General features: G+C 48.8%; 53 protein-coding genes. 26 read left to right on the forward strand and 27 right to left on the reverse strand.

Annotation, left to right across the window (positions count from 1 at the left end; genetic code table 11):
- The 3 genes from VK958_RS00115 to VK958_RS00125 form a co-directional block, all read right to left on the reverse strand.
- Nucleotides 1-1,136, reverse strand: a 1,136-nt coding sequence (locus VK958_RS00115; RefSeq protein WP_325238204.1) for a metallopeptidase TldD-related protein, incomplete at its 3' end; no start/stop codon positions are given.
- 85 nt (nt 1,137-1,221) lie between these two features.
- Entirely contained in the window at nt 1,222-2,079 is an 858-nt protein-coding gene (locus VK958_RS00120; RefSeq protein WP_325238206.1) for a carbon-nitrogen hydrolase family protein, read from the reverse strand.
- Between the two features lie 65 nt (nt 2,080-2,144).
- A complete protein-coding gene (locus VK958_RS00125; RefSeq protein ID WP_325238208.1) occupies nt 2,145-6,011 on the reverse strand; it encodes a YhdP family protein in 3,867 nt (1,288 codons plus the stop codon).
- 280 nt (nt 6,012-6,291) lie between these two features.
- On the opposite strand from VK958_RS00125, the gene VK958_RS00130 reads away from it, so the two are divergent.
- From VK958_RS00130 to VK958_RS00185, 12 genes are all read left to right on the forward strand, one after another.
- On the forward strand, nt 6,292-8,196 hold the full coding sequence (locus VK958_RS00130) for an ATP-binding cassette domain-containing protein (RefSeq protein WP_325238210.1): 1,905 nt from the start codon (nt 6,292-6,294) through the stop codon (nt 8,194-8,196).
- Nucleotides 8,197-8,248: 52 nt separating this feature from the next.
- On the forward strand, nt 8,249-8,818 hold the full coding sequence (locus VK958_RS00135) for a hypothetical protein (RefSeq protein WP_325238212.1): 570 nt from the start codon (nt 8,249-8,251) through the stop codon (nt 8,816-8,818).
- A gap of 166 nt (nt 8,819-8,984) precedes the next feature.
- Nucleotides 8,985-9,665 (forward strand): response regulator transcription factor, encoded by a 681-nt coding sequence (locus tag VK958_RS00140; RefSeq protein WP_325238214.1) that lies wholly within the window; start codon nt 8,985-8,987, stop codon nt 9,663-9,665.
- A gap of 102 nt (nt 9,666-9,767) precedes the next feature.
- Entirely contained in the window at nt 9,768-10,841 is a 1,074-nt protein-coding gene (locus VK958_RS00145) for a sensor histidine kinase (protein ID WP_325238216.1), read from the forward strand.
- 75 nt (nt 10,842-10,916) lie between these two features.
- Nucleotides 10,917-12,461 carry a lysine--tRNA ligase gene (lysS, locus tag VK958_RS00150; RefSeq protein WP_325238218.1) on the forward strand — a complete coding sequence of 515 codons (1,545 nt, stop codon included), beginning with the start codon at nt 10,917-10,919 and terminating at the stop codon, nt 12,459-12,461.
- 164 nt (nt 12,462-12,625) lie between these two features.
- Complete coding sequence (locus VK958_RS00155; RefSeq protein WP_325238220.1) at nt 12,626-14,101, forward strand: porin; 1,476 nt, start codon at nt 12,626-12,628, stop codon at nt 14,099-14,101.
- 152 nt (nt 14,102-14,253) lie between these two features.
- Nucleotides 14,254-14,448: a YezD family protein gene (locus VK958_RS00160; RefSeq protein ID WP_325238222.1), complete on the forward strand. Its 195-nt coding sequence runs from the start codon at nt 14,254-14,256 to the stop codon at nt 14,446-14,448.
- Nucleotides 14,449-14,505: 57 nt separating this feature from the next.
- Nucleotides 14,506-16,206, forward strand: a complete 1,701-nt coding sequence (locus VK958_RS00165; protein ID WP_325238224.1) for an alginate export family protein — start codon at nt 14,506-14,508, stop codon at nt 16,204-16,206.
- Nucleotides 16,207-16,218: 12 nt separating this feature from the next.
- Nucleotides 16,219-17,226: a sulfate ABC transporter substrate-binding protein gene (locus tag VK958_RS00170; RefSeq protein WP_325238226.1), complete on the forward strand. Its 1,008-nt coding sequence runs from the start codon at nt 16,219-16,221 to the stop codon at nt 17,224-17,226.
- Nucleotides 17,227-17,292: 66 nt separating this feature from the next.
- Nucleotides 17,293-17,571, forward strand: coding sequence for a DUF2325 domain-containing protein (locus VK958_RS00175; RefSeq protein WP_029146612.1), 279 nt, complete (start codon nt 17,293-17,295; stop codon nt 17,569-17,571).
- Between the two features lie 172 nt (nt 17,572-17,743).
- Nucleotides 17,744-19,405: a putative bifunctional diguanylate cyclase/phosphodiesterase gene (locus VK958_RS00180; RefSeq protein WP_325238228.1), complete on the forward strand. Its 1,662-nt coding sequence runs from the start codon at nt 17,744-17,746 to the stop codon at nt 19,403-19,405.
- 223 nt (nt 19,406-19,628) lie between these two features.
- Nucleotides 19,629-21,263: an EAL domain-containing protein gene (locus tag VK958_RS00185; protein ID WP_325238230.1), complete on the forward strand. Its 1,635-nt coding sequence runs from the start codon at nt 19,629-19,631 to the stop codon at nt 21,261-21,263.
- Nucleotides 21,264-21,275: 12 nt separating this feature from the next.
- Here the strand turns inward: VK958_RS00185 and VK958_RS00190 are convergent, their stop codons facing one another.
- The 4 genes from VK958_RS00190 to epsC form a co-directional block, all read right to left on the reverse strand.
- Complete coding sequence (locus VK958_RS00190; protein ID WP_325238232.1) at nt 21,276-22,634, reverse strand: TAXI family TRAP transporter solute-binding subunit; 1,359 nt, start codon at nt 22,632-22,634, stop codon at nt 21,276-21,278.
- A 142-nt stretch (nt 22,635-22,776) separates the two neighbouring features.
- Nucleotides 22,777-24,774 (reverse strand): family 2A encapsulin nanocompartment cargo protein cysteine desulfurase, encoded by a 1,998-nt coding sequence (locus VK958_RS00195; RefSeq protein ID WP_325238234.1) that lies wholly within the window; start codon nt 24,772-24,774, stop codon nt 22,777-22,779.
- A complete protein-coding gene (locus VK958_RS00200) occupies nt 24,761-25,675 on the reverse strand; it encodes a family 2A encapsulin nanocompartment shell protein (protein ID WP_325238236.1) in 915 nt (304 codons plus the stop codon). The genes VK958_RS00195 and VK958_RS00200 overlap by 14 nt, the downstream gene beginning before the upstream one ends.
- A gap of 42 nt (nt 25,676-25,717) precedes the next feature.
- Entirely contained in the window at nt 25,718-26,620 is a 903-nt protein-coding gene (gene epsC, locus VK958_RS00205) for a serine O-acetyltransferase EpsC (protein ID WP_325238238.1), read from the reverse strand.
- A gap of 385 nt (nt 26,621-27,005) precedes the next feature.
- Between epsC and VK958_RS00210 the strand changes: the two genes are divergently transcribed.
- The 5 genes from VK958_RS00210 to VK958_RS00230 all read left to right on the forward strand — a co-directional run bounded on the left by VK958_RS00210 (nt 27,006) and on the right by VK958_RS00230 (nt 31,882).
- Nucleotides 27,006-27,986 carry a sulfate ABC transporter substrate-binding protein gene (locus VK958_RS00210; RefSeq protein WP_325238240.1) on the forward strand — a complete coding sequence of 327 codons (981 nt, stop codon included), beginning with the start codon at nt 27,006-27,008 and terminating at the stop codon, nt 27,984-27,986.
- Between the two features lie 41 nt (nt 27,987-28,027).
- On the forward strand, nt 28,028-28,897 hold the full coding sequence (locus tag VK958_RS00215; protein WP_325238241.1) for an EAL domain-containing protein: 870 nt from the start codon (nt 28,028-28,030) through the stop codon (nt 28,895-28,897).
- 189 nt (nt 28,898-29,086) lie between these two features.
- The gene (cysT, locus tag VK958_RS00220; protein ID WP_325238243.1) at nt 29,087-29,917 is read left to right on the forward strand and encodes a sulfate ABC transporter permease subunit CysT; all 831 of its coding nucleotides are present in this window, start codon (nt 29,087-29,089) and stop codon (nt 29,915-29,917) included.
- Between the two features lie 95 nt (nt 29,918-30,012).
- Nucleotides 30,013-30,903: a sulfate ABC transporter permease subunit CysW gene (gene cysW, locus VK958_RS00225; RefSeq protein WP_325238244.1), complete on the forward strand. Its 891-nt coding sequence runs from the start codon at nt 30,013-30,015 to the stop codon at nt 30,901-30,903.
- A 1-nt stretch (nt 30,904) separates the two neighbouring features.
- Nucleotides 30,905-31,882, forward strand: a complete 978-nt coding sequence (locus VK958_RS00230) for a sulfate/molybdate ABC transporter ATP-binding protein (protein WP_325238246.1) — start codon at nt 30,905-30,907, stop codon at nt 31,880-31,882.
- Nucleotides 31,883-31,960: 78 nt separating this feature from the next.
- On the opposite strand, the gene VK958_RS00235 is transcribed toward VK958_RS00230, so the two are convergent.
- The 6 genes from VK958_RS00235 to ribA form a co-directional block, all read right to left on the reverse strand.
- Nucleotides 31,961-32,176, reverse strand: a complete 216-nt coding sequence (locus VK958_RS00235) for a DUF4287 domain-containing protein (RefSeq protein ID WP_325238248.1) — start codon at nt 32,174-32,176, stop codon at nt 31,961-31,963.
- 45 nt (nt 32,177-32,221) lie between these two features.
- A complete protein-coding gene (locus VK958_RS00240) occupies nt 32,222-32,665 on the reverse strand; it encodes an SRPBCC domain-containing protein (RefSeq protein ID WP_325238250.1) in 444 nt (147 codons plus the stop codon).
- Nucleotides 32,666-32,708: 43 nt separating this feature from the next.
- On the reverse strand, nt 32,709-33,221 hold the full coding sequence (sodC, locus tag VK958_RS00245) for a superoxide dismutase [Cu-Zn] SodC (RefSeq protein ID WP_325238252.1): 513 nt from the start codon (nt 33,219-33,221) through the stop codon (nt 32,709-32,711).
- Between the two features lie 143 nt (nt 33,222-33,364).
- Nucleotides 33,365-33,682: a phenolic acid decarboxylase gene (locus VK958_RS00250; protein ID WP_325238253.1), complete on the reverse strand. Its 318-nt coding sequence runs from the start codon at nt 33,680-33,682 to the stop codon at nt 33,365-33,367.
- A 145-nt stretch (nt 33,683-33,827) separates the two neighbouring features.
- Nucleotides 33,828-35,099, reverse strand: coding sequence for an O-acetylhomoserine aminocarboxypropyltransferase/cysteine synthase family protein (locus VK958_RS00255; protein WP_325238254.1), 1,272 nt, complete (start codon nt 35,097-35,099; stop codon nt 33,828-33,830).
- Between the two features lie 151 nt (nt 35,100-35,250).
- Nucleotides 35,251-35,856 (reverse strand): GTP cyclohydrolase II, encoded by a 606-nt coding sequence (ribA, locus tag VK958_RS00260; protein WP_325238255.1) that lies wholly within the window; start codon nt 35,854-35,856, stop codon nt 35,251-35,253.
- A 263-nt stretch (nt 35,857-36,119) separates the two neighbouring features.
- Here ribA and VK958_RS00265 point away from each other — a divergent pair, with 263 nt between their 5' ends.
- Genes VK958_RS00265 through VK958_RS00275 form a run of 3 tightly spaced genes read left to right on the forward strand, consistent with a single transcriptional unit; the run spans nt 36,120 to nt 38,400 of the window.
- On the forward strand, nt 36,120-36,395 hold the full coding sequence (locus tag VK958_RS00265; RefSeq protein WP_325238278.1) for a PepSY domain-containing protein: 276 nt from the start codon (nt 36,120-36,122) through the stop codon (nt 36,393-36,395).
- Complete coding sequence (locus VK958_RS00270; RefSeq protein WP_325238256.1) at nt 36,395-37,075, forward strand: response regulator transcription factor; 681 nt, start codon at nt 36,395-36,397, stop codon at nt 37,073-37,075. The genes VK958_RS00265 and VK958_RS00270 overlap by 1 nt, the downstream gene beginning before the upstream one ends.
- Nucleotides 37,072-38,400 carry a sensor histidine kinase gene (locus VK958_RS00275; RefSeq protein ID WP_325238257.1) on the forward strand — a complete coding sequence of 443 codons (1,329 nt, stop codon included), beginning with the start codon at nt 37,072-37,074 and terminating at the stop codon, nt 38,398-38,400. Before VK958_RS00270 ends, VK958_RS00275 begins: the two co-directional genes overlap by 4 nt.
- A gap of 13 nt (nt 38,401-38,413) precedes the next feature.
- Here the strand turns inward: VK958_RS00275 and VK958_RS00280 are convergent, their stop codons facing one another.
- Complete coding sequence (locus tag VK958_RS00280) at nt 38,414-38,752, reverse strand: PepSY domain-containing protein (protein WP_325238258.1); 339 nt, start codon at nt 38,750-38,752, stop codon at nt 38,414-38,416.
- 207 nt (nt 38,753-38,959) lie between these two features.
- Here VK958_RS00280 and VK958_RS00285 point away from each other — a divergent pair, with 207 nt between their 5' ends.
- Complete coding sequence (locus VK958_RS00285) at nt 38,960-39,196, forward strand: hypothetical protein (RefSeq protein WP_325238259.1); 237 nt, start codon at nt 38,960-38,962, stop codon at nt 39,194-39,196.
- 44 nt (nt 39,197-39,240) lie between these two features.
- On the opposite strand, the gene VK958_RS00290 is transcribed toward VK958_RS00285, so the two are convergent.
- Genes VK958_RS00290 through VK958_RS00300 form a run of 3 tightly spaced genes read right to left on the reverse strand, consistent with a single transcriptional unit; the run spans nt 39,241 to nt 42,445 of the window.
- Nucleotides 39,241-39,693 (reverse strand): response regulator, encoded by a 453-nt coding sequence (locus VK958_RS00290; RefSeq protein WP_325238260.1) that lies wholly within the window; start codon nt 39,691-39,693, stop codon nt 39,241-39,243.
- The gene (locus VK958_RS00295) at nt 39,690-41,672 is read right to left on the reverse strand and encodes a hybrid sensor histidine kinase/response regulator (protein ID WP_325238261.1); all 1,983 of its coding nucleotides are present in this window, start codon (nt 41,670-41,672) and stop codon (nt 39,690-39,692) included. Before VK958_RS00295 ends, VK958_RS00290 begins: the two co-directional genes overlap by 4 nt.
- Nucleotides 41,672-42,445 (reverse strand): response regulator transcription factor, encoded by a 774-nt coding sequence (locus VK958_RS00300; RefSeq protein WP_325238262.1) that lies wholly within the window; start codon nt 42,443-42,445, stop codon nt 41,672-41,674. Before VK958_RS00300 ends, VK958_RS00295 begins: the two co-directional genes overlap by 1 nt.
- 140 nt (nt 42,446-42,585) lie before the next feature.
- Between VK958_RS00300 and VK958_RS00305 the strand changes: the two genes are divergently transcribed.
- The 4 genes from VK958_RS00305 to VK958_RS00320 all read left to right on the forward strand — a co-directional run bounded on the left by VK958_RS00305 (nt 42,586) and on the right by VK958_RS00320 (nt 45,671).
- Complete coding sequence (locus VK958_RS00305) at nt 42,586-42,861, forward strand: hypothetical protein (RefSeq protein WP_325238263.1); 276 nt, start codon at nt 42,586-42,588, stop codon at nt 42,859-42,861.
- Between the two features lie 96 nt (nt 42,862-42,957).
- The gene (locus tag VK958_RS00310) at nt 42,958-43,245 is read left to right on the forward strand and encodes a hypothetical protein (RefSeq protein ID WP_325238264.1); all 288 of its coding nucleotides are present in this window, start codon (nt 42,958-42,960) and stop codon (nt 43,243-43,245) included.
- A 135-nt stretch (nt 43,246-43,380) separates the two neighbouring features.
- The gene (locus VK958_RS00315; RefSeq protein ID WP_325238265.1) at nt 43,381-44,967 is read left to right on the forward strand and encodes a SulP family inorganic anion transporter; all 1,587 of its coding nucleotides are present in this window, start codon (nt 43,381-43,383) and stop codon (nt 44,965-44,967) included.
- A gap of 59 nt (nt 44,968-45,026) precedes the next feature.
- Entirely contained in the window at nt 45,027-45,671 is a 645-nt protein-coding gene (locus VK958_RS00320) for a carbonic anhydrase (protein WP_325238266.1), read from the forward strand.
- Between the two features lie 90 nt (nt 45,672-45,761).
- Here VK958_RS00320 and fdx read toward each other — a convergent pair whose 3' ends face one another.
- The 10 genes from fdx to VK958_RS00370 all read right to left on the reverse strand — a co-directional run bounded on the left by fdx (nt 45,762) and on the right by VK958_RS00370 (nt 54,187).
- Nucleotides 45,762-46,103 (reverse strand): ISC system 2Fe-2S type ferredoxin, encoded by a 342-nt coding sequence (fdx, locus tag VK958_RS00325; protein WP_325238267.1) that lies wholly within the window; start codon nt 46,101-46,103, stop codon nt 45,762-45,764.
- Nucleotide 46,104: 1 nt separating this feature from the next.
- Nucleotides 46,105-47,994, reverse strand: coding sequence for a Fe-S protein assembly chaperone HscA (gene hscA / locus VK958_RS00330; protein WP_325238268.1), 1,890 nt, complete (start codon nt 47,992-47,994; stop codon nt 46,105-46,107).
- 5 nt (nt 47,995-47,999) lie between these two features.
- Nucleotides 48,000-48,512 (reverse strand): Fe-S protein assembly co-chaperone HscB, encoded by a 513-nt coding sequence (gene hscB / locus VK958_RS00335; RefSeq protein WP_325238269.1) that lies wholly within the window; start codon nt 48,510-48,512, stop codon nt 48,000-48,002.
- A gap of 90 nt (nt 48,513-48,602) precedes the next feature.
- On the reverse strand, nt 48,603-48,926 hold the full coding sequence (iscA, locus tag VK958_RS00340; RefSeq protein ID WP_325238270.1) for an iron-sulfur cluster assembly protein IscA: 324 nt from the start codon (nt 48,924-48,926) through the stop codon (nt 48,603-48,605).
- Nucleotide 48,927: 1 nt separating this feature from the next.
- Nucleotides 48,928-49,311, reverse strand: a complete 384-nt coding sequence (gene iscU / locus VK958_RS00345; protein ID WP_325238271.1) for a Fe-S cluster assembly scaffold IscU — start codon at nt 49,309-49,311, stop codon at nt 48,928-48,930.
- Nucleotides 49,312-49,546: 235 nt separating this feature from the next.
- Entirely contained in the window at nt 49,547-50,764 is a 1,218-nt protein-coding gene (locus VK958_RS00350) for an IscS subfamily cysteine desulfurase (protein ID WP_325238272.1), read from the reverse strand.
- A gap of 24 nt (nt 50,765-50,788) precedes the next feature.
- Nucleotides 50,789-51,934 carry a cysteine desulfurase family protein gene (locus VK958_RS00355; protein WP_325238273.1) on the reverse strand — a complete coding sequence of 382 codons (1,146 nt, stop codon included), beginning with the start codon at nt 51,932-51,934 and terminating at the stop codon, nt 50,789-50,791.
- Between the two features lie 17 nt (nt 51,935-51,951).
- Nucleotides 51,952-52,422, reverse strand: a complete 471-nt coding sequence (locus tag VK958_RS00360) for an Rrf2 family transcriptional regulator (RefSeq protein WP_325238274.1) — start codon at nt 52,420-52,422, stop codon at nt 51,952-51,954.
- A 142-nt stretch (nt 52,423-52,564) separates the two neighbouring features.
- Nucleotides 52,565-53,299, reverse strand: coding sequence for a serine O-acetyltransferase (cysE, locus tag VK958_RS00365; RefSeq protein ID WP_325238275.1), 735 nt, complete (start codon nt 53,297-53,299; stop codon nt 52,565-52,567).
- 150 nt (nt 53,300-53,449) lie between these two features.
- Nucleotides 53,450-54,187: an RNA methyltransferase gene (locus VK958_RS00370; RefSeq protein ID WP_325238276.1), complete on the reverse strand. Its 738-nt coding sequence runs from the start codon at nt 54,185-54,187 to the stop codon at nt 53,450-53,452.
- Nucleotides 54,188-54,299: 112 nt separating this feature from the next.
- On the opposite strand from VK958_RS00370, the gene VK958_RS00375 reads away from it, so the two are divergent.
- The coding region (locus tag VK958_RS00375; protein ID WP_325238277.1) for an inositol monophosphatase family protein at nt 54,300-54,952 on the forward strand (653 nt) is incomplete at its 3' end.

Below are 54,952 nucleotides of genomic sequence, written 5' to 3' on the forward strand. Positions count from 1 at the left end.
ACTGATTTGATAATCTCTTGCGGGTCTTTGTCACCATTAAGCATGTAAGTGTTGGTCATGCGGGGCATAGGGATATGGGCGTAGCTTTCGCGACGGGCATTGCCGGTCAGGCCCATGCCCATCAAGCGGGCATTCAGCGTATCCTGGATGTAACCACGTAGGATGCCGTCTTCAATCAGCACGGTGTTTTGTGGCGCATTGCCTTCGTCGTCCATGCTTAATGAGCCGCGGCGGTCGGTAATGGTACCATCATCGACAATGGTGATGCCTTTGGCGGCCACCTGCTGGCCTATCATATTAGAAAAAGCGGAGCTGCCTTTACGGTTGAAATCACCTTCCAGGCCGTGACCAATCGCTTCGTGTAGAAGAATGCCAGGCCAACCACTTCCCAGTACAACGGTCATGCTGCCAGCCGGGGCAGGGCGTGCATCGAGATTGACTAATGCCTGGTGTACTGCTTTTTGTGCGTAGTCCTGCAAGACGTCGTCCGTGAAATAACTGTAATCAAAACGGCCACCGCCACCACTGCTGCCTTGCTCACGACGGCCATTGTGTTCGGCAATCACTTGCAATGATAGTCTCACCAACGGGCGTACATCACCAGCCATCACACCATCACTACGGGCAACCATGACTACCTCATATTCAGCTGCAATAGAGGCCATCACCTGCGTCACGCGTGGGTCCTGCGCTTTAGCGTAACGCTCAAGTTTTTCCAGTAACTTGACCTTGGCATCAGCGCTCAGACTGGCAATCGGGTCTTGCGGTAAATAGAGTGGTGCGTGACTACGAGTGAGTATGCTATGACCGGTTTTCTCCTGGCCCAGGCTGGCAATCGCGCGTGTCGCATTGGCGGCCTGTTGCAAGGCATCCAGATGAATATCATCGGAATATGCAAAGGCGGTTTTTTCACCACTCACCGCACGCACACCTACACCCTGGTCAATATTAAAGCTACCCGATTTCACCTGGCCTTCTTCCAGCCCCCAAGACTCACTTCGGCTGTATTGAAAATACAAATCGGCATAATCAATGTTATGCGTCATCATGCCTGACAGCACTTTGCTCAAAGCTTCCTGGTCCAGCCCGGCAGGGCGGAGGAGCGTATCGTTGGCAGTGGTGAGTAGCGTTTGCATAGTAAGTCAACTTATAAAAGGTTTAGCTGGTTTAATCATTGGAAGGGTTTTCATGTCAAGAGTGCTATTACTACACTCAGCATTTTCATGAAATAGTGGTAATCGTTTTGTGCTTCAAGGCCGGCAGGCTCTGACGCAGGTTCTTAATATAATTGCGGTTGATATTGGCAATTACAATCCCTGAGCCGCGTGGCAGCCTGTCCAGGACCACCCCCCAGGGGTCGACAATCATGCTGTTACCATGGGTTTCACGGCCAGAAAGATGGTAGCCGCCTTGCGCAGATGCTACTACATAACAGATGTTCTCAATGGCGCGGGCACGCACCAGTGTTTCCCAGTGGGCTTTGCCTGTGGTTTCTGTAAACGCAGATGGCAGCACGATCATATCGACTTCACCCATGGCACGGAATAGCTCCGGGAAGCGCAAGTCATAACAAATCGACAAGCCGATGCGGCCAAAAGGCGTATCAATCGCAACCACACTATCGCCGGGTTCTATGGTGTTTTCTTCATGGTAGTGCTCAGTGCCCATATCCAGGCCAAACAGGTGGATCTTGTCGTAACGGGCAACCTGCTCGCCTTTTTCGTTATATACCAGGCAGCTGTTGCGGATCTTTTTCGGCTGACTGCTTTGCATGGGTACCGACCCGGCAACGATCCATATCTTGAATGATTTGGCCGTTTTACTTAAAAATTGCTGGATAGGCCCATCATTCGGTTTTTCGCTGATTGCGACCTTATCGGTATCTTTGAGGCCCATGATGCAAAAGTATTCGGGCAACACTACCAGTTTTGCGCCTTGCTTGACTGCCATTTCAATCAGCCGTTTCGCTTCAACCAGGTTGGCGGCCACACTCGGGCTGGATGCCATCTGGATAGCGGCGACTTTGACAATATCGTCTTTGGCTGCGGATTTCAGTTTTTTTGTCTTATTGTCTGCCATGGCATATTTTCCATTGAAACTAGGTGAATGTGAGCGCTAAAGTGATTGCGGTATCTATTCTGCCATCAATTGATGCTTTTAAAAGGCTGAACAGGCTTGTTAGGTGGTGGTGCTTTATCAATTTCGACTTCTTGCGGATTGTCCCATGTCCCTGTGATCAGATACTCACTGGAACTGATTTTGTTCAAGGGGTCTTTCAACAGTTTTTGTGCTACAAAAGCCGCCACACCGACGATAGGCCCGGCTGCCAGCGCTGCCAGCGAGACAGAGTCGGTGATGTGCGGAGTGACCTTTACCCGAAGGCGCTGGGTTTCAGTCTTCAAGTTAGTTTCACCTTTTAGTCTTGCTTCTGCCGCGGGGCCGGTCATGAACAAGTCATCGCTGCGCAAGATGCCATCGCGGATGTTGGCGGTAGACGTGATCTTGTCGAACGCAAACCCCTGGCTGAATAAGTCACGGAAATCCAGCGTTAAACGTCGTGGCAGGCTTTGCAGGCTTAGCAAACCTAACAGGCGCCCTACGCCCGGTTGCACTTTCAGGATTTGTCCTTTTTCAAGTTGCATGGTGAAGTTGCCATCCAGCCGCTCAACCGCAAACTGGTGCGGGCTGCCGGACCAGCCGATTTGTCCGGCGATATCGCCGGTGCCGCCTTTTACCATTTCTCCACTAGCCTGGAAGCGCTGCAAGGTTTTACCCAGGTTGCTTGATGTCAGGTTAAATTTGAGCGTGGTTTGGGGATCACGGACGGAGTTCCGCCAGGTGCCGTCAGCAGACAACTGGCTGTCGGGGTTATTGAGATTCATTTTCTGGATAATCCAGTTTTCGCCGCTGTTAAAGGCCCTGATATCCAGGCTTCCCAGCTGCTTATCACCAAACTGGAAATCCTGTGCGGAAATTTCCACTTCAGGATAGGTCATATTCAGGCGACGCACTTCGCCAGTCACCGGAGGTGTTTCATCTGTATCCATACTGCGCGGTATACGCAGATAACTTAATTTGGCTACCAGCTTGTTATTAGGTTTGACCGAAATCCAGTCTACGTCACCAGCCAGTTCCTGGCTTTGGATAGTCATTTTCAGACGGTCCTGGTCAGGAATTACTTTTAACTTGATCTGGTGCAGGTTGCGGTCAAATACATGCAAGGTCCCGGCGTTAACCTCAATCCGGTTGAGAGGTAAATCAACAGGATGTGCAGGATCAGGACCACCAACAGCGCTCTGCCCAGTGTAGGTAAGCCACTCATCGACATCCAGTTTCTGGAAGTCTGCGCGCAGATTAATCCCATCACCTTTAGGCATTTGAGGCGGTGTATTCACTGATATTTCGCCACCTGTGATTTTGGGTTCAGGCCCGCTGGTGTCACGCAGAAAGTTGCCGTGTAGCCAGTCATTGAAGTGAATTGCAATCTTGTCTGGCTGCTTGCTTTCCTGCCGCAGGCGAATCGCAAGGTTAGCTGGACTATCTGCAGATTTCCTCATTGGTTCAGGCAAATCAATCGCCATGCCGATCAATTGGGTGCGGATATCCACGCGGAGATTGTTAGACGGTTCGATAAGGATGTTACTTTTCCAGTCTGTCGTCCCATGCAGTGCATTGGTAATCAGGTTGCTGTCCAGTTTTTTCAGTGCAGCATCCGTGATGCGTCCGCTGCCCTGAATCATGACAGACTTGTCGCTACGCGAACTAATGCTTACAGAGGCTGGATTATCAAACATGGCCAACTGTACATTTTGTGCTTGGAGGCCTTTTTCAGTGAACTTCAGGTGACCGTTGATGTTGCTCATTTCCGGCATGGCAATCTCTGGATTAGCGGCAATGCGGCCATTTTTGATTGCATAGTCACCTTGAAACTGACTAATATCCACGTTATTCAATGGGATCTGTAATGCCAGTTTCAATTCGGCATCCCCGCTGGCTTTCAGGTAGTCGGTAAACCCCATGGTCACCTGGCGCACCGGGCTGGTATTTACAAACTTAACACCCTGCTCGACACTGCCCATTACAGTGGCTTTCACATTCAGTATGGGCCAGTCAGCATCCAGCTGTGGAATTTCAGCATGCGCCTGTGTAATACGCTGGCCGACGGTAGTGCCGTTTTTCACCGCGATGTCCATACGCTTGCCTTCAAATTTCAGCAACGCATCTATATTCTGGACCAAAGGCCAGCCAGTACCGTATTCCAGGCTGGCCTGTTCTACCTGTGCGGTGACTTTGAATATTCCCAGTGCAGGGTCTGCCTGATGCGCGGCATTCACAAATGGGAAATCCTTCATGCGGCCTTTGATGATGACTTCACCACGGCGGATATGCCCGGAAAGAATCGAAGTGTCCAGCCAATGCAGTGTGGATTCACCCAGGATAAGCGGGTAGTAGAATGGCGCGTGTTTGGCATCCCCGCGCTCAATCTGGGTTTGCAACTGAATGCTGTCACCGCCGGCAGCGCCAAGTTGATACTCCAGGTTGCTACGCAAGGCGATATGCGGGTTTGAAAGATACAAGTTGCGGGTGCTGATGAGAAGTTTCTTGCCGTTGTTTTCCCACTCGATGTTGCCCTGCAAGCGATCAATTGGTACCGGCCAACGCAGGACTTTTGCTACATCGATACTGGCATTCTGTGTGTTGAGATCAATACTGCCGGTATTCGGATGTAATGACAGTCGCCCTGACCAATTCTTCAGGCCCGGTATCTGCTCATATGCGGTGGTATGGACCGCATCCAGGTTCGCTTCCACAGTATAGTCTTGCCACTTATCCTGTTGATTCAGCCAGCGTAACTTGATTTGACTGGCATTGAAACCCGGAGCGATATGTTGCAGATAACTGGCGGCCTGAGATTGCGGATCCAGCCACTTGGCTAATAAATCCCCTTGGTCAAGTACGAATTTTTTCGCGTTCAGTACGCCCTCATGGCCCTGTGCGTCCCATTGCAACTCACCATTTGCATCATCAAGAAGCAGGCCGGGATCGATGTCGGCATACACATGTTTCAAATAAATCATGTGGCGTTGCTCGACACGCTGCCAGCGGAATTCACCACGCATGCTATTGGCTAGAAAAGTTTCTGCCGTATTTGGCGGGGTGGCGGAAACTGACTTTAAATCAATTTGCGCGGCCATGCGTTGCAGTTGAATGGCTTTAAAAGCCAGTGTGGCGGTCATATTGCCTTGTCCGGAGTGAATCTTAAACGGCAAGTCCAGCCACGGGCTCCAGGCTGCCAAATCGATTTGCGGCAAGCGGAGAGACACTTCGCCGTGCCATGCTTCCGGTTTGGTCACATCATCCCCGACCAGCACAGAGTCCAGCGTGATACGTTGTTTGGTGCCGGTAGAAACCAGGCTATCCATATGGACAGTATGTCGGTCTAGCAGGCGCTGCCAGACCGGAGTCAATATTTCTATGTTGAGGTCTTCCAGCAATAGCGGTGGTGCCTGGCGCTGTTCATCTACCCAGGTCACCGAGGCATGGGTGATCCTGATGCGTCGTTGTGCGAGCAGCCAGTTGGAAAATGCAGGATTGCCCTTGCCGGACATGGAAATGCCCGCCAGAAAAAGCTCTCCGTCGGCGGTGCGCCTGATAATCAGGTTAGGTGCATCAATGCGCAGACTGATGAGTGAGGGTGATAAAAGCACCACACTGCTCCAGGACAACCGTGTGGTGATCTTTGAAAGTTCCAGGGCAGGGCGCTGTTGCGCGTCGAATATGGTGACATCCCCCAGGGTTACCTGTGGCGCCAAGCCACGCCAGCGAATGCCTATGTGCGCAATCGTGACTTCCTGTTTCATCGATTGGCTTAGTTTCTGCGCGATGCGATCTTTGTAATCATCAATGTGGGGGAAAACATAAAACTGGATCACCGCGATGATGCCTGCCAGGACTACTAATGTGACAATAAGCAGAGTGAGTAGCCAGCGTTTTATTTTTTGCAGAGGCATGAGCAGAGGCGGGTCTTGAATACAGGGGGATTATCAACAGACTATTTTACTCGAAAACAGTTGCAGCACCGTAACGGATGCTGGCTTGAAGGGAGAATTATGCAGTCTGATGAAGGCGAATCGTTTAAAATGCCGAATTTGCAGAGTTTTGGCCCATCGCAGAATCCGTATTTTATGGTTTAAAAGCGTTTACGGGCAATTATCGCGTGTCAGCTCCGGGTCAGGTCAATGAGATGAAAAGTCACAAAATAAACATCGGGTTAAGTGAAAGTGGTCAGCAGTGATTCAATTTAAACAACTGACTTTTTCAAGAGCAGGCAAAGCACTGGTTGAGGATGCCAGTTTTCAATTGCATCCCGGGCATCGTGTTGGTTTAACCGGTGCCAATGGTGCGGGCAAGTCTACTTTGTTTGCACTGCTACTCGGTGAGCTGGTCGCTGACGCAGGCGATTTGCTGATTCCTGCGCATTGGGTCATTGCGCATGTCGCCCAGGAAACCCCGGCACTGTCGCAATCGGCACTGGACTACACACTGGATGGTGATGAAGAACTGCGTACATTGCAGTCGCATTTGGCTAGAGCGCATTCTGCTGATGACCATGACAATTCTGACCCATTACTAGTCGCCGAATGGCATCAACGCCTTGCCGATATTGATGGTTACAGTGCTGAATCGAGAGCCAGCACTCTGTTGGCTGGCCTGGGGTTTTCACAAGCCCAGTTATCACACGCTGTAAGTGACTTCTCCGGTGGCTGGCGCATGCGTTTGAATCTGGCGCGTGCATTGATGTGCCGTTCTGATTTGCTGCTGCTGGATGAGCCTACCAACCATCTGGATATTGAAGCGGTGATTTGGCTGGAAAGCTGGCTCAATGCTTACCAGGGAACCCTGTTGCTGATCTCACATGACCGTGAATTTCTTGATAACACGGTCAACCATATTTTGCATATTGAGCAGCGCAGGCTGGATTTATATCGCGGTGGCTATAGCGATTTTGAGCGTCAACGCGCCGAAAAACTGGCATTGCAGCAAGCCAGTTACCACAAGCAGCAACAACAGGTTGCGCACTTGCAAAAGTATATTGACCGTTTCCGCGCGCAAGCGACCAAGGCCAGGCAGGCGCAAAGCCGCATCAAGGCACTTGAACGCATGGAGCGCATCAGTGCTGCGCATGTTGATTCGCCATTTAGCTTTGGTTTCAGGGAGCTGGGGTCTGCACCCGACCCGTTGCTGGTTTTAAACCAGGCCAAACTGGGCTATCACGACAAAGTGCTGGTCAGTTTCGCACATCTGGCGATCCGCCCGGGTGAGCGGATAGGGTTGTTAGGTAAAAACGGAGCCGGTAAATCCACGTTGATTAAAACGCTGGCACAGTCAGAGACTTTGCTGGCCGGGGAGCGCATTGAAGGCAAGGATTTGCGCATCGGTTATTTCGCCCAGCATCAATTAGAGCAACTGATTGCAACCGACTCGCCTTTGCAACATTTGCAACGGCTGGATTCGACAGCGCGCGAACAGGAGCTGCTGGATTTTCTCGGCAGTTTTGATTTTCGCGGTGAAATGGCGAAAACCGCCTGCGGTCCGTTTTCCGGAGGAGAGAAATCCAGGCTGGCATTAGCCATGTTGATCTGGAAACGGCCTAACCTTATTTTGCTGGATGAACCAACCAATCACCTGGATATTGAAATGCGGCATGCATTATCCTTGGCATTACAGGCATATGAAGGTGGCATGGTGATGGTCTCTCATGACCGTACTTTGCTGGCGACCTGTTGCGAAAAGTTTTTGCTGGTGGCCGATGGCAAAGCAGAAGTGTTTGATGGCGACCTCGAAGATTACAAGCAACACTTGCAAACACAAGGGCAAACATCCGTTGCCAGCGATAGCACATCCTCCCCCAAACAGAATAGCTATCATCAACAAAAAGCTGACCGGCAGGCGAGGCTCAGCGAGCGGCGCCCGTTGGTTAAAATGTTAGCCAGTCTGGAAACACAATTGGCCAAGCTGGAAACTGATAAAAATCTATTGGAAAGTCAGTTGGCTGATAGTGACATTTACAATGTGGAACAAAAAGCTACTTTACAAAAAGTGCTGATGGCGCAGGCAGAAAACAAAAAACAATTGGAAATAATAGAAATCCAGTGGCTGGAATGTCAGGAAAAACTTGAGGCATTGCCTGAGTAATTCGTTGTATTCGAGTGACTGGTGCTTAAAAAATGAAGGATGGAATATGGAAATGACCTACACCGAACGCGTTAAATTGCTGCACCAGTTATGCCAGGTAGAAACCAGGCAGGTGACCGGACATTCAGAGAATGAAGCCAGGGCTGCATTTGCCAGTGCGGATGTTGAACAGGCGGCTTATTACATCGCCAGTTTCGTTACGTTCAGGGCTATCCAAGCCGCTGACCGGCATCCGGGTGAAGAGCTGCAAAGCGACTTTGAAATGCTGGGTGTGTACCAGTGTTTCGCCTTGATGGTATATGCATTTCTGTTCATGCCATTGACACAAGAAGAGCATCAGCCGGATTATGACGAAGCTCAAGTGGCGATCGGTAGTACGTTGTTTGAAGGGATTGCGCCGGAACTGCTGGCCGAAATTATTGAATCAGGCTTTCACAAGTTTAAATTGATTGCAGAAGCTGAGGCTGAACATTGGCTGGAATACCGGGAAAACCTGGATAAAGTGACTATCAGTTATATTGTGGCCGCTACAGATGATGATAGTCCGCATGCCGCTGCAGAAATTTTGCCTTTATTCGGGCAATTACTCAGTCAGCTATGTGAGGCTTTTAGTGCCATTTAAATATATTTATCTAAATTACTTAGATATATAATTTAAAAAAGTTAACAATTTGGGCATACTATGAAAACTTTGGTAAATTTATTGCTTAACGCATGTTAATCAATTTGTTTCTTCGATAAGATTCCAAGGCTAAGGTCCAAGCCTTCTTAATCAGTAAGAGGATAAAATGAGTAAGCTGCTGTTGATTGACGATGATGTCGAACTAGCCAATATGCTGAAGGAGTTTCTGACGCAAGAAGGTTTTGGCGTGACAACTGCGCACGATGGGTTAACCGGGGAACAATATGTGTTGGCTGGCAAGTTTGAGCTGGTGATTCTTGACGTCATGATGCCGGGTCAAGATGGTATGCAAACGTTAAAGAATATCAGGCAGCATTCAGATATTCCCGTACTCATGCTGACGGCTAAGGATGATAACGAAGGCCGTATAGAAGGCCTAGAAGGCGGGGCAGATGACTATGTACAGAAACCCTGTCTCCCGCGTGAGCTGGTTGCCCGTATCCGCGCTATTCTGCGTCGCCAGAACAACGATGCCCCCAAAGGTAATGATATCGTTGTTGGTCAATTAGTCGTTTCCGGTGAACGCAGAAAAGTGTTCTGGGGTGACCGGCCCATCGTATTCACCAGCACTGAATTCAGTTTGATCGAGATACTGGCCAAGCATGCCGGGACTATCGTCAGTAAAGAAGATTTATCTATGAAGGCGTTAGGTCGCTCACTCGTTAAATATGACCGCAGCATTGATGTCCACCTGAGCAGCATCCGCCAGAAAATATCAGAAGCTTCAGGTGGCGTAAACGTGATTCAGACCATTTATCGCGTGGGTTATCAGTTAGTCCGGGACTAATTATTTAGACTTGATAGCGGGGGTATGGGGCGCCTTTTCTGGAAACTGTTTGCAGCATTATTTCTGGCTTTAATCTCCACTGTGATTACAGTAGGGAATATAGTGCAGTGGGAACTGCATCAGAAACACGCACAGGTGCAGCAAGCTCCCTCGCAATCTTCTTCATTGACGACTGCAAATCGCTCAACTTCCCTGCTTAACTCTCTACAGCAGCCTGGCTATGTACATTCTCCCAATGAGCTCAATTACGTTGAGCTACTATTAAATTTCCCTTTTTCAGCGCTGGTTTTCTGCTTAGTCACGAGTGCCATTTTTGCCGGGATACTGGCCTGGTCAATTTCCCATCCGATCAAGTTACTGCTTGAACATTTGAAGACTGCCGCCGATGGCAATCTCCTGGTCCGGGTAAGCCCGAAAATTACGGTAAGCCATGATGAGTTTGCTGAACTCGGTGCTGCATTTGATTTAATGGCGTTGCGGTTAAACAGCATGATCAAAAGCCAATCGAATATGCTGCATCATGTATCGCATGAATTGCGTTCACCATTGGCGCGCATTCAAATGGCCGTTGGACTGGTGATGCAGAACCCAAAAAAAATGCAAAGCTCATTGCAACGCGTAGAACTTGAAGCGGTGCGCATGGAGAAGATGATTGCCGAGTTACTGGAGATATTCCGCCTGGAATCCGGCATGCAAAAACTGCAAAAAACCGACCTGGATTTAAAGGGCTTGCTTGCTGGAATTGTGGGTGATGTGCAGTTCGAAAAGCAGGATGCGCGCATTCACCTGGATATGCCGGATAGCGTTATTTTGATTAATGGCCAATTGGAGTTATTACAGCGGGCGATTGAAAATGTGGTTCGCAATGCTGTGAAATACGGCCCGGTGTCAGGTGAGGTGGCGATTGAGTTGCAACGTAGCGAGCGCACTGGTGAAGTGATCATTGAAGTGCAGGACCAGGGCAATGGCGTTGAGCAGCAAGAGCTCGAGCAGATATTCAAGCCTTTTATCCGTGGACGCAGTGCTTCACAAATTGATGGCCATGGTATTGGTCTGGCGATGACCAAACATATTGTCGAGGCCCATGGCGGTTATGTAAAAGCTTCAAATTTATCCCCGATTGGTTTTATGGTGCGCATACATCTGCCATTAGCCAACAAGTCTTCAGCTGGCTGAATTCACACGTATTCAGCTGCAACAATGTTAAAATAAGCGGTTTTAAAGATCACTCAGGCGAAAAGCCGGATAACTATGACAGTACAACCATCCAATCAACCTTCAACAGCAATAAATGAAGCGGCAGTTGACGAAAACCATGTCATCGCAGAGCGCAGGGAAAAATTGCGCTTGATGCGTGAACAGGCATCAGCTAGCCAGTCAGCAGTTTTCCCGAATGACTTCAGGCCTGAGCACAAAGCGGCTGATTTGCAAGCCAAGTATGGCGAAATCGATAAAGAGTCGCTGGACCCACAAGAGATTCCGGCAGTGGTTGCTGGCCGCATGATGTTGAAGCGTGTGATGGGCAAAGCCAGTTTTGCGACGATTCAGGATAGCACTGGCAGGATCCAGTTATATGTTGCACGCGACGAGATTGGCGAAGAGTTATATGAGCGCTTCAAGCACTGGGACATGGGCGATATCCTGGGTGCCCGTGGCCGCTTGTTTAAAACCCGTACGGGTGAACTATCCCTGCATGTGACCGAATTGCGTTTGCTGACCAAGTCCTTACGCCCATTGCCCGAGAAATTCCATGGCCTGCAAGACCAGGAAATCAAATACCGCCAGCGTTATGTTGACTTAATCACCTCTGAAGAAACCCGTGAGACCTTTAAGGCGCGTTCAAAAGTTGTGACTGCAATTCGCCAGTTCATGAATGAAAACGAGTTTCTGGAAGTAGAAACGCCGATGCTGCACCCGATTCCGGGCGGGGCTTCAGCCAAGCCGTTCATTACGCACCACAATGCGCTGGATATGCAGATGTTTATGCGGATTGCACCTGAGCTTTACCTGAAGAGGTTAGTTGTCGGCGGCTTTGAGCGCGTGTTTGAAATCAACCGTAATTTCCGTAATGAAGGCTTGAGCGTACGCCATAACCCTGAGTTTACGATGATGGAGTTTTATGCGGCTTACACTGACTATCATTGGTTGATGGATTTCACCGAGCAATGCATACGCGCTGCTGCGATTGCAGCGCGCGGCACGGCAGTGCTGAATTATGCTGATAAAGAAGTAGACCTGAGCAAACCGTTTGAGCGCCTGACGATCATCGGTGCAATCCAGAAATATGCGCCACAATACAAGCTGGATCAGTTAAATGATGCCGACTTCCTGCGTAAAGAATTACTCAAACTTGGGGTCAAAGCATTTGACCATGCCGGTTTGGGCTCATTGCAACTCTCCCTGTTTGAAGAAACAGCCGAGAGCAAGTTGTGGCAGCCTACTTATATCATCGATTACCCGGTTGAAGTATCGCCGCTGGCACGTGCCTCCGACAAGCAAGCCGGAATCACTGAGCGCTTTGAGCTATTCATCACCGGGCGCGAAATGGCCAACGGCTTTAGCGAGCTGAATGACGCTGAAGATCAGGCAGCGCGTTTCCAGGCACAAGTCAAAGCCAAAGAGGCGGGCGACCAGGAGGCAATGTATTACGATGCCGACTTTATACGTGCGCTTGAATACGGTATGCCTCCGACCGGCGGCTGTGGTATCGGCATTGACCGTTTAGTGATGTTGATCACAGATAGCCCAAGTATCCGCGATGTGATCCTGTTCCCGCACATGCGGGCTGAGCAGTAATTTTGCACAATAAAAAGCCACCTTCGGGTGGCTTTTTTTATGCCTAAAAACGGACTAGTGATTCTTTAGTACCAAGACATATATTTGTCATCAAATTGTCATATTTACTGTTCAAAATACGCCCCGTTGTTTAAATAAATTAGATATTCAAACAGGGAAAAAATATGAATTCAAAATTGCATCGCATCGTGATGGCCACGGTGGCGAGCAGTGTGCTTGCCGGATTGTCATTTTCTGCCATGGCTGACTCAACCGTTGACCTGGTTCAAGCGCTGGTCTCCAAAGGTGTGCTGACGGAAGAGGAAGGTGCTTTGCTGACCAAAGGCCGTAGCACTGAAGTCGAAGTCCAGAAGAAAAAAGAAAGTAAAAGCTGGACGAGCCGCGTGAACTTGCGTGGCTACGTACAAGTCCGCAACACAACCATGCTGGGCGGTGACGAGGGCATTAACCTTTGGTCTGATCGGTCAGTTGGTGATGACCAGTCCTTAGGTGATGCCGATAAAAACTTCCTGATCCGTCGTGCACGCCTGATTATCTTTGGTGACTTCGGTGATCACTTGAGTTACTACATACAGCCGGACTTTGCGAGCTCCGTCGGTGGTACTACAAACTCTAACGCCAGTGGAGCAGGTAACTTCGCACAATTGCGTGATGCTTACGGTGATGTGTATATCGATAAAACACGCGTGCATCGTGTGCGTGTCGGTCAATCCAAAGTGCCTTATGGCTTTGAAAACCTGCAATCAAGCTCAAACCGCTTGGCATTGGATCGTAACGATGCGTTGAACAGTGCAGTACGTGATGAGCGTGATTTGGGTGCTTTCTACTACTACACCCCAACAGATATCCAGGCTTTATTTGAAGATATTAACAAGCAAGGTTTAAAACACTCAGGCAACTACGGTATGTTTGCTTTAGGTTTTTATAATGGACAAGGCGCTAATGCTAGGGATCAAAACGATAACTACCACGTAGTATCACGATTTACTTACCCATGGAAAACTGAAAGCGGTCAGATTTTTGAAGCTGGTATTCAAGCTTACCATGGCCAATATATTTCAACGACGGGAACATATAGCCGCCGTAATGCTGACGGCACCATCTCGTCAACGGCTGCTGCGCCTACCTTAGGCACTGGCACACCTCGTTCGGGCAGGAATGGTATCGATGACGAACGTGTGGGTATTTCCTTCGTCATGTACCCACAACCATTCGGTATTCAAGCAGAGTGGAACTGGGGTTCAACACCAGGTCTGGATATCAATGAAGGTGCAAATGGCGTCATTAAAAAGCAAAACTTGAATGGCGGTTATGTTCAGGCGATGTATAAAATCGATAACTTCCAGTTCCTGAGCACCAATGGTACTTTGATTCCATTTATTAAATGGCAATACTTCGACGGGTTTAACAAAGCTGAAACCAATTCCCCGGAAAATCACGTAAACGACTGGGAGGCCGGTGTTGAATGGCAACTCGCACCTGAAGTTGAAATCGCGATGGTGTATCATCGTATGAATCGTACCAATCTTGTGACAGGAAACAGAGGTGCTGCGAGTGCCTCCAATAACTTGCCGGCACGAGTAGATTACGAAAACTTTAAAGCAGATGCTTTGCGTGTCCAATTGCAATATAACTTCTAGAAACAATTTCTTTCCAATACAAAACCCGCTGTCAAGCGGGTTTTTTTTATATCATATATAATTATTTAGAATATAAAAATAATAAATAATTATTTTTTAAAATATAAATATTCTGAAATAATCCAGCTCATTCAACACAAGCGAGATACACCATGTCGTCACCCCTGACCAAGCCGGATATAGATTATGACGAAGCTGTACTTTCTGCTGTCAATGCGGCAATCATCGCTGTGCAGCGCGATACAGGGTATGGCTCAATTGAAATTACCATCCACGATGGACGCGTTACCCAGATCGAACGACGCGAAAAAGTACGTTTCGAGCAAAGTAAGCCGAAAAGGGTATAAATGATTTTTACAGACCTGACCAGGCCACTGGAAGTTTTATTCACTAGGGAGATTTAAATGCAGTTCAAAAAAATGACGCTCGCCATGGCTGCGACAGGTTTATGGTGGGCAAGCGGGGTTGCTGGTGTTTCGCAAGCATACGCTGCTGAAGAAGCCGCCGAAGCACAAGTGGAAGATGCTGAGCAAAAGAAAAAGATTGAAGCCCGTCTCGCTGAGATCAAGGCTGAGGAAAAAGCGGCCGCTAAAGCTGCGAATGGCTACTATGTTGAGCGCCGCAGCTACGGTACGCAAAAGGAAACCGAGCCACCACGTTATGTTAGACAGCTTAACAAAACATGGTTAAAAGAGTATGACACGTTTGCAGATATTGACTGGCTGGATGTAGGCCTGGAATACCGGGCACGTTATGAACACCGTGATAACGATTTCCGCCGCGCCAGAGAAAATATTGATGATCCGGTTTTACTGCGCACACGTGCTTATCTGGGCCTTAAAAATATTTTAGACCCATTTCGCTTCGCAGTAGAAGCACAGGACTCACGTCGTAACAACAGCGACTACACCCGTAGTAAAGATACTCGCGATATAGATAAGGCAGATTTCATACAGGCTTACCTGGAGCTTTACTATAAAGACAGTATCTTTGGCAAAGATGATCTCGGTAACAGCCGTCCATTCTGGATTCGTGGGGGACGTTTAGCCTGGGAAAGCCTGGATCGCCGCCTGATTGCGCGTAACGAATGGCGTAATACTACCAACACTTTCCAGGGTGTGCGTGCCAACATCGGTGAGAAAAAGAATGACTGGCAGCTGGAAGCATTTGCCGTCCAGCCTGTACAACGGTTTACAGACAAACTGGATGAGGTTGATCACTCGCAGAATTTCTATGGCGTGATCGGTGACTGGCGTCGTTGGTCGGAGTACGTGACTATCCAGCCATATTACTTCTTGTTGAAACAAAATGGCGACGATGTCGTATATGACCCTAATGGCAATTCCTACAGTGACCGTAGTGTTTACAGCGCTTCCCGTCAAAGCCAGGCAAGAATAGATCGTGAGATACACACAGGGGGGATTCGCTTATTCGGTATTTTGCCAAACACACAGTGGGATTATGACGCCAGCTATGTAAAACAGTGGGGAGATCAACAACGTTTCATCAACAACACCATTGGCTACATTAAAGTTGATCATGATGCTTTTGCATACAATGGGGAACTCGGTTATACCTTTGCTAAACATCCATGGAAACCAAGGTTCAGTGCCTCTTATGGTGTAGCTTCCGGTGATAAAACGACGTCTTCCGGTAATGACTTGTCAGACAACGGACGTTTTGACCGCTTGTTTGGTTTTGCCCGTCCCTGGTCTAACAATGACTATATCCAGATGGAAAACATTCGTGCGTCAAAAATACGTGTCGAGTTCGATCCACAAGTGCCTTACCTGACCAATGTGAAAGTAGATACTGGTTTTAGCTGGTATCAATTGGATGATGCCAGCGATCGCTGGAATGCCGGTGCAAACTTGCGTGACAGAACCGGTAATTCTGGTCGGGATTTGGGCAAAGAGTATGACTTGCGTGTCCGTTTTCCGATCAATCAATACGCATCTTTAAACTTGGGCTATGCACATTTCTGGGCGGGTGATTTTGTGCAGGATGCAGTAAGTGCCAACGCAGATAACCGTGCAGACTTTGATCAGAACCGTTCAAAGAGCTCCGACTTTTTCTACACAGAATTAACTTTGTACGGTTTCTAAAAGAGGATAGATATGAGATTTAATCAAACATTTAAAAAGGCATTGTTGATAGCCGCTTTGTCTTCGCCATTGGCGGCCTGGGCCGCAGAGGTGAGCTTGCTGAATGTATCTTACGACCCGACTCGCGAGTTATACCAGGATTACAATGCAGCCTTTGCCAAGCACTGGAAAGACAAAACCGGTGACAATGTCATCATCAAGCAATCACATGGCGGTTCGGGTAAGCAAGCGCGATCAGTGATCGATGGTTTGCAGGCAGATGTGGTGACTTTAGCTTTGTCTTATGACATCGACGAAGTAGGCAGCAAGGGCAAACTTTTCTCTGCTGACTGGCAAAAACGTTTGCCGCACAACAGTTCTCCTTACACATCCACCATTGTATTTTTGGTACGTAAAGGCAACCCGAAGAACATCAAGGATTGGGGTGATCTGGTCAAACCGGGTACTTCAGTGATTACGCCAAACCCCAAAACATCAGGCGGCGCACGCTGGAATTACCTGGCGGCTTATGCTTATGCACTCAAGCAAAACAACCAGGACGAAACCAAAGCCAAGGACTACCTGAAAAAGCTGTTTAAAAATGTGCCGGTGCTGGACAGTGGTGCGCGTGGATCAACCACGACCTTTGTAGAGCGCGGTATTGGTGATGTGTTGCTGGCATGGGAAAACGAAGCGTTTCTTGCACAGAAAGAACTTGGGCCGGACAAGTTTGATATTGTGGTGCCTTCGTTATCCATCCTGGCCGAACCTCCAGTGACTGTGGTGGATAAGAATGTTAAACGCCACAATACGCAAGCGGTTGCCGAGGCTTATCTTCAGTATCTTTACAGTGAAGAAGGCCAGGAAATTGCAGCTAAAAACTACTATCGCCCAACCCTGGAATCTGTCGCAAAGAAGTATGAAAAACAGTTTCCCAAGGTCAATTTGATCAAGATTGACGAAACGTTTGGCGGCTGGCAGAAAGCGCAAAAAACACACTTTGCCGATGGCGGCGTGTTTGACGAGATTTACCAAAAATAAGATTTAATTTTAGAGAAAGGCATTTACCCAATGCCTTTTTCTTTTTCTCTTAAAAGGAGAGCATGTATGTCAAAAGCATTAGTGATCGGCGGCGACCGTATCGAAGGAATCAAACAAGTGTTACACGCACAAGGGATCGACAAAATCGATCACTGGACTGGCCGCAAGCCGGGCGATGTAAAACGTGAATTGCCTGCGAATGTGAACGTGATTGTGCTGGTTACCGGCTGGTTAAATCATTCCATGATGTACCGTATCAAGCATGTAGCGCACAAGCGCGGATTGAAAGTTGTGTATACCCGGAATAGTGCCGATGGCATGCAGCGTGTGCTTGAAGCGGCGTAATTGCCGATACCTTGCTATCAAATATATATTTTTTACATTTTTATATTTAATTTAGTCTCAATTTATCCTCCTTATCAACCGATAAACACTTAGGGTTTTAAGGTTAAATGGCATTACTCATCACTATTGTGTACTTTACACAACAGCGGCAATGAGTTTACAAGGGTAAATAATGAGTCAAACCGGGATTGGCGAGAAAGCTGCGCCACTCAACGAAAATGCTACACAGCGCCAATTCATGCGCCATCGCCTTGTACGCAAAGTACAGGAGAATACGCATTTTCTGGCCATGACCAGCATGGTTTGTGGCTTGTTGGGCTTCCCTCATTACTTGCTGGATGTAGACAACAATGTCTGGCTGGCGCAGTTGCTCACTTACCTCACTTTTATTCTGGTGAGTTACAACCTGTTACTGGAAAATGGCCGTACCAATCTGGCCATGCTCACCATGTCTTTGGTGACTATCAGTTTGTTCGTCGTCCAGCTTTCGCCATATGCTGCCGATTTTAACGACACAGCACATGTGTTGCGCATGACCACTGACATGCAAGTGCACCATTTCTCCCAGGTGCTGGAGTATGCAGCCGGTGCTTTGCTGGCTTGCCTGATCGCCACTTCTTACTTATTCCAGCGCTCTGGCTGGTTGGCTACGAGTCAGGCGATCTTGTATGTGGCGGTGATGATTCCACTGATTCCGCTTTTAGGTTTCTTCTGCGGTGTTGCACAACCTTACGGCATCATGTCGCCACTGACGACTTTGAGTGGCCTGCTGTGTGCTTTTAGTTTACTGGCAAAACACGCTTCCCACCCGCCGATGAGCTATCTGCTGCTAATGGACGACAACGGTAAACAGATACGTTTCAGTATCGTGTTCCTGAGCTTTTTTGCCATTATGCTGGCCAGGGCAGGGGTAGAGTTCGGCGACAATATGCTGCGCGCGCTTCCTGTCGTGGTAGTGGTATCGATTCTGGCGATTATCTACACCATGACAGCGACGTATTACCGCAAAGGGCAAACCAGCGAACAAATTGTGTTGCCAGCGGCGGACATGGACTTTGCCAGCCAGGTGGAAACTGCATTGGATAACCAGCAGTTTTACATGGTATACCAACCACAAATCGATTTTAATAGCGGTAAACTCAAAGGCGTAGAGGCATTAGTCCGCTGGCGGCATCCTCAAAAAGGCATTATTTCGCCAGAAAAATTCATTCGCGTGGCTGAGCTGACCGGGCTCATCGTGCCTTTAGGAAAATGGGTAATGCGTACCGCTTGCACAGAGGCTGCCAAATGGAGGGATGACCCCGTACTAGGCAAGATCGAAGTGGCTGTGAATGTCTCGGCGCTACAGCTCAAGTCAGGCACACTGGTCGAAGATATATTGCAGATATTGGAAGAAACCGGCCTGGCACCAGAGCGCCTGGTCGTTGAGCTGACCGAAAGTGCATTCGTACAAGACGATGGCCAAAATGCCAGCATCATGCACAGATTGAAAGAGGCAGGCGTCAAACTAGCGATTGATGACTTTGGTACGGGTTATTCTTGCCTTTCATACTTGCGAGATATTCCGGGCGATTACCTGAAAATAGACCGCTCGTTTGTAATGGAATTGCCTGGGCATGACAAAGCAGAGGCTGTGATCAAGGCGATTGTCAGCTTGGGCAAAAGCCTGGGCTACCGGATCATTGCCGAAGGCGTTGAGACTGAAGCGCAAGCCAAGTTTCTAAAAGACATCGATAGTGATATTGTCCAGGGCTTTTTGTATTCAAGGCCGCTCGAGGCAGAAGCTTTGCAACATTGGGCGACAGAAAATCTACCGGCGCAAACCCCTCAATAGGCATATCTCATACACCCGGAGATTCGTCAGCTTTTTATATGGACTGAGGTCTACAGGTAAATCATGTTATTGATGAAAAATTGAATTTTATAGACATCAATCATATGAAAAGGAATATAAATCTAGTGTTACTCCCTCAGTAACTCTTTTCCCTCAGCGCCTATAGTATAAAAAACCACCGTTCAAACGGGGATAATAATAGTCAGGGTTAAGGGGGCATCATATGTCAGTTTCCAGTGTCGACTGGTTAGCTGTGAATGTTCAAGAGTGCGCGACGCAACGCCAGTATATGCGGCACCGTTTTTTGCGCAGCGTTCAAAAGCAGGCACCATGGCTGGCGATTGCCAGCATCATTACAGTATTCCTGACGTTTCCTTTTATTACCTTTCCTGATGAATATGGCTTATGTATCGCGTTAAGCCTCGGTTATATTATTTTTATCATAGTGAGTCTGCGTACCATGCTGGAAACATGGCGTGAGACCCGCTTCAGCAAGATAGTCACCACTTCAGTATTACTTTTATTCCTTTCTGAAATATTCCTGGTCATCGGCAATCATCGTCATATCGATGTGAATATTACCAATACTACTTTTGCCAGTGTCTTGAATAATGACCAGTTACTGACAGATTTATTGATGGCTTTTTTGGTCATGCTCGCTTCTATTCTGTGCCATATTCAATGGAGTAAATGTAGCCAGGCGCTGCTTTGTGTGGTGATTATGATGCCTGTAAATGGCTTGCTGGCATCGTTATACGGCATTCAAGATGCTTATGGGCAACTTTCCATGTTGGCCAGTATGGGCGGTTTGCTTTGTGCTGCAGCATTACTTGCCAAGCAAATCTCACAGACGTCCATGAGTTATCTGTTATTGCTGGATGACTCTGGAAAACATCTTCGATGGATCATCTGCATTTTATTTTTGTGTGCAATCACGCTCGGTGGCGTGGGCGTCTATTTCAAGCATGATCCGCGTGTCACGCCCATGATTATCACACTGGCGCTGATTTCCATAGTCAGCATCATGACCATCACCTATTACCGCAAGGGCGTGATGCATGAAAAGGTGTTACCTCCTGAAGACCTGGCTTTCGCCAGCGAGCTGGAAGCTGCGATTGCACATGAAGAGTTTTACCTGGTGTTTCAACCGCAGATTGAATTCAACACCGGCAAACTGGTTGGCGTTGAAGCATTGATCCGCTGGCAACATCCGCAACATGGTGTTGTGCCGCCTAACAGATTTATCGGGGTAGCAGAGCTAACCGGTCTGATTGTACCTATGGGTGCATGGGTACTCAAAGCCGCTTGTCAGCAGGTTTCTGGCTGGAAAGACAACGAACTGATCAATGCCAAGGTGTCGGTAAACGTTTCACCCATGCAATTGAATGCGGAAGGCTTTATCGACTATGTGGTGCAGGTTTTACATGAAACTGGCTTGGATGCTGAGAGGCTGGTGATTGAGCTCACCGAAAGTGCATTTGTGCATTCAGATTGCAGGAGTATGGAAAACCTGCTGGCTTTGAAACGCACCGGCGTCAAACTCGCGATTGATGATTTTGGGACCGGGTTTTCCTGTCTTGCCTACCTGAAGGATATCCCGGGAGATTACCTGAAAGTAGATCGCTCTTTTGTTAACGATGTACCGGGCAAAGAACGTTCCGAGGCCGTCACCAGTGCGATTGTTGTATTGGGCAAAAACCTGCATTACCAGATCGTGGCAGAAGGCGTGGAAACAGAAGCGCAGGCTAATTATCTCAAAGGCTTGGGCTGTGATTTCGTACAAGGCTTTTTGTATGCCAAACCGATGACAGGACTGGCGTTGCAAGACTGGGTGCAGGTGCGGGCGCATGCAAAGTAATTCTCAAGGTTGTCATGACTGGCTATCCGCCACGCGTACAGCATCAGGCGGGGTGTATTTGCCATGTTGCAGCTTTGACCTGACCAATTCAATATGGGCCCTTAACTCATAAGCATATTGAGAAAAGGGAACAGGCAGTTGAACATTAATCACTTTCAGTTCAATTTCGTTCAGCTTCTCTAAAAACAGTCGCTGGTCTTCTGCAGTTTTAATCTCTTTAAGCTGGGTATCCAGGTAACGTAACTCGCCGTAATAACGGAATAGTTTCCGCTTTACCAGCCAGACATAAATCATCGGGATAATTTTAGTCAGCGGGATCAATAATGCCAGCAATGGCAGAATCACGATCAATGTCCGGTTGACAAACGTGGCCGCCCAGAACGGCAGGTATTTATCAATGATGGGCAGGCCGGATTTGTAGAAATTCAATGCCTGCGTACTTAATGGGAAGTCAGTGTCCTTGGCTGAGGGAAACTCATCTTTCGCATTAAACAACCCGGCGCCGCCATGTACTTGCGCAATGACTTTCATCATCAAATACACCAATGCCGGGTGCATGCTCTCCTTGACCACCAGGGTTGCCGTCGGCGCCACCATATGTACGTCGTGCGCAGGCGTATTTTGTGCCAGGTCCATCGCACCTTCGGGTAATACCAGGTGATGCAGGAATGAGAACTTGCGCGAGAAAGCTTCTGCAGTATCCATACTGAGCAGGCTCAGTTGCTTATCTTCCACCATACTGCGGATGATATAAGAGGTAGGCACATCCACGAAAAACGCGGCATCCAGCTTTCCTTTACGCAATGCTTCGGCAGCTTCTTCACCACCCATTTCAACCAGTTTACTGTTTTCTGAGGTCACGCCACTTTCGCCCAGCAAGGTACTTACCAGTGTATGCGTGCCATTACCAGTGTAACCAATGGCAATTTTTTTACCCTTGAGCGCAGAAAGATGCGTGGTCTCTAGCTTGCAGCGACAGAAAATCCATACCGGCTGATAGTACAAACTGCCCAGGGATAATAATGTCCCCGCGCCCTCGGCATGCGCTTCACCATCCTGGATAAAGGCGATATCCACGTCAGATTCCGGATCTTTCAGCAGGCGCAGATTTTCTTTATCACCCGAGGTGGTGCGGGTTTCCAGCGTAATGCCTTCCTGTTTCAGGAACACGCCATAGATTGCTGCAAAAGCATTGTAATTGACGTCGTTATTGCCTGTGGCAATCACGATTTTACGGGGCGGGGCAGGGTCAATGAACTTGTAGGCGAAAAACAGCGCCAGGGAAATCATGATGATTGAAGGCAGCATGGCACCAAGTATTTCACCGGTGAAGATAGCCGTAAATTTATTATTACGCGGGTCAAATTTCATCTGTCAGGGCGTGTTCATCTCAAAGCAGATGAATCATTTTGTAATGAGGGTGGAATAGATTTTACAGTGGGTTGGACAGAATGTCACAACAGAAGCATGCTGATGGGGGAAGAGTGCAGCCAGTGACCTGGCCGCATTCATATCAAGGCTGACGGGAGGAAAGACGTCGTAAAACCAAAATCATGCGATCAATTTCTTCATAAGTATTATAAAACGCCAATGAAGGACGCACTGTGGTTTCCACCCCAAAACGCCGCAGGATCGGTTGCGCGCAATGATGCCCTGAGCGCACGGCAATGCCTTCCTCGTTGAGTGCAGCACCTACTTCTTCGCTTTGATAACCTTTGAGCGCAAATGACAGCACGCTGGCTTTGTTTTTCGCTGTCCCAATCAGGCGCAGGTGCGGAATATCGCGCATTACTCCAGTCGCATATTCAAGCAGGGCATGCTCGTAACTGGCAATATTTTCAATGCCGATCCGCTCTACATATTTCAGTGCAGCGCCAAGCCCTACTGCATCTGCGATATTGCCGGTCCCTGCTTCAAACTTGGCTGGCGCCGCATGATAGACGGTTTTTTCAAACGTCACGTCCTGGATCATGTTGCCACCACCTTGCCACGCTGGCATGTCTTGCAACACATCGGCTTTGCCATACACAACGCCAATACCGGTGGGCCCAAAGATTTTATGGCCGGAGAACACAAAAAAATCTGCATCCAGCGTTTGTATATCAATACGCATGTGCGAAATCGATTGCGCGCCATCCAGTAATACCCTGGCCCCCGCACGGTGTGCCATGGTGATCATCTCCTGCGCAGGCGTCACCGTGCCCAGCGCGTTCGATACTTGCGTGAAGGAGACCAATTTTGTCCTTGGTGTCAGCAATCGCTGGTATTCTTCGAGCAAAATCTGGCCACTGTCATCGACAGGAATCACTTTCAGCACCGCACCGGTTTCCTGGCACAATTGCTGCCAGGGCACGATATTGGCGTGATGTTCCAGATTGGAAACCACGATTTCATCACCAGCACTGAGGTGTTTTTTACCCCAGGTTTTAGCGACCAGATTAATGCCTTCAGTCGTGCCGCGCACGAAAATGACCTGATTCACTGATGGCGCATTGATAAAGCGACGCACGGTTTCGCGGGCATCTTCATATGCATCGGTCGCACGTGCGGCCAGTTCATGCGCAGCACGGTGAATGTTGGAGTTTTCATGTTGATAGAAATAACTGACCCTATCAATGACTACCTGTGGTTTTTGCGTAGTGGCTGCATTATCAAACCAGACTAGCGGCCTGCCGTTCACTTTTTCATTGAGGATAGGGAAGTCCCGGCGCACGCTCAATACATCAAATGCCGGATGTGCTGATGCAGGCAAACTTCCCTGCAACACGGGCTGCTCAGCTTGCAGGAAATAGAATGACTGACTATTTGTATTTGATGAAGCTTTGGCGGGTGGCACATTGCCTGGCGTTCCGTGACCTGGAGTACCGTTACTTGAAACTCCTTGGCTAGTACCTACAGGACTCGAAGCTCCGTGACTCGGATTCCCGAACCCTGGCGCCTGGGTTTGCAAACTCGGGCTTGATAGATTTGACTGCCCCAACCAACGATTCAACTCCTGTTGATAAGGGATTTCAATGCCCAAACTCGCAAACTGCCCCGGCACTAGGTATGCCGGATCAGTATGTAGTACGTCGACATGATTAGGGTCACTAGCCAATGTCTCAACACCAGGCGCATGCGTCAACTGCTGTGCTTGCGCTTCCATAATGGCAGGTTGAAAAGTGGATTGCACATAACTGGGTGAAGAAACACCGCCTGTGGCATGTCCTAATTGCGTGGTCAGTGAGTCTGTCGCCGGTATGGCTGGCTGTGGTGGCTTGGGTGAGCTCAGCGATTGGGCAAAGTCTGCCGCATGAAAAGGCGCTGTCGCCGGAAAACCTTCAGCATACAACTCATTTGCCAGGCGGTTGAGTGTGTCTATATCCAATCCGCCTGTTTGCTCAAGTTGCCGTCCAACCCCTAGCGCAGCTGCCATTTTGGGATGCTCGCCCGGAAGCGAGCCTAAAATGGCTTCCGGCTCAAAGCCAGCCAGATCCAGTGCCTGATGAGAATTAGGATTACTTGTAGTCATAATAGTGGTCAACTCCGACATCTTCCAGCACAGCAATCGCATCTTCAGTTAACACTGCCAGTGAGCAATAGAGTGAAACCAGATAAGAGGCAATCGCTTTGTGGTTAATGCCCATGAAGCGCACAGACAAGCCCATGTTTTGTTGACCAGGTAAATTCGGCTGATACAGGCCAATCACACCTTGTTTGCTTTCGCCGACGCGCAATAACAGGATTTTGGATTTTCCATTCACAATAGGCAATTTGTCGCTAGGAATCAGCGGGATGCCGCGCCAGGTGATGAATTGTGACCCAAACAGGGATACTGTTGGTGGTGGTACGCCACGACGTGTGCACTCACGGCCAAAAGCAGCAATCGCTTTCGGGTGTGCCAGGAAGAACGCCGGTTCTTTCCATACTTTGCTCAGTAACTCATCCAGGTCATCCGGTGTCGGCTGGCCATGACGTGTTTTCACTATTTGTGATTTAGCGACGTTGTTCAGTAAACCGTATTCTTTGTTATTGATCAGTTCGCTTTCCTGGCGTTCTTTCACCACTTCAATCGTCAGGCGCAACTGTTCTTTGATCTGGTTATGCGGGCTGCTGTACAGGTCAGAAACACGGGTATGCACGTCCACTACGGTGTTCACCGCATTCAGTACATATTCACGGCCCCACTCTTCATAATCAACAAAAGTGGCTGGCAGCTCTTTTTCGTCCTTATTTGAACAATCCACTGTAATTGCGTTTGGATCTTTTGCCTTGTTAACGCGGTAAATACCTGCTTCTACCGGTACCCAGTTCAGCAAATGCACCAGCCAGCGTGGGCTGATGGTACTGAGCATGGGTACCGATTTGGTGGCATTGGCAAGCGTCCGTGCGGCGACATCGCCTAATGCGCTTTGTGAGGGTTGTTGTGACATATATTCTCCTTATTGTATGGCTTTATAAATACGACAAAAAAATCAGGCAGCTGCCGGAATGGGCTTAGCATCCGAATGCGCTTGTGTGACATGACTATTGGCAGGCACGTCGCGGGTGACCCATACATTCCCACCGATGACGGAATGTTTTCCTATGGTGACGCGGCCCAGAATGGTCGCGCCTGCATACACCACGACGTAATCTTCCAGGATAGGGTGGCGTTCGAATTTCTTCACCAGGTGGCCATTGGCATCTTTGGGGAAATTCTTAGCCCCCAGCGTGACCGCCTGATAGAGGCGCACGTGGTTGCCGATAATCGCCGTTTCGCCGATAACGACACCGGTGCCATGGTCAATAAAAAAGTGGTCGCCGATATGTGCGCCTGGATGAATATCAATCCCTGTCTGGGAATGGGCGATTTCTGTGATCAAACGCGCAATAATGGTCAATCCCAGCCCGTGCAGTACATGCGCAATACGATAATGGATCAGTGCCAGAATGCCAGGGTAACTGACCAGGATCTCATCGATACTGTCTGCAGCCGGATCGCCCTGGTAGGCCGCTTCCAGGTCTGTATCCAGTTGTAAACGGATACGCGGCAGGTGTTCGGAGAACTGGCCTGTAAGTGTATGCGCCTGTGCATGAAACTGGTTATGTGCTGCGCCAGGTGTCTTGAATGCGAGTTCGAGGCGAACCTGTTGCTGCAATTCGCGTAGGGCTTTATCCAGCGTGGTGCCCACATAAAAGTTGATCGCATTCGCCTGGATATCAGCGTCACCGAGACGATTCGGGAATAGGGCGGCGGCCAGCCATTCCACGCATTGACCTGATAACTTGCGCGAAGGGAGTTTGGGAGGTTGCGCCAGCCGTTGCCGTTGCTGCAATGCGGTTTCCCTTATCGTGGCCAGTTCTTGCACGATGTGCTCAATCGCTATTTCTTCCATCGGTAACTTGTCCTGTCAGTGTTCTATGGCTGGCGACAGACGAAAAAAAAGCCAGTCACACGGGTCAACGTGTAACTGGCTTCCAGTTGTCTGGTCAGCAAGTAATGCACCCACTATAAAATAAACTGCCTCGATTGAACAGCGCGAAGGCTAGAATCATTACTTATTTGCTTATAGATTTTTATTCTTAGGCAGGTCATTGAAAGTATTTCCCCACTAAGCCTGCTGTAAATTTTCATGATGGGTTAAGTACTAGCCAGGCAACATGAACTAATAAATCTTCCGCTTATATTCATTTTTATTATATTCATATCATATTTTATTCTTTTTAAAGATATCAAGATCTGTGTATAGTGCAAACCAATTCATATCTAGAGAGGCATGTATGTCATCCATTTTGCGCAGTGCAGTACTGGCAGTTCTATTCAGCAGTATGTCACTGCAAGCCGCTGAACTGTTGAACGCTTCTTATGATGTGACCCGTGAGTTCTACAAGGACTTTAACCCGGCATTCATACAGTATTGGAAAGAAAAAACCGGCGAAACGGTGACCATTAACCAATCGCATGGTGGCTCCACTAAACAGGCACGCTCAGTTGTAGATGGCTTACCCGCAGATGTCATTACTATGAACCGAAGTGCAGATATCGATATCCTGGCACAAAAGGGAAAATTGATTCCAGCCAACTGGCAGACACGTTTACCCAACAACAGTGTGCCTAGCGCTTCACCAACGGTCTTTCTGGTGCGCAAGGGCAACCCTAAGCGGATTAAAGACTGGGATGACCTCATTCGCCCTGGTGTGGCATCTGTAATCCCTAACCCGAAAACTTCCGGTAACGGTAAATATAGTTACCTGGCGGCTTGGGGCTACATCACGCAAAAAGGCGGTGATGCAGCCAAGTCACGTCAATTCGTCACAGAATTATTCAAGCATGTGCCGGTGCTGGATACCGGCGGCCGTGGTGCCACAACCACCTTCGCGCAGCGCGAAATCGGTGATGTGCTGGTGACATTTGAGAACGAAGTTTATCTATTGAAAAAAGAGTTGGGTGAGGATAAGTATGAGGTTGTCTATCCTTCCGTCACGGTGCTGGCTGAGAACCCGGTTGCGGTGGTAGATAAGGTGGTGGATAAAAAAGGCACACGCAAACAGGCACAAGCTTATCTTGAATACCACTTTTCACCACAAGGCCAGGCGATTGCAGCCAAACATTATTTGCGTCCGCAAGTCAGCGAAGCTGCACAACCAGCCTTTAAAAAGATCCATACCTTTACGGTAAAAGAAGTATTTGGTAGCTGGGCCGAGGCCGAAAACACACACTTCAGTGATGGGGGTATTTTTGACCAGATTTACCAGAAATAAACATCTCAGCAATAAACATCGCCATGCATAAAGGAGGGATGATGACCCAACAGAAAAAATACCAGGAACCAGAACACGTCGTGCAATTACGCGCCGAATTAAAGCAAGTATTGTCGCTGGATCTGGAAGAGTTAGGGCTGATTGAAGCCAACACCGGTGAGTACGAAAGCACCTTTATCGGCGTACATTTGAAAACGGCTTTCCAGCCCATTTACGATGCTAAACAGGGGGATATTTACGGCTATGAAGCGCTGATTCGTCCTTCATTGTTCGGCACGCTCGGCAGTACCCCGGAGTTTGCATTTACCTATGCGGAGCAATCGGGCAAGCTGGTGCAGTTTGACCGCGTATGCCGCTCTCAGCACGTACTCAACTTCCGCGCCATTCACCAGGAAAATGGTCTGCTGTTCTTGAATGTGCATCCGAAACTTTTGCTGGAAGTCAGCGCGCACGGCAAGGTGTTTGAACAGATATTGCACCAATATTCTGTGCCGACGGATAGAGTCGTGCTGGAAATCAATGAATCATTGATTGACCAGGATAAACACCTGATTGCCGCGATTGAAAACTATCGTTCGCTGGGGTACAGGATTGCGTTTGATCATGTGGGTAACCACCAAAGCAAGTTATATCGTTTGTGGGGGGTACAGCATGATTTTATCAAGTTTGACGTGTCAGTCATCCACCAGGCAGCGCTACAGCCGACGCTGGCTAAAGCCCTGGGCGGGCTGGTGCATGCCGTGCAGGATTTGGGCAGTACACCAGTGATTGTCGGCGTGGAAACACAACAGCAGCTGGACATTGCCATTGCTTCCGGCGCGACCATACTTCAAGGTCGTTTTCTGGCAGAGCCTGTTGTCGCCAAGGTGTTGAATGACCAGTTCCAGCATCGTGCCCCGAAAGTGGCTTAAAACTGGCTTGGTTATCATCAAAATGCGTAAATAAAACAATGCTTCACTGCTGGCATTACTCAAAAGTTGTACAGAGTAATCCAGCATTTTTGATATAACGGTCAGTTATAAATTAATGCTAAATCATTCTTTTGTGAATAATGAGAATCCGGCTACATTAGCCCCTGTTTAAACCGGTCACGAACTACCATGACAACTAGAAAAAAACATTTATTGCCCGGTTTTGGCCTATCACTAGGCTACACGCTGGTGTATTTGAGCCTCATCGTATTAATTCCCCTGGCAGCGGTTTTCCTGCGCACCACTGAATTAAGTTTTAGCGAGTTCTGGGCAGTGGTGACCACGCCACGTGTGCTGGCAACCTACCGTTTAACCTTCGGTGCCTCACTGCTTGCGGCTTTAATCAACCTGGTATTTGGTTTGCTAACTGCCTGGGTGCTGGTGCGCTATCAATTCGCGGGCAAAAAAATCCTGGATGCCCTGGTTGATTTGCCGTTCGCCTTACCTACCGCAGTGGCAGGCATTTCCCTGACCGCGATTTATGCGCCTAATGGCTGGCTTGGTCAATGGCTGGAACCTCACGGCATTAAAGTCGCCTTTACGCCTCTAGGCGTGGTTGTCGCCCTGACTTTCATTGGTTTGCCTTTTGTGGTTCGTACAGTGCAACCTGTACTGGAGGATTTCAGTACCGAGTTGGAAGAAGCTGCCGCCAGCCTGGGCGCCAACCGATGGCAGACATTTTTCAAGGTTATTCTCCCGGCTATCTGGCCGGCGTTACTGACTGGATTTTCGTTATCTTTTGCCCGCGCAGTCGGCGAGTATGGCTCGGTGATTTTTATCGCCGGTAACATGCCGATGATTTCAGAAATCACGCCATTGATGATTATCACCAAGCTTGAGCAATATGATTACGCCGGTGCGACTGCGATTGCGGTCGTGATGCTGGTCATTTCTTTTGCCTTGTTGCTGTTAATTAACCTGTTGCAGTGGTGGAGCAGCCACCGCCATGGTGGTAAATAGTGATTGGCCCAATAAATGACAGCTCAGCGCATTCCGGTTTCACTTGCAATCAGGTTTCCGCCTGAAGTGAATGTTTAATCTAAGCGATAAAAACTATGCATAAAACACAATTTGATCAATACCAGGGGAAAGTGGCCTCCAAGCGCGCTACTTCAGAGCCTGCCTGGGTACGCTGGGCACTGATCGCCACGGCTTTGGTGTTCCTGGGTTTATTCCTGCTTATCCCGCTGGCGGCTGTATTTGCAGAAGCATTACGTAAAGGCTGGGGTGTTTACCTGGCAGCGATTACGGATTCAGATGCATTATCCGCCATGCAACTGACGCTGATTGCCTCGCTGGTCGCTGTGCCTTTGAACCTGGTGTTTGGTGTTGCGGCTGCCTGGGCGATTACCAAGTTCGATTTCCGTGGTAAAAGCTTCCTGATCACGCTGATCGACTTGCCATTTGCAGTATCCCCGGTGATCGCCGGTTTGATCTTTGTGCTGATATTCGGCTTGCAAGGCTGGTTTGGCGAATGGCTGATCGATCATGATTACAAAGTGATATTCGCAGTACCGGGCATTATATTGGCCACCATTTTCATTACTTTCCCGTTTGTCGCCCGCGAGCTGATTCCATTAATGGAAGCACAAGGCAAAGAAGAGGAAGAGGCGGCACTGGTGCTGGGTGCTTCCGGCTGGAGAATACTCTGGCATGTCACCCTGCCGAATGTGAAATGGGGGCTGCTTTATGGCGTCATCCTCACCAATGCCCGGGCGATGGGCGAGTTTGGCGCGGTGTCCGTGGTGTCCGGCCATATCCGCGGCATGACCAATACCATGCCATTGCATGTGGAAATCTTATACAACGAATATAACTATGCGGCAGCGTTTGCAGTGGCCTCACTGCTAACCTTGCTGGCACTGGTAACGCTGGTTTTGAAAACCTATGTCGAATGGCGTGCATCACATGACGCAGCTACTCAGGAAAAGGAAGTGACGATTTAATATGGGCATCACCATACAACAAATTAGCAAGGGTTTTGGGCAATTCAGTGCACTGCGCGACATTCACCTGGAAGTGCCGAGTGGCGAGTTGGTTGCATTGCTCGGACCATCGGGCTGCGGTAAAACCACACTGCTACGCATCATTGCAGGCTTGGAAACCCCTGATAATGGCCAGGTGCTGTTTGATGGCGTAGACACCACCCATGCCGATGTACGTGAACGCCAGGTTGGTTTTGTATTCCAGCACTATGCGCTATTCAGGCACATGACAGTGTTTGAAAACGTGGCGTTTGGCCTGCGTGTGCGTCCAAAAGAAACCCGTCCTTCTAACGCCGAAATTAAAAAACGCGTGCATGATTTGCTCAAGCTGGTCCAACTGGACTGGCTGGCTGATCGCTACCCGCCACAACTTTCCGGTGGTCAGCGTCAGCGAATCGCTTTGGCACGTGCATTAGCGGTTGAGCCAAAAGTATTATTACTGGATGAGCCATTTGGCGCGCTGGATGCCAAAGTCCGTAAGGATTTACGCCGCTGGCTGCGTCGCCTGCATGACGAATTGCATGTGACCAGTGTGTTTGTGACGCATGACCAGGAAGAAGCGCTGGAAGTGGCTGATACGATTGTGGTGATGAATCACGGCCAAATCGAGCAAGTGGGTTCGCCGCAAGCTGTCTACGACAATCCGGCCACGCCTTTTGTCTACGAGTTCCTGGGTAATGTGAACGCGTTTGAAACGCCACAAGGTAAAGGTTTCGTCCGCCCTTATGAGATTGCAGTCAGCCGTGAACCTGCGCTGAATACGATTGCCGGTGCGCTGACTTATGTGCATTCAGTCGGTTCACTGGTGCGTCTGGAAATCAAACGTACTGATAATGAGCAATATGTGGACGTGGAATTAGGCCGGGATGTGTTTAACCAGTTGAACTTCAAGCAGGGCGAAACTGTGTATATCAAGCCTACGCAATTACGCGTGTTTTAAGCTGCAAAGATCTGGCAAATAACAAAGGCGTCACGGTTAACGTGACGCCTTTTGTGTTTGAACAGCTTATGTAGTGATTTATGTTTTAGCTTTTGCCAGATGGTGCGCTACCAAGGCATTAGCGTGACCATGACCTAAACCATGTGCTGACTTCAGCAGATTCACCAGTTCCATATGTTTCAGATTTCCGGCCTGCTGCAAGATATCAAACCAGTGCTCTACCGGTTGACTGTAGGTTTTCTCTATCGACGGGAAATAGGAAGCAGGGCCTTTGATTTTTTCTGTGTCTGACACGCTATACCTTTAGTTGATGAGTGCTTAGTTATCATGAAAAACTTGTTATCTCTGGCTGGCAGCCTTATTAAGTACTTGCGTCAGTCGATCAATGTTCTGCTCGTTTGCAGAGCCCACTAGTTGTTTGACAGCTCGCGCAGTCTCGGCATCATTGAAAACCTGATTCCAAGTCAAATGTGTGCCAGCGTTAACAGGCCGCAGTTCAATTGTTAGCGTAAAGTAGGGAAGGCAATTATGATGGATAACAACTTTGGCATCAGGCACTAGCTCTGTAAAAACGCTTTCATTGAGATGGTTTTTCCCGTCTGGGCCGTGCATGACGAACTTCCAGCGCCCACCTGTCGTGAACTCAAAGATTTCAAACGTATTGGTAAATCCATCAGGCCCCCACCACGCAGCCAGTAAGTCAGCGGATGCAAAAGCCCGATATACCTCTTGCGCGGAATAGGGCAGGGTTCTGGACGTACTCAGCGTGCTATCTTCGCTCATCACAATTGTTCCTAAAGTACTTGAATGCCTTAGTTAGCCTGAGTTACTTGATCACGCCACAGGCAAAGCGCGCACCACCGCCACCTAGGGTAGCAGGATGATCTGAGTGATTATCACCGCCCACATGCACCATCAGGGCGCGACCACTGACATCACTTAATTTCAGGCGCGGAGCCAAGACCGGCTGGTTAGATGAACCATTGGCGTTCACATACAAAGCTGGCAAATCGCCCAAGTGACCATCACCCCATGGCGCATCGTGTTTATTACTATTGGCCGGATCATAGTGAGCCCCTGCAGCGCCAGCAGCTGTCATTTTTCCATCTTTTTCTTTTGGGTCGCAGCTGGGGTTCTGGTGTATATGAAAACCATGCACTCCGGCTGGCAGGCCTTGCAGTTCAGGCGTAAACACCAGGCCATATTTTGATTCAGCAATCGTGACCTTTCCGGCGCTTGCTCCTACCCCTTTTTCATCTACTACGTTTACAGGTACCACAAAGTCTGCGAATGCGGCAGAAGAAACGACAGCCAGCGCGAGTGCGATAATATTTTTCATATTTACTCCGGAAAAGAGGTTTGCAGAAATCAGCATTATTAGGATACGTTTACCTCAATAAGCTATGTTTAAATAAAAAACGGTGTGCAAGTCTGATGACTGGGTTACATGAAAGTTCTTGGTAATCACTTATCAGGTTAAGGTTACTTCTCACGGACGATATCGCCAGAAATCACATAGCGTTGCTTTCCATCAATAATCGTTGCGTGTACTTTACGTGTATTCAAGTTAATTACCTGGGACACATTAATCCCGGTCTTTTCCACCCAGCTAACAAAGTAGATGTTGTCTGCAACTTTAAAACGCTCAGGTTTTTCAATGCCGTTAGCGCCTTTTTCAGGGCCTTGTATACACGCCCATGACAGTGAATTAGAGTCACTGACAATCATCCGATAGACACTGTCACCTTCGTATTTAAAAAGAAATTGGCCTATATATGGCTCAGCAGCGTATGCAGTCATGGCAAAGCTTGAAATCCAAAAGCTGATCATTAATAGACGAATATGCTGCAATGTTTTCCCTTATGGCACTCGCCAAAGTAGGACACCAGCCTGATACCTTATGCCGAATTTGAGTGTTCGTCAAAAGTCTAAGCATATTGAAAGCTTATACCTGTGTCAGCGCCTGTTCTAAATCCGCAATCAAATCATCAATATGCTCAAGACCAGCCGATAACCTTACCAGATCTTCGCTGACACCGGCTTTCGCCAGTTCTTCCGGATTCAATTGTCGATGCGTAGTGGTGGCCGGATGGCAAGCCAGGCTTTTGGCATCGCCAATATTCACCAGGCGAGTGAATAATTGCAGGGCATCAATAAATTTGGTGCCGCCTTCTTTACCGCCTTGCACACCGAAAGAAAGAATGCCGGAGGCCAGTCCTTTCAGGTATTTTTTGACTAGTGGGTAATCTCTATGGTCTTCCAGACCGGCATAATTGACCCACTTCACCTTCGGATGCTGCTTGAGGTAATGCGCAATTGCCAGTGCATTGCTGCTATGCCGCTCCATACGCAGGGGTAACGTTTCCAGACCTTGCAGGATCAGAAAACTGTTGAAGGGACTGATTGCAGAACCGGTATTGCGCAATGGCACCACTCGGGCTCGCGCAATAAAGGCAGCCGCGCCTAGCGCCTCTACATAGTTGACGCCATGGTAGCTGGGGTCTGGGGTGTTGAGACTGGGAAAGCGCGCTGCATGTTCTGCCCATGGAAAGTTGCCGCTATCGACAATAATGCCGCCGATGGAATTACCATGGCCGCCGATATATTTAGTCAGAGAATGCACGACAATATCCACACCATGTTCAAACGGTTTGGACAAAATAGGCGTGGCAACCGTGTTATCTACAATCACCGGCACGCCATGTTTGTGTGCGGCCTCACTGATGGCGGCCAGGTCAACCACATTACCTAGTGGATTACCTATGGTTTCTGCGAAGACCAACTTGGTCCGGCTGTCGATCAGTTTTTCCAGCGAGGCCGGGTCACGGTAATCAAAAAACCTGACTTCTATACCTTGTTTGGGCAGAGTGTGCGCAAACAGATTATAAGTGCCGCCATATAGCGTTGATACCGAAACGATGTTATCGCCAGCTTCGGCAATGGTCTGGATGGCGTAAGTAATGGCAGCCATGCCTGAAGCCAGCGCCAGCCCGCCAATGCCGCCTTCTAGCTGAGTGATGCGCTCTTCAAGCACCGCGGTAGTCGGGTTCATGATGCGCGTATAGATGTTGCCCTGAACCTTGAGGTCGAACAGGTCGGCGCCATGCTGGGTATTGTCAAACGCGTAAGACGTGGTTTGATAAATGGGGACGGCGACTGCTTTGGTAGTGGCTTCTGGTGAATAGCCGCCATGGATGGAGATCGTCTCAGGTTTCATTTCGCTCTGCTCCTTGTTTTTGTATGTGACAAGAAAGCAGTATAAACCTGGCGTTTCATCGTGGTTATAACATTTAATTGAATGCTTATAACCACGATGGAGGCTAAGCGTACAGGCGATAATCAAGCGCGGCCATGCGCGGTTATAGCGTTTATCCCATGAGGTCTGGAATAATATGGCCGAGTTTGATCGATTTAGTTTGCAGGTATTTGAGGTTATCAACGGTGGGCTCAGTCAGTAAGGGTACTTGCTGATGCACGGTAATTCCCAGTGTTTCGAGTGCAGAACGTTTGCCTGAATTATTGGTAAGCAGACGAACAGTATTGATTTCAAAATAGGACAGCATTTCAGACGCGGCCTCATAGCTGCGGCTATCCACCGGTAACCCCAGTGCTTCGTTGGCTTCTACCGTATCCAGCCCCTGGTCCTGCAAGGCATAAGCGCGCATTTTATTGCTCAGGCCTATACCACGTCCCTCATGGTTTTTCAGGTATAGCACCAGGCCCTGACCGTGTTCCTGGATCAGCCGCTGGGCATGGTGCAATTGCTCACCACAATCGCAGCGGGTAGAGGAGAACACATCCCCGGTCAGGCATTCGGAATGCACGCGTACCAACGGATTCTGTGAGCGTGTAATTTCGCCGCAGGTCAGTGCAACATGTTCAACATTGGTCCGGCGGTCATGAAACACGTGCAGATCGAAATCGCCATACTGCGTAGGGAGTCTGGCGCTGGAGCTATGGGTGAGAAATTGCATGTTTTTAACGGGTGGATAGTTTAAATCTTCAATGCGTTATTGTAACGTTTACATGCATGTTCGTATGTATTTTTTGCTTTTAAACAATGGTGGCAAGAACACGGAATGACACGATGAACGCCACTATTCAGCTTGGTTTAAGCCTATTACTGTTACACTTTTAGCCAATATGCATGGTAACCATCCATCGATAAAGGAGTGATATGCGCAGAAGCTGGACAATCTCTCGCATGGGATTGATCGCAGGGTTAGTTGTGTTGAGTATGGCTGCAGCAGGCTGGATGCTGCCACAGGCGGGGTCAGGTGAAAGCCCGGCCAGCGCAGGGCAACTTGCCGCTAAAGGGCAAATCCTGAGCCTGGAAAAAATATCCAAACTGGCAAAGTCTTATAAAGCTGGCGAAATTCTGGAAGTGGAACTCGAGAAAAAGCATGGCCGTTATCTGTATGAAGTGGAAATACTGGATATGCGTAGCCAGGTGTGGGAACTCAAGCTGGATGCCAGAACAGGGCAGCTGCTCAAAATGGAACTGGATGACTAATGCGTTTGTTGCTGGTAGAAGATGATGCGTTGCTGGGTAACAATGTGCAACAGGCGCTTAAGGCTGCCGGTTATGCCAGCGACTGGATGCAAGAAGGTAAAGAAGCCAGAATACAGGGTAGCCTGGAACCGTATGATGTGGCTATCCTGGACCTTGGCTTACCAGGTTTAAACGGCCTGCAAGTACTGGAAGCCTGGCGCGCCGAAGGATTGACCATGCCTGTGATTGTGTTAACTGCGCGTAGTAGCTGGCAGGAGAAAGTGGAAGCCTTTAACCTCGGGGCAGATGACTATGTCACTAAACCATTTCATATTGAAGAGCTGTTGGCGCGTATCAGTGCCGTGCACAAGCGTAGCATCGGGTTGGTCAGTGGTGATCTTGCCAGCGAAGGTCTGCGTTTGGATGAGCACACACAAACTGTATGGTCAGGCACTGAATCACACACTTTGACGGGGACTGAATTTCGCCTGCTGCGTTATTTCATGCTGCATCCGGGGCGGATTTTATCCAAAAGTGAGCTTACCGAGCATGTGTATGCCTATGATGCAGATAAGGACAGCAATGTGATCGAAGTCTATGTGAATCGCTTGCGCCAGAAAGTGGGGGTAGACAAGATCCAGACACGGCGTGGGCAAGGCTATGTATTCGGTAGCCAAGACCCTGAAAGTCTTCGCGTATGAAGTCATTACGCAGACAGCTCTCGCTAGGCCTGACGCTGAGCCTGGTCGGTTTGCTCACATTGCAGTGGGCGGTGGTGACATTCACGATTGATCATTTAATTCAGTCGCAGATGACTGGGCGCATGCAACAGGAGGCAGAAGGGCTGCTGGCTGGCGTGACGGTCAATGCGCGTGGCCAGCCAATGCTGGAACAACGACTGGTGACGACCGGATACCAGCGACCGTTCTCCGGCCATTATTTTGTGGTGATGACCGATGAAGGGCATAAACTCCAGTCGCGTTCTGCCTGGGATGTCAGCTTGCCGGTCTCGACCTTGGCCGTAGATGAACAGCAGGTGACGCATATCACCGGCCCTGAAGATCAACCTTTGTTGTTACTCGGCCATGGCTACCGCAAACAGCAACGCAATATCACTATTTATATCGCCGAAAGCCTGGTCGATTTGCAGCATAGCCTGCGCGTATTCCAAGGTATCTATGGCGTGTTATCACTACTGGGGCTACTCGCATTATTAGCATTACAGCGCTGGATAGTCCTGAATAGTTTATATCCGCTACAAGAGATCAAGGACAATCTGGCACGGGTCGCCAGTGGTGAGTTACAGCAGATCAACGCCAATGGCCCGGCAGAGGTGATGCCACTGGTCAATGAATTCAATCGCATTTTAAAAAATGCCAGCCAGAAAACCAAACGGTCACGTTTATCTATCGGTAACCTTGCACATGCTTTAAAAACCAGGCTGGCGCATTTGCAATTACTGTTCGATAACGAGTCACGGATAGGCATTTCGCAATTGCGGTTGACCATGAAAGCCTGTGCCGAAGAAATACATCAGGATGTCGAGCGTGAGCTCAAACGCGCCCGCCTGATGGGAGATGTGTATACCAGTCAGCAAACAGATGTAGAGATTGAAGTTCCTAAACTCGTGGCAACCTTGCAAAAGATTTACAGTGAAAAGCAGGTGGCGTTTGCCTGGCAACATGATGCCCATACCAAGCTGATGATTGACCGTGAAGATATGCTTGAGCTTTTGGGGAATTTACTGGATAACGCCTTCAAATGGTGTCGTGGCCAGGTTCAATTGAATATTTCAGTACATGAGGGTATTACGATCATGGTCGAGGATGATGGCCCCGGCAGTAGCGCCCCTGAACTGGACACATTGCTGCAACGTGGTATGCGCATGGATGAATCCAAACCGGGCAGTGGCCTGGGGCTGGCGATTGTGCAGGATATTGTGCAGCATTATCATGGTGAGATATCCCTCGATCATTCTGCCCGGTTAGGTGGTTTACGAGTGCAGTTGAGGTTAAAGCCTGCATAAAGCAGGCTTCATATTAAAACCAGTCACGGTTCACGCTGTTTACTTTGCCGGTTTTGGCGTCTAAATATACTTCCCATTCAGCACCCTCGGCATCCACAATCTCCACTTCGTAATCCCAGCCGGATTTAAATTTCCGGCGTTCCAGCTCAACTTCTTTGACTACCCCCGGCTTGGCGGCCAGCGCTTTGCTTTTGGCGTCTTCCCAGGAGATAAAACCAAAGGCTTTTGCAGTCTCGGTCATTTTTTGTATATCGTCTCCGTCATCGTCTGCCAATGCAGGTTGCGTTGCCATTAGTCCGCAAAACAGGCTAATCATCAATATATTGGTCGATTTCTGCAGTAACTTGTTCATCATCATCTCCATTTTTCATTGTTGAGTTTTCACGATACAGTCCGCCCCTTAATTCAAGCTGAATAATGGGTATGACATTGCGCAGGGTATTCAGGTTGGTGAAAGGTTGACGAAAGCCTGCTGTAAGGCAGGCGCGCTAATGTGAACAACATAACATCCGTCTCATAAAGGCGGTAATCATGAAGTTTAATCAAAGGAGCGTGTGCGATGAAAACAGTAAAAGTGTATGGCTTAATGAGTTTGGTAGCATTGGCATTTGCCGGATCTGCCTGGGCAGACCAGGCAAGCGCGAATCAGAATATCGCGAGAAGGGCAGTGGTCGGCCAATATGCAGAGCAAGCTGACCAGGCTTGGGAAGGGGCCAGCCTGCACTCAGAAGTGCAAAAACAGCAACTACGTAGACAGTTGAATCAGCAATATACCAGCAAGCGCGCTACCGTGTAGCCCAACGCAAGAGGCTCAGGCTGCAACCTATTAAGCCTGCAATATTATGCGTACCCCGGCAATTGCAGGTTCGGTTGATGTTGCTTGAGTTGGGTAAATAGCCAGCGCGTCTCTAGCAGTATCCAGACGCGCAGCATGGCTTCCATCGGGTCAAAAGGCTTGGTTAAAAAGTCTTTTGCACCCAATGCCAGTGCCTTGCGTCGTGTGGCAATGGTTGCGTCTGCTGTCAGTACCAGCACGGGTAAATATTCATTGGGACCGAGATGGTGCGATAACTGGTCGAGCACGGCAAAACCGTCTAATACCGGCATCATCAAATCCAGCAGGATCAAATCGGGCTGAAAGGCATTGACCAGATCCATGGTTTTGGTCGGGTCAGTGGTGCTGATGACTTGCTCGAAACCTTCTTTTGTCAGTAATTCTTCAAGCAATCTTAAGTTCGCTTCAGCATCATCAATGATCAGGATCTTGGAGGCGCGCAGTTGTTCAATATTCATGGTGTCGGTTCAGGCAGTAGGTTTAACAGTAACTGGTTAAAGGTGGCCACGTTTAACGGCTTGGTAAAATAATGCGTGATGCCCAGTGCATTCAGGCGATGTATGGTTTCTGGCAAGGCATCGGCACTTAATATCACTAGCGGAATATCCCGCAGGTGATCGCGGGCAGACTGGATATGTTGAATCAGCGATTCACCGGAACCGTCAGGCAGGTTTAAATCCAGTAACAGCAGATCAGGTGTCATATCCCGCAACCACACCATGCTTTCCTGCAAGCTGGCGGCGATATGCAGCTTGATATGGCGATGTTTGCTCGTAATCGCTTCCATTAACGCCTGATTGCTGTGGTTATCTTCTACATATAGGATATGACGTTTACGGGGTTTGGCAGAGGCTGTTGCTGATCCCTGCACGTTGAGTTCTGTGGCAGCTTCGACTGATGATTCTGCATGAAGCGCGTCCTCAGAGGCTGGCAAACTGAACCAGAACATGCTTTTATCCTCAGCCACGCCAATCTGACCACCCATGGCATCCATCAATTGTTTACTGAGCACCAGCCCCAAGCCAGTGCCTTCGGTCACTGTGCGCTCGGCACCCAGCCGGTCAAACGGCGTAAACAGGCGTGAACGCAGTGCTACCGGAATGCCATTGCCCTGGTCCTGCACTTCCACTCTGATATGGCCATGTTGGCGATAGGCAATGACCGTGACTTGCGTATTGTCCGGGCCATACTTCAATGCATTGGCTAACAGGTTCAGGATCACTTGCAGTAAACGCTGTCTGTCAGCACGGACTTTCAATCCCGGTTCAAAACGTGTTTCTATGGTCATGTCCCGCACTTTTTCGAGCGGCTTCAGATAGTGATAAGCCTCTTCCAGCAAGGGGTTGAGCGCGATGACTTCCATCGACATACCGATATCACCGCTCTCGATACGGGAAATATCCAGCACCTCGTTAATCAGTTTAAGTAAGTGTTGGCCAGCATTGTGTATTAGGGTGGCGCTGTCTTTCTGGCGGCCATCTGGTAAGTCGTTTTCCAGGATCTGCGCGAATCCTAAAATCGCATTGAGGGGCGTGCGCAGTTCATGGCTGGTGCGGGAGAGGAAGTTACTCTTGGCGGCACTGGCTTCTTCTGCTTCGACCCTGGCCAAATGCGCTTCTTGCGCACTTTTATTCAACAGTTGAGAGGCATGCTCCAATTCCATAGTCAATTCGCCCAGTTCATCCTTGCTAATGGTAGGCAATGCCAGCGGCTCACTTTTCACCAGGTGAATGGCGCTGTCGCGAATGGTCCTGACGCGCGCAACAATGGTCTGCGTAAAAACCCATACGCCAATCAGAGAACCTAATACGCCTGCGATCACCGCCATCAATGTGATACGCAGGTTACGTTTGCGCTCGAAAATGACTTCTTTTTTATCCTGGTCGACGATTCTGGATTCACGCAAACTCATCTGGTCCAGATGCGTGCGCAGGCGGTTCATGGCCGCGCCTTGAGAGCTAAACTTGCGTATCAGTTCTTCGTTGGCTTCTTTATCCGTATTGCTGGCCAGCGCCGCCAGGTCATTCAGGTTTTTCTGCACCAGTGGGTGGATCACCAGCAGTAATTTCTGCTGCGACTGATCGTCCAGGCGCTGTTCAAGTGAATTGAGTAATTGCGGCATGGCTTCTTTGGCAGTGACATAGCCGGACAGAAATTGATTGTTCCCCGTGAGAAGGAAATCACGCACGCCGGTAGAAGCTTCCAGCAGTTGGGTCTGCAAGGTCTGGATGTCTTGCTGGATTTGCAGGGCATTCTGCACGCGTCTTTCAAGTAAAGCGGCTTGCTGCTCACTTTCAAAAATCAGGGCCAGTGACGCCAGTAATACTGTCAGGGGCAGGGTATTCAGGATAATGCCCTTGATCGTCAACGGGGCATCTTGCCACAATTGATTTAAATAACTGAATGCTTTTAGGTGACGGAAAGGCATGTCAGGCATCACAATCCACCACTTTTGAACCCGGCTTCCACTGCCTTGACCGCAGCTTGTGTGCGGTCATTGAGATCCAGCTTGCTGAGAATGCGTTCAATGTGGATTTTGACAGTACCGGGAGAAATCCCAAGTTTCGTGGCTAGCAAAGCATTGCTGGCCCCGGAAGGAAGTAAGGCAAAGACTTCCCTTTCACGCGGTGTGAGTTTCTGCAGGTAACTATCATCAATCACTGATGTTGCTTGTGCCTGCCCATACAGAGCAAACCCAAGCATGCCGCACAGGCTATACAGGATTTGCAGGCTGTTATGACTTAATGGATTGCCTGTCAGCAAAGCCATTAAACCAACCGCACGTTGCTGGCATGCGATAGGAAAATGGTAGCAAAGCATTCCTGTCTGATTTTCTGCGGGAAGCTGTAATGTCCACAAGCTTGGCACATATTGCTGGTGGACTTCAAAGCGGATGGGTTCTTTCAACCATTGTCCGAGAGCGCCTAGCATGGGTATACGGGCGCCCACCGGGAAACTCTTGCCACGCTGGGCCAGTATTTTTAATGCACCGCCATGTTGCTGGCTGATCAATCCATGCTGGGCACCGAATTGCAGGCAAATCTCATCCAGTAACCATTGCAATAACTCAGTTGACCAACCGGAAACGAAAAGTTGTTGTCCAAACTTTTCAAATAGTTTGTCCTGTGCGATTTGCGCCTGGTTCTGTTTCAAGGCGCTGCGCAGGGCAAATGCGCTGTCGGTGGCTGGTGTAGGGCTGTCATTCGGCATATGCCGTTAAGTATATACCGAACTACCTATATCGGTAGATTTTTTGTTGCCAGCTGCGGTGCAAAATGCAAACCATGATGAATCAATTAAAACCCCAACGAACTATGAATGTCCAACAAACAGTGAACAGGAGAAATAATATGCGTAACGTTTATACAGCAATGTTAATGGTTTTTGGTTTGGTAGCGGCTTTGCCGGTGAATGCCCAAGATCAAAATGAAGAAGTGACCGTTGAATCCAGAGTCCATCAACACCAATCCTTCAGCAGAAGACCCTACAGCGCACCCGTGGTGATAGCGAACAAGCCTGCTGCTGAACAAGGCTGGGAAGGTGCATCCATGACGGCCGGCCAAGAACAGAAAGAAAGACACTTGCAATTATTGAGAATGCATTCGATCGGCAAGCGTCCTCTGTAGTCAGAGTCGCGTAAGGTTGCTGGCAGATAATAGTGCCAGGCCTTGGTTAGGATGCGATAAGGCTGCGTGACAAATTAAATGATAAAGGAGTATGAAATGAGCAGATTATTATTGGTAGTATTGGTTTCATTCGGCTTGTTGGCGAATGTTCATGCGGATGAAACACAAGAGCAGGAAAATGGTGTGCGTACTTTGCATCAAAAAAACTTTGCCGGCCAGCGGCCTTATTCGAAGGCCCCTGTTGCCAAGCAACAGAGCCCTGAGGATAAATGGGAAGGTGCAGGTATCGTGACTGACAAGCCAGAAAAGGGCTTTGATAAACATGATCAACTACGGTTGAACTTTATTGGCAAACGACCATATGTTGCACCAACAGCTGACTAAGTATCCGAATTTTTAAATTTGGCCATCGACCCCGCATTCATGCGGGGTTTTGTGTTTATAATAAAACCATAAAATTGATTATATTGATCAAGATAATATAACGAAAAATTGTTTCACATGAGAAGGAAGTACACTATGTCCGCACCATCAGTCAGGTCGAATTTTATCGATCACTTCAAGCATTTTAATCAGGACTTACCCGCATCAATTGTTGTTTTCTTCGTTGCGTTACCGCTTTGCCTTGGGATTGCACTTGCTTCAGGGGCACCCCTTTTCTCCGGCGTGATCGCAGGTATTGTCGGTGGTATCGTCGTCGGTTTAGCCAGCGGCTCCCAGCTAGGTGTAAGTGGTCCGGCAGCGGGCCTGGCTGTCATTGTGCTCGCAGCCATCGGTAATCTGGGTTCCTATGAAGTCTTTTTAGCCGCAGTGGTTCTAGCAGGCGTTTTCCAGTTTTTGCTTGGCCAGTTTAAAGCCGGATTTATTGCTTACTTTGTACCCACTTCGGTCATCAAAGGCATGCTGACAGGCATTGGATTGTTAATCATCTTGAAGCAGATTCCTCACGCGCTTGGTTATGATGCCGATTTTGAAGGTGATGAAGCCTTTGAGCAGGCTGGGGGCAATAATACGTTCACCGATATTTTGCAGGCATGGGACCTGCTCACGCCGGGCGCGATTTTGATCGCCGTTATTTCTTTTGCGATTTTGATCTTGTGGGATGCCGTGCTTGTAAAAAAACACCGTTTCTTCCAGTTGTTACAAGGGCCGATCGTAGTCGTGCTGGTTGGTATCGCATTGCAGTGGGCATTCCTGCAAGGATGGCTGAACTTCAAGCTGGAAGATTCGCAAATTGTGAGCTTGCCTGTGGCAAACAGCCTGGGCGACTTTTTTAGTTTTTTCACCCATCCTGATTTCAGCCAGATGGCACAGCCGGCAGTCATCAAGGTCGCATTGGTCATGGCAATTGTGGCTAGTCTGGAAACTCTGCTTTGTGTAGAAGCCACCGATAAACTGGACCCGATGAAGCGTGTGACCCCCACCAACCAGGAACTCAAGGCACAAGGATTAGGCAACATAGTTTCAGGCATGATAGGCGGCTTGCCGATTACACAGGTCATCGTGCGCAGTAGTGCCAATATCACTTTTGGCGCGCAAACAAAAATATCTGCCATCCTGCACGGTTTCTGGTTACTGTTGAGTGCACTCACCATTGCCAGTTTCCTGAATATGGTACCTTTGGCGAGCTTGGCGACCATTTTGATTATGGTTGGTTACAAGCTAGCTAAGCCTAGCTTGTTCAAGCAAATGTATGCATTAGGCTGGGAACAGTTCGCGCCTTTTATCATTACTATCCTGGCAATCGTGTTTACTGACCTGCTGACCGGCATTGGACTGGGCTTGGTTGTGGCTGTGTTCTTCACCCTGCATCACAGCTATCGCAATTCACATTACATTAAACAAACTCGCTCTACCATGGATGGCCAGGAAGTTTACCAGCTGGTCCTGGCTGAAGAAGTGTCCTTTTTTAATAAGGCCAGTATCCTGGAAGTATTGGAATCCATTCCACGCAACAGCAAAGTCGTGATTGATTGCACACAGAGCAAGTCGATTGCCTATGATGTGGTGGAGTTCATTCAAGATTACCAACAGCATGCCAAGATGAAAAATATCGTGGTGGAAACCATTGCATTCAACCCGCCCAAGTATTTACTTGGGCATTAATAAAGCAGGGCCCAAAGCGGCCTCGTTAAAATAATCATTCAATAGAGGATATACATCATATGTACAAACACCCATTACTGGACCGTGACAAAATGACGCCACGTGAAGCACTGGATATCTTGATAGAAGGTAACCGTCGTTTTACTTCCGATATAGAAGAAGAAAAAGATTTCAAGGCGCTGATTCAAATCACCAAAGACAAACAGCATCCTTTCGCCTCTTTCCTGAGTTGCAGTGATTCGCGCGCACCAGTCGAACTGCTATTTGATCAGGCACTTGGTGATATTTTCAGCGTACGCCTGGCGGGAAATATTGCTTCAGACAAAGCCATAGGTAGCCTTGAGTTTGCCAGTAAATACCTGGGCAGCAAGTTGATTGTGGTGATGGGGCACAGCTCGTGTGGTGCAGTGAAAGCAGCTTGCGATGATTTTAAAGATGGTCACATCGGTGAAATCATTAACCTGATCAAACCTTCAATCCGTCATGAAAAGACCGTGGCTGATCCTGCACAACGCAATTCCAAAAATAGCGACTTTGTTGAAAGGATTAATGAATTGAATGTCAGGTATCAGATTGATACGATCATCCGCAGCAGTGATATCGTCGATGAAATGTTACACAGCAAGCAAATCGGTATCGTCGGCGCGATATACGATATTTCAAATGGTAAAGTGAATTTCCTGGATGATACATTTGTCGGATAATACGTGCATACTTAGTCGATAGCCTGAGTTAATGATCCGTTCATCCAAAGCAATATAATAAAAAAGCCGATGTTTACATCGGCTTTTTTATTACTGGTGGCCTTCTTTAGCCAGGTTAATGCTGTATTTGGGGATTTCCACTGTGACATCTTCTTCCTGCAAGATAGCCTGGCAGGACAACCGGGAGAATGGCTGCAAACCCCAGGCCCTGTCCAGCATATCTTCTTCATCTTCTTCAATGTCATTCAAAGTTTTGAAGCCTTGGCGCACAACGACATGGCAAGTGGTACACGCACATACACCACCACAGGCACTGTCGATATCAATATCGTGATTGTGTAATGCATCGCAGATGGAAGTACCTTTTTCTGCTTCAATCACCGCACCTTGCGGGCAAAGTTCAGAATGTGGAAGTATGGTGATTTTAGGCATATTACAGTTCCAGAGAGTCCAGGTTTTTACCCGCGAGGGCTTTTTGTACAGAAGCATCCATACGTTTGGCGGCAAAATCTTCGGTGGCATGGTTTAAAGCTTCAGTGCCTTGCTTAATGGCCTGGCTATCCGTACCTTGGGATAAAGCACGCAAGGTTTCGAGATGCGCTTGTATAGAGGTACGTTCATGTTGCGACAGTAATGCTTCACCATCTTCAGTGAGCGCTGCTTCAATCGCTTCAATCAGACGTTGTGCATCCACGGTCGCCTCACGCAGCATGCGCGCTGCTTTGTCGCTTTCTGCAGCCCCAAACGAGTCTTTTAACATGGATGTGATTTGATCTTCACTTAATCCATAAGAAGGCTTGACGGTAATATTGGCTTCAACGCCGCTGGTTTGTTCACGCGCACTGACAGAGAGTAAGCCGTCGGCATCCACCTGGAAAGTAACGCGGATGCGCGCAGCACCTGCAGCCATTGGCGGAATACCCCGTAATTCAAAACGCGCCAGCGAGCGACAGTCGGCAACCAGTTCGCGTTCGCCTTGTACGACATGGATCGCCATGGCGGTTTGGCCATCTTTGTAAGTGGTGAAATCCTGGGCGCGGGCAATTGGCAAGGTCGAATTACGCGGAATCACTTTTTCTACCAGCCCGCCCATGGTTTCCAACCCAAGCGATAACGGTGTGACATCCAGTAGCAACAAATCCTCTTCACTGCGGTTGCCTGCCAGTACATTGGCCTGGATGGCTGCACCAAGCGCAACCACTTTGTCCGGGTCAAGATTGGTCAAAGGCTCTTGCTGGAAAAACGCCTGCACTGCATGACGGATATGTGGCATGCGGGTAGCGCCGCCGACCAGCACTACGCCTTTGATCTCTTCCTTACTCAGGCCTGCATCACGCATGGCTTTACGGGTAGGGCTTAAAGTTTTACTGACCAGGTTTTCGGTCAGGCTGATAAATTGTGTGACTGTCAGCGTTTCATCCACCAATGCGCCATTGCTGAGTTTACAAAGGATATTCGCTTCGTGATTGTCGGTCAGCCATTCTTTAGCCTGGCGTGATTTGGTAAGCAGCAAGCGCGTATCCACTTCGGTCAGAGGCTTAAAGTCATCCGTTTTACTACGTACCTGGTCCAGTACCCAGCAGTAAATGCGGTGATCAAAATCATCGCCACCAAGGGCAGAGTCACCATTGGTCGCCAGGACCTCGAATATCCCTTTGCTCAAGCGCAGAATCGAGATATCAAACGTGCCACCACCCAGGTCATAAATGACATAGATTCCTTCAGAGGCATTATCCAGGCCATAGGCTACTGCGGCTGCCGTGGGTTCATTCAAGAGGCGCAAAACGTTGAGGCCAGCCAGCCTGGCAGCATCTTTTGTTGCCTGGCGCTGGGCATCGTCAAAGTAAGCCGGCACGGTCACCACTACGCCAGTGAGTTCACCGCCCAAGGCTTTCTCGGCACGGATTTTCAACGCTTTTAAAATATCCGCCGAAATTTCGACCGGGCTTTTCAGGCCGGCACGTGTTTTCAGTTCCAGAATGCCTTGTGAGGATGCATTTTCAACAAAGTGGTAGGGAATATGCGCACGATCCGTGATGTCGTTCAAGGCACGTCCCATAAAGCGTTTCACCGAGACAATGGTATTGACCGGGTCCAGGCTTTGAGCGGCTTGTGCCTCATGGCCAACGACAACGGCATCTTCAAGATAGCGTACAACAGAAGGCAACAAGGCATGACCGTGTTCATCATGCAACACGGTGCTCATGCCACTGCGGACGGTCGCAACCAGTGAATTAGTAGTGCCCAAATCAATGCCAACCGCCAGCTTGTGCTGGTGCGGGGCAGGGGACATACCTGGTTCTGAAATCTGTAATAACGCCATGAAACTTAATCTTCCAACTGAGCGATCAATGCATTCACATCTTCACTCACTTTATCAATAAACTGCAGTTTTCGGACTGTCATGGCTGCTTGTGCAGGGGCTTGTGTAATTTCTTCAGCCACTTGCTGTTGCAGGCCTTTAGCCTCGATACGCATCTCTTTCAAAAGCGTATCCAGCGCTGCGATATCTTTGGCAAATTTGGCATCATCCATCGCTTCGCGCCATTCCATTTGTGACATCAGGAAATCCGCAGGCATCGCCGTATTGTTTTCTTCATCTGTGGCAACGCCAGCCAGTTGCAGCAGGTAACGTGCCCGCGCAGTCGGCTGTTTAAGCGTTTGGTAAGCCTCATTGGCTAAAGTGGCTTGTTGCATGGACTGTAAGCGCTCTGCCGGAGAGGCATTCACGAACTTGTCAGGATGCACTTCAGCCAACAGTTTGCGGTAGTGCGCATCCAGCGTCGCTGACTCTATATTGAATTGCTGTGGAAGCTGGAATAAGGCGAAATAATTTTGCATGGTTAGCAGCAAAAGCAAAAAAGAGGATGCAAAATCTACTGTATGGTAAAGAAAATGGGAGCCGGGAGGACGAAGCTGGCAATTACCGGCTTAGACCGTGAATGACTCGCCACAACCACATTCATCTTTCACATTCGGGTTGTTAAACTTAAAACCTTCGTTTAAGCCCTCTTTAGTGAAGTCCAGTTCTGTCCCATCGATATAGACCAGGCTTTTCGGATCCACGATCACTTTGACCCCGTAGCTTTCAAACATGCTGTCTTCCGGCAGCATATCATCGACAAATTCCAGCGTGTATGCCATGCCGGAACAGCCGGTGGTTTTCACGCCCAGGCGCAAACCAATCCCTTTGCCACGATTGGCAAGGAATTTCTCTACGCGTTGGGCCGCAGTTTCTGTCAGGGTAATCGCCATCTTAATGACCTTGTTTGGATTTCAGGTCAGCAATCGCAGATTTAATCGCATCTTCTGCCAGCACTGAGCAGTGGATTTTGACTGGCGGCAGGGCCAATTCTTCTGCAATCGCAGAATTCTTGATCTCCTGTGCCTGATCCAGTGTTTTACCTTTAAGCCATTCTGTCACCAGGGAGCTTGAGGCAATCGCTGAGCCACAACCATAAGTCTTGAATTTGGCATCTTCAATCACGCCAGCAGTGTTGACCTTGATCTGCAGCTTCATCACGTCACCGCAAGCAGGCGCACCTACCATGCCAGTGCCGACTGTCGGGTCGTTTTTATCCATAGAACCAACGTTACGTGGGTTTTCGTAGTGGTCTAAAACCTTGTCGCTATATGCCATCTCACACTCCTTAGAAATTAAAATGCGGCACAAACTCTGTGTTGGTTCGGCTTGCCGTACTTGCGTACTGTCTGCGCCTCACCGCCTTGATTTTGTTTTGCCTTTTAATTTTTAGTTAAACTTCCATTCTTTAAAAAATTGAAGATTTGATTGTCTGGCTAGGCGGAGGGTTGCGCGGTTTAGTGTTTCTAAACAAGCAATCCGACAACAACGCCAGGCAGTCAAAGATCAATTTTTAATGTTCTGCCCATTCTACTTTGGACAAATCAATCCCATCCTTGAACATCTCCCACAATGGCGAGAGTTCACGCAACTTGTCAATCTTGCTCTTCAACAGGTCTATCGTGTAATCCACATCTGCTTCAGTAGTAAAACGGCCAATGCTGAAACGAATCGAGCTATGTGCAAGTTCGTCTGAGCGACCTAAAGCACGTAACACGTAGCTAGGTTCCAGGCTGGCTGAAGTACATGCGGAGCCGGAAGAAACTGCGATACCTTTAATCGCCATGATCAGTGATTCACCTTCAACAAAATTGAAGCTGACGTTAAGGTTATGCGGCACACGGTGGTCCAGGTCGCCGTTTACATACGTTTCCTCGATATCCAGCAGGCCGTGAAGCAAGCGGTCACGCAACATGCGAATACGTTCGTTCTCACTTGCCATTTCTTCACGTGCGATACGGAAAGCTTCACCCATACCGGCAATCTGATGCGTTGCCAATGTGCCGGAACGCATACCGCGTTCATGACCACCACCGTGCATTTGCGCTTCGATACGGATACGTGGTTTACGACGCACATACAGTGCACCTATGCCTTTTGGGCCGTAGGTTTTATGTGCAGAGAAGCTCATCAGATCGACCGGCAGTTTTTCCAGGTCAATCACCACTTTGCCTGTCGCTTGCGCGGCATCCACGTGGAAAATTACATTGTTGGCACGGCATACATTTCCCAGTGCTTCGATGTCCTGGATCACGCCGATTTCATTGTTCACCAACATAATGGATGCCAGTACCGTATCCGGGCGGATTGCCGCTTTGAACTTCTCAATGGCAATCAGGCCATCCGCTTCTGGTTGCAGGTAAGTCGCTTCATAGCCTTCACGCTCTAACTCACGCACAGTATCCAATACCGCTTTGTGCTCTGTGGCAGCCGTAATAATGTGTTTGCCTTTGCCCTCAGCATAAAAATGTGCAGCGCCTTTGATAGCCAGGTTGTTAGACTCAGTCGCTCCAGACGTCCATACGATTTCACGTGGATCTGCATTCACCAGTTTGGCAACTTCTTCGCGTGCGTTTTCAACTGCTTTTTCGGCTGTCCAACCATATGGATGGCTGCGTGAAGCAGGGTTGCCATAGTCTTCGGTCAAAAAAGGGATCATTTTTTGCGCAACACGCGGGTCTACCGGTGTCGTCGCAGAGTAATCCAGGTAAATCGGCTTTCTATCAGACATATTCATGCTCTTTCAATAAAAATCTTATGCCGCAACGGCATTTAATCCTTTTAAGCGTTTCACTTCCTGCTGCAACGCTTTTAAAAATCCCTGTACTTCTGATTCACTATTGCTTTCGCCTAAACTCACACGGATTGCACTGCGAGCCAGGTCAGAGTCAACACCCATTGCCAATAATACATGGCTAGGTTCAGTGCTATCACTAGAGCACGCGGAGCCACTCGCAACCGCATAACCGGCTTTATCCAGTGCCGTCACTAATGTTTCCCCTTCAATATTGGGGATAGCAAAAAAACTGGTGTTTGGCAGGCGCTCTGCTTGTTGGCCAAAAATCACAGCATCCAAACCTTGCAAACCAACTTCAAGCCCGTTACGTAACTTAGTTTGGGCCAAACTGCGTGTTTTCAATGTTTCCGTTGCCAGTTTGCATGCTTCTGCAAAGCCAACAATTCCAGCGACATTCTCAGTCCCACTGCGGAGGCCACGCTCCTGACCACCACCATGCAGCAAAGGCCCGATATCTACACGCTTATCCAGTATCAAGGCACCTACACCGACTGGGCCGCCAATTTTGTGGCTGGATATCGTCATGGCATGCACGCCTAGTGTCTCGAAATTTACTGCGAGCTTGCCAAATGCCTGCACTGCATCGGTGTGCAGCAAAGCACCTTTGGATCTGGTTAACGCAGCCAGTTCAGCAATTGGCTGGATGGCGCCCGTTTCGTTGTTCGCCAGCATGACTGATACCAGGCCAGTACGGGTGTTTAACTTTTCTTCAGCATCCGCCAGATCTATCACACCTTGTGCATTGGTCTTTATGCTTTGCACTTGCCAATTATGCCAGGCCAGTGATTGTGCCGGGCGCGATACACAAGGATGTTCAATCGCGCTGACCAGTATTTGGGTAGGTGTCAAATTGGCAGTGATGCCTTTAACTGCAAAATTGTTTGCTTCTGTGCCACCAGAGGTGAACACCACTTGCGAGGCTTGTACACCCACGCATTCTGCGATTTGTTTCCTGGCTGCTTCAACAGCATCTCTCACATTGCGGCCATAGATATGACGGCTGGTCGCATTGCCGGCTGTTTTAGATAACCAAGGCAGCATGGCCTGTAAAACCTGAGGCTTTAAAGTTGTGGTGCTATTGTGGTCGAAATAAACCGTATTCATGCGATCTAAACGCTGCCTTAAGCTGCAAGCGTGGCGTCAGGCCCACATTTACGTGGCGAAAAATGCACTGTGCCAGCACCTTTTCTCTTCTGCATATCGACCATATCCGCCAAACTGACCCCGGACAGATAGTCTAAAATCTTGCCATTCAGTGACGCCCACAACTCATGCGTCATGCAACGGCCCTCATCATGACAGTCTTCATTGCCGCCACATTGGGTCGCATCAATCTGTTCATCCACTGCTGTGATGATGTCGGATACAGAAATTTCTGCATGGGCCTTGGCAATACGATAACCACCACCTGGGCCGCGAACACTTGAAACCAGGCCTTGTTTACGCAGGCGACTGAATAATTGTTCCAGATAGGAGAGGGAAATATTTTGACGCTCGCTGATGCCAGCCAAGGTGATTGGCTTGTCAGCCTCGTAGAGCGCAATGTCAAGCATTGCGGTCACTGCAAAACGTCCTTTAGTGGTTAATCGCATCTATCACGTACCTTTTAAAACAGACTCAAATTGTATAATAACCTACTAAATTAGTCAATTATTATGGGCAAAAAGTTCTGTATTAAAAGCGGTTAAAACCCGCATGTATCCTGGTATTGGTAATGGTTCTTATTCAGGATTTCTATTCGGGCTTTTTGGCGAAAGCGTCTCCAACACCGGACTCGGTCTCAGCATCGCTGAGCTTGGCTAGCTGCGTTCTCAACTCGGCAATATCCATTTCCTGCTTGTGCGCATGATCCAGCAAACTATTGATGGCTTTGATCATTGGGTCATTTTCATCATTGCCGACTGCATAGGCACTGAACCCCAATCTTTCTGCCGCACTTTGCCGTTGCTTGCTTTTTTCTTCTTCCAGTATGCGTGCAGGAATACCAACCGCTGTCGCACCTTCCGGCACATCTTTAACGACAACGGCATTGGAGCCGATTTTGGCATTTTTACTGATCGTGATCGGACCCAGCACTTTGGCGCCAGCGCCAATGACCACACCAGACTCCAGCGTCGGGTGACGTTTACCTTTATTCCAGCTTGTTCCACCAAGCGTGACGCCATGATATAGCGTACAGTCATCGCCAATCACTGCTGTTTCACCAATCACGACGCCCATGCCATGGTCGATAAATACGCGGTGACCGATGACTGCGCCAGGATGAATTTCAATCCCGGTGATCCAGCGGCTAAAGTGAGACAGCAAGCGGCCAAACCAGTACAAGCGGTGTGTCCATAGCCAATGGCTAAGCCGGTGGATTATTAGCGCGTGCACACCAGGGTAGGTGGTGAGGATTTCAAAATGCGTGCGCGCCGCCGGATCGCGGTCAAACACGATAGAAATATCTTCTTTTAGGTGATCAAACATGCGCGCATTATGCCACAAGTGATGCGCATGCTGAAAAGCCAGGGTTTGGCAGGAGGCTATTTAGAATTCGGATAAATGCTGACGTAAGTCGATCTATACATTCACGGTGAGAAGCGCGTTTTTGGGCTGACTTGCAAAGAAATAAAAAAATTAATATTTATCATGCTTTTTCGGATTGACCGACAGCGTCAGGATTCCGCGTAATAAATTCACTTCCTCTTTCTCCAGCCGGGTACGACCATACAAACGACGCAAACGCTCAAATAATTTTTTTGGCGCCCGCGGATTGATATAGCCAATATGTTCCAGCACTTCACGCATATGCTCGTAAAAACGCTCCAGATCATCCTGTGAGGCGAGTTCAACCGGTTTTTCCTGGTAATGTAATTCACCGGTGGTCATCGCCATGCGGATTTCATAGCACATGATCTGTACCGCCTGCGCCAGATTGAGCGAAGTGTATTCGGGATTGGCAGGAATGGTCGCCAGCACATGGCAGAGATCTGCTTCGGCATTGCTGAGGCCACTCATTTCGGTGCCGAATACCAGCGCAACCTGGCTGTGTTCGGCAGTGTTTTTCACTTCTTGCGCCGCTTCACGCACGGTCATCACCTGCTGCGACAAAGAGCGTTCTTTGCCGCTCACACCAATGACAAACTGGCAGTCGGCCAAAGCTTCTTCCAATGTTTGTGTCACCACGGCATCATCAAGCACGCAAGCCGCATTCACCGCTAGTGAAGTGGCTTCGGGATCTGGGAAGTGCTTGGGCCTTACCAGGTAAAGACGATTGAGGCCCATGGTTTTCATGGCGCGCGCAGTGGAGCCAATATTGCCGGGATGGCTGGTTTGGCAGAGTACAACGCGAATATTATTGAAGTGGGTTGTCATGAGTCCGGCTGGCTGGTTCACAAAACGTCAGAGATTAAAGTGCATTTCATTTTGTGAACGCATGATAAAACGTTAAAATGCTATTTTATCAGTTGATCCTCCCAAACACAGCATGCATCCAACCTTAAATGTCGCCATTCGCGCCGCGCGTGAAGCAGGCAAAATCATTAACCGTGCCGCCCAGGATATTGGCGCTTTAAAAATTGAGCAAAAGGATACCAACGACTTTGTCAGCGAAGTCGACCGCGGTGCTGAGCAAGCGATTATCGATATATTGAAAGATGCTTACCCAAAACATGGTTTTTTGGGTGAAGAAAGCGGCAAAACAAATTCAGAGTCTGAAAGTATCTGGATCATTGACCCCCTGGATGGAACGACCAACTTCCTGCATGGTTTCCCGGCTTACTGTATCTCAATCGCCTTGCAGGAAAAAGGTGTGCTGACACAGGCTGTCATTTACGACCCGGTGCGCAATGATTTGTTTACGGCTACAAGAGGCAGCGGTGCATTCTTGAATAACCGCCGTATTCGCGTGACTCAGCGTGCCAAATTACAAGAAGCTTTACTTTCGACCGGTTTCCCATTTAAAGACTTCAGCTATTTGGAAACCTATATCAATATTTTCCGCGATATGGCCAAGAAAACCTCCGGTTTGCGCCGTCCCGGCTCGGCTGCGCTTGATTTGGCTTATGTAGCGGCAGGCTTTTCTGATGGCTTTTTTGAAATCAACTTGTCACCGTGGGATATTGCTGCCGGGGCTTTGCT

This window comes from Methylophilus sp., assembly GCF_035460085.1.
In the GTDB taxonomy this organism is placed as follows: Bacteria; Pseudomonadota; Gammaproteobacteria; order Burkholderiales; family Methylophilaceae; genus Methylophilus.

Coding starts and splice junctions, on each gene's coding strand:
- VK958_RS00200 (WP_325238236.1), bottom strand. CDS start 25,675: ATGTCACAACAACCCTCACAAAGCGCATTAGGCGATGTCGCCGCACGG.
- VK958_RS00185 (WP_325238230.1), top strand. CDS start 19,629: ATGTCAGTTTCCAGTGTCGACTGGTTAGCTGTGAATGTTCAAGAGTGC.
- VK958_RS00310 (WP_325238264.1), top strand. CDS start 42,958: ATGAGCAGATTATTATTGGTAGTATTGGTTTCATTCGGCTTGTTGGCG.
- epsC (WP_325238238.1), bottom strand. CDS start 26,620: ATGGAAGAAATAGCGATTGAGCACATCGTGCAAGAACTGGCCACGATA.
- VK958_RS00280 (WP_325238258.1), bottom strand. CDS start 38,752: ATGAACAAGTTACTGCAGAAATCGACCAATATATTGATGATTAGCCTG.
- VK958_RS00255 (WP_325238254.1), bottom strand. CDS start 35,099: ATGAAACCTGAGACGATCTCCATCCATGGCGGCTATTCACCAGAAGCC.
- VK958_RS00165 (WP_325238224.1), top strand. CDS start 14,506: ATGCAGTTCAAAAAAATGACGCTCGCCATGGCTGCGACAGGTTTATGG.
- VK958_RS00270 (WP_325238256.1), top strand. CDS start 36,395: ATGCGTTTGTTGCTGGTAGAAGATGATGCGTTGCTGGGTAACAATGTG.
- VK958_RS00360 (WP_325238274.1), bottom strand. CDS start 52,422: ATGCGATTAACCACTAAAGGACGTTTTGCAGTGACCGCAATGCTTGAC.
- VK958_RS00275 (WP_325238257.1), top strand. CDS start 37,072: ATGAAGTCATTACGCAGACAGCTCTCGCTAGGCCTGACGCTGAGCCTG.
- VK958_RS00160 (WP_325238222.1), top strand. CDS start 14,254: ATGTCGTCACCCCTGACCAAGCCGGATATAGATTATGACGAAGCTGTA.
- VK958_RS00300 (WP_325238262.1), bottom strand. CDS start 42,445: ATGCCGAATGACAGCCCTACACCAGCCACCGACAGCGCATTTGCCCTG.
- VK958_RS00250 (WP_325238253.1), bottom strand. CDS start 33,682: ATGACTGCATACGCTGCTGAGCCATATATAGGCCAATTTCTTTTTAAA.
- VK958_RS00175 (WP_029146612.1), top strand. CDS start 17,293: ATGTCAAAAGCATTAGTGATCGGCGGCGACCGTATCGAAGGAATCAAA.
- iscU (WP_325238271.1), bottom strand. CDS start 49,311: ATGGCATATAGCGACAAGGTTTTAGACCACTACGAAAACCCACGTAAC.
- iscA (WP_325238270.1), bottom strand. CDS start 48,926: ATGGCGATTACCCTGACAGAAACTGCGGCCCAACGCGTAGAGAAATTC.
- VK958_RS00190 (WP_325238232.1), bottom strand. CDS start 22,634: ATGAAATTTGACCCGCGTAATAATAAATTTACGGCTATCTTCACCGGT.
- VK958_RS00140 (WP_325238214.1), top strand. CDS start 8,985: ATGAGTAAGCTGCTGTTGATTGACGATGATGTCGAACTAGCCAATATG.
- hscB (WP_325238269.1), bottom strand. CDS start 48,512: ATGCAAAATTATTTCGCCTTATTCCAGCTTCCACAGCAATTCAATATA.
- VK958_RS00285 (WP_325238259.1), top strand. CDS start 38,960: ATGAAAACAGTAAAAGTGTATGGCTTAATGAGTTTGGTAGCATTGGCA.
- hscA (WP_325238268.1), bottom strand. CDS start 47,994: ATGGCGTTATTACAGATTTCAGAACCAGGTATGTCCCCTGCCCCGCAC.
- VK958_RS00230 (WP_325238246.1), top strand. CDS start 30,905: ATGGGCATCACCATACAACAAATTAGCAAGGGTTTTGGGCAATTCAGT.
- VK958_RS00315 (WP_325238265.1), top strand. CDS start 43,381: ATGTCCGCACCATCAGTCAGGTCGAATTTTATCGATCACTTCAAGCAT.
- VK958_RS00355 (WP_325238273.1), bottom strand. CDS start 51,934: ATGAATACGGTTTATTTCGACCACAATAGCACCACAACTTTAAAGCCT.
- cysE (WP_325238275.1), bottom strand. CDS start 53,299: ATGTTTGATCACCTAAAAGAAGATATTTCTATCGTGTTTGACCGCGAT.
- VK958_RS00350 (WP_325238272.1), bottom strand. CDS start 50,764: ATGTCTGATAGAAAGCCGATTTACCTGGATTACTCTGCGACGACACCG.
- VK958_RS00170 (WP_325238226.1), top strand. CDS start 16,219: ATGAGATTTAATCAAACATTTAAAAAGGCATTGTTGATAGCCGCTTTG.
- VK958_RS00210 (WP_325238240.1), top strand. CDS start 27,006: ATGTCATCCATTTTGCGCAGTGCAGTACTGGCAGTTCTATTCAGCAGT.
- VK958_RS00295 (WP_325238261.1), bottom strand. CDS start 41,672: ATGCCTGACATGCCTTTCCGTCACCTAAAAGCATTCAGTTATTTAAAT.
- sodC (WP_325238252.1), bottom strand. CDS start 33,221: ATGAAAAATATTATCGCACTCGCGCTGGCTGTCGTTTCTTCTGCCGCA.
- VK958_RS00155 (WP_325238220.1), top strand. CDS start 12,626: ATGAATTCAAAATTGCATCGCATCGTGATGGCCACGGTGGCGAGCAGT.
- VK958_RS00240 (WP_325238250.1), bottom strand. CDS start 32,665: ATGAGCGAAGATAGCACGCTGAGTACGTCCAGAACCCTGCCCTATTCC.
- VK958_RS00125 (WP_325238208.1), bottom strand. CDS start 6,011: ATGCCTCTGCAAAAAATAAAACGCTGGCTACTCACTCTGCTTATTGTC.
- VK958_RS00370 (WP_325238276.1), bottom strand. CDS start 54,187: ATGACAACCCACTTCAATAATATTCGCGTTGTACTCTGCCAAACCAGC.
- lysS (WP_325238218.1), top strand. CDS start 10,917: ATGACAGTACAACCATCCAATCAACCTTCAACAGCAATAAATGAAGCG.
- fdx (WP_325238267.1), bottom strand. CDS start 46,103: ATGCCTAAAATCACCATACTTCCACATTCTGAACTTTGCCCGCAAGGT.
- VK958_RS00290 (WP_325238260.1), bottom strand. CDS start 39,693: ATGAATATTGAACAACTGCGCGCCTCCAAGATCCTGATCATTGATGAT.
- VK958_RS00120 (WP_325238206.1), bottom strand. CDS start 2,079: ATGGCAGACAATAAGACAAAAAAACTGAAATCCGCAGCCAAAGACGAT.
- VK958_RS00265 (WP_325238278.1), top strand. CDS start 36,120: ATGGCTGCAGCAGGCTGGATGCTGCCACAGGCGGGGTCAGGTGAAAGC.
- VK958_RS00135 (WP_325238212.1), top strand. CDS start 8,249: ATGACCTACACCGAACGCGTTAAATTGCTGCACCAGTTATGCCAGGTA.
- VK958_RS00305 (WP_325238263.1), top strand. CDS start 42,586: ATGCGTAACGTTTATACAGCAATGTTAATGGTTTTTGGTTTGGTAGCG.
- VK958_RS00195 (WP_325238234.1), bottom strand. CDS start 24,774: ATGACTACAAGTAATCCTAATTCTCATCAGGCACTGGATCTGGCTGGC.
- VK958_RS00180 (WP_325238228.1), top strand. CDS start 17,744: ATGAGTCAAACCGGGATTGGCGAGAAAGCTGCGCCACTCAACGAAAAT.
- cysT (WP_325238243.1), top strand. CDS start 29,087: ATGACAACTAGAAAAAAACATTTATTGCCCGGTTTTGGCCTATCACTA.
- cysW (WP_325238244.1), top strand. CDS start 30,013: ATGCATAAAACACAATTTGATCAATACCAGGGGAAAGTGGCCTCCAAG.
- VK958_RS00320 (WP_325238266.1), top strand. CDS start 45,027: ATGTACAAACACCCATTACTGGACCGTGACAAAATGACGCCACGTGAA.
- VK958_RS00215 (WP_325238241.1), top strand. CDS start 28,028: ATGACCCAACAGAAAAAATACCAGGAACCAGAACACGTCGTGCAATTA.
- ribA (WP_325238255.1), bottom strand. CDS start 35,856: ATGCAATTTCTCACCCATAGCTCCAGCGCCAGACTCCCTACGCAGTAT.